The sequence below is a fragment of the Citrobacter freundii complex sp. 2024EL-00216 genome, from assembly GCF_043945515.1.
Lineage (GTDB): Bacteria > Pseudomonadota > Gammaproteobacteria > Enterobacterales > Enterobacteriaceae > Citrobacter > Citrobacter portucalensis.
Window position 1 is genome coordinate 346,029 of record NZ_JBIMRA010000002.1, and the last position, 57,671, is coordinate 403,699.

The 57,671-nt window shown below is 54.0% G+C and carries 53 protein-coding genes and 1 pseudogene (2 of these 54 cut by a window edge); 26 read left to right on the top strand and 28 right to left on the bottom strand.

Annotated features, from left to right (window positions below):
• From ACHHZ7_RS04065 to csiE, 7 genes are all read left to right on the top strand, one after another.
• Positions 1-402, top strand: partial view of an autoinducer 2 ABC transporter substrate-binding protein gene (locus ACHHZ7_RS04065; protein ID WP_003037665.1) — the 3' portion only. 582 nt of this gene lie to the left of the window's left edge; the window shows 402 of its 984 coding nt (coding positions 583-984); its start codon lies off the left edge, out of view; it ends in the stop codon at positions 400-402.
• 103 nt (positions 403-505) lie between these two features.
• Positions 506-2,014: a sugar ABC transporter ATP-binding protein gene (locus tag ACHHZ7_RS04070; RefSeq protein ID WP_008785466.1), complete on the top strand. Its 1,509-nt coding sequence runs from the start codon at positions 506-508 to the stop codon at positions 2,012-2,014.
• Positions 2,007-2,996 carry an ABC transporter permease gene (locus tag ACHHZ7_RS04075; protein WP_008785467.1) on the top strand — a complete coding sequence of 330 codons (990 nt, stop codon included), beginning with the start codon at positions 2,007-2,009 and terminating at the stop codon, positions 2,994-2,996. Before ACHHZ7_RS04070 ends, ACHHZ7_RS04075 begins: the two co-directional genes overlap by 8 nt.
• A gap of 1 nt (position 2,997) precedes the next feature.
• Positions 2,998-3,951: an ABC transporter permease gene (locus ACHHZ7_RS04080; protein WP_003037658.1), complete on the top strand. Its 954-nt coding sequence runs from the start codon at positions 2,998-3,000 to the stop codon at positions 3,949-3,951.
• Positions 3,952-3,968: 17 nt separating this feature from the next.
• Positions 3,969-5,606 carry an FGGY-family carbohydrate kinase gene (locus ACHHZ7_RS04085; RefSeq protein ID WP_008785469.1) on the top strand — a complete coding sequence of 546 codons (1,638 nt, stop codon included), beginning with the start codon at positions 3,969-3,971 and terminating at the stop codon, positions 5,604-5,606.
• Positions 5,603-6,202 carry an SIS domain-containing protein gene (locus tag ACHHZ7_RS04090; RefSeq protein ID WP_060683417.1) on the top strand — a complete coding sequence of 200 codons (600 nt, stop codon included), beginning with the start codon at positions 5,603-5,605 and terminating at the stop codon, positions 6,200-6,202. Before ACHHZ7_RS04085 ends, ACHHZ7_RS04090 begins: the two co-directional genes overlap by 4 nt.
• A gap of 883 nt (positions 6,203-7,085) precedes the next feature.
• Positions 7,086-8,363: a stationary phase inducible protein CsiE gene (csiE, locus tag ACHHZ7_RS04095; RefSeq protein ID WP_060683416.1), complete on the top strand. Its 1,278-nt coding sequence runs from the start codon at positions 7,086-7,088 to the stop codon at positions 8,361-8,363.
• Here csiE and ACHHZ7_RS04100 read toward each other — a convergent pair.
• Positions 8,358-9,506: a 3-phenylpropionate MFS transporter gene (locus ACHHZ7_RS04100; protein WP_008785472.1), complete on the bottom strand. Its 1,149-nt coding sequence runs from the start codon at positions 9,504-9,506 to the stop codon at positions 8,358-8,360. The two genes, csiE and ACHHZ7_RS04100, sit on opposite strands and share 6 nt — an antisense overlap.
• 493 nt (positions 9,507-9,999) lie before the next feature.
• Between ACHHZ7_RS04100 and ACHHZ7_RS04105 the strand changes: the two genes are divergently transcribed.
• The 4 genes and pseudogenes from ACHHZ7_RS04105 (at position 10,000) to ACHHZ7_RS04120 (ending at position 14,966) form a co-directional block, all read left to right on the top strand.
• Positions 10,000-10,578, top strand: a complete 579-nt coding sequence (locus ACHHZ7_RS04105; protein WP_008785473.1) for a fimbrial protein — start codon at positions 10,000-10,002, stop codon at positions 10,576-10,578.
• 83 nt (positions 10,579-10,661) lie between these two features.
• Positions 10,662-11,354, top strand: a complete 693-nt coding sequence (locus ACHHZ7_RS04110) for a molecular chaperone (RefSeq protein WP_032944234.1) — start codon at positions 10,662-10,664, stop codon at positions 11,352-11,354.
• 30 nt (positions 11,355-11,384) lie between these two features.
• A pseudogene (locus ACHHZ7_RS04115) lies at positions 11,385-13,893 on the top strand (fimbria/pilus outer membrane usher protein).
• The gene (locus tag ACHHZ7_RS04120; RefSeq protein ID WP_057067884.1) at positions 13,884-14,966 is read left to right on the top strand and encodes a fimbrial protein; all 1,083 of its coding nucleotides are present in this window, start codon (positions 13,884-13,886) and stop codon (positions 14,964-14,966) included. The pseudogene ACHHZ7_RS04115 and the gene ACHHZ7_RS04120 overlap by 10 nt, the downstream one beginning before the upstream one ends.
• Positions 14,967-14,970: 4 nt before the next feature.
• Here the strand turns inward: ACHHZ7_RS04120 and hcaR are convergent, their stop codons facing one another.
• Positions 14,971-15,852, bottom strand: coding sequence for a DNA-binding transcriptional regulator HcaR (gene hcaR, locus ACHHZ7_RS04125; RefSeq protein WP_060683414.1), 882 nt, complete (start codon positions 15,850-15,852; stop codon positions 14,971-14,973).
• A 135-nt stretch (positions 15,853-15,987) separates the two neighbouring features.
• Between hcaR and hcaE the strand changes: the two genes are divergently transcribed.
• Genes hcaE through hcaD form a run of 5 tightly spaced genes read left to right on the top strand, consistent with a single transcriptional unit; the run spans position 15,988 to position 20,205 of the window.
• Positions 15,988-17,349, top strand: a complete 1,362-nt coding sequence (gene hcaE, locus ACHHZ7_RS04130; RefSeq protein WP_060683413.1) for a 3-phenylpropionate/cinnamic acid dioxygenase subunit alpha — start codon at positions 15,988-15,990, stop codon at positions 17,347-17,349.
• Entirely contained in the window at positions 17,346-17,864 is a 519-nt protein-coding gene (gene hcaF, locus ACHHZ7_RS04135; protein WP_032944241.1) for a 3-phenylpropionate/cinnamic acid dioxygenase subunit beta, read from the top strand. The genes hcaE and hcaF overlap by 4 nt, the downstream gene beginning before the upstream one ends.
• A complete protein-coding gene (gene hcaC, locus ACHHZ7_RS04140) occupies positions 17,864-18,184 on the top strand; it encodes a 3-phenylpropionate/cinnamic acid dioxygenase ferredoxin subunit (protein ID WP_032944244.1) in 321 nt (106 codons plus the stop codon). Before hcaF ends, hcaC begins: the two co-directional genes overlap by 1 nt.
• Positions 18,181-18,993, top strand: a complete 813-nt coding sequence (hcaB, locus tag ACHHZ7_RS04145; protein ID WP_048215769.1) for a 3-phenylpropionate-dihydrodiol/cinnamic acid-dihydrodiol dehydrogenase — start codon at positions 18,181-18,183, stop codon at positions 18,991-18,993. The genes hcaC and hcaB overlap by 4 nt, the downstream gene beginning before the upstream one ends.
• 9 nt (positions 18,994-19,002) lie before the next feature.
• Positions 19,003-20,205: a phenylpropionate dioxygenase ferredoxin reductase subunit gene (gene hcaD, locus ACHHZ7_RS04150; protein WP_060683412.1), complete on the top strand. Its 1,203-nt coding sequence runs from the start codon at positions 19,003-19,005 to the stop codon at positions 20,203-20,205.
• 92 nt (positions 20,206-20,297) lie between these two features.
• Here the strand turns inward: hcaD and glyA are convergent, their stop codons facing one another.
• On the bottom strand, positions 20,298-21,551 hold the full coding sequence (gene glyA, locus ACHHZ7_RS04155; protein ID WP_003835277.1) for a serine hydroxymethyltransferase: 1,254 nt from the start codon (positions 21,549-21,551) through the stop codon (positions 20,298-20,300).
• A gap of 326 nt (positions 21,552-21,877) precedes the next feature.
• On the opposite strand from glyA, the gene hmpA reads away from it, so the two are divergent.
• A complete protein-coding gene (gene hmpA / locus ACHHZ7_RS04160; RefSeq protein ID WP_060683411.1) occupies positions 21,878-23,068 on the top strand; it encodes an NO-inducible flavohemoprotein in 1,191 nt (396 codons plus the stop codon).
• A gap of 101 nt (positions 23,069-23,169) precedes the next feature.
• Here hmpA and glnB read toward each other — a convergent pair whose 3' ends face one another.
• The 5 genes from glnB to purL all read right to left on the bottom strand — a co-directional run bounded on the left by glnB (position 23,170) and on the right by purL (position 31,636).
• Positions 23,170-23,508 (bottom strand): nitrogen regulatory protein P-II, encoded by a 339-nt coding sequence (gene glnB / locus ACHHZ7_RS04165; protein ID WP_002914032.1) that lies wholly within the window; start codon positions 23,506-23,508, stop codon positions 23,170-23,172.
• A gap of 60 nt (positions 23,509-23,568) precedes the next feature.
• Positions 23,569-24,903: a two-component system response regulator GlrR gene (gene glrR / locus ACHHZ7_RS04170; RefSeq protein WP_304502732.1), complete on the bottom strand. Its 1,335-nt coding sequence runs from the start codon at positions 24,901-24,903 to the stop codon at positions 23,569-23,571.
• Positions 24,903-25,646: a two-component system QseEF-associated lipoprotein QseG gene (qseG, locus tag ACHHZ7_RS04175; protein WP_060683410.1), complete on the bottom strand. Its 744-nt coding sequence runs from the start codon at positions 25,644-25,646 to the stop codon at positions 24,903-24,905. Before qseG ends, glrR begins: the two co-directional genes overlap by 1 nt.
• A gap of 22 nt (positions 25,647-25,668) precedes the next feature.
• The gene (gene qseE, locus ACHHZ7_RS04180) at positions 25,669-27,099 is read right to left on the bottom strand and encodes a two component system sensor histidine kinase QseE/GlrK (RefSeq protein WP_122984240.1); all 1,431 of its coding nucleotides are present in this window, start codon (positions 27,097-27,099) and stop codon (positions 25,669-25,671) included.
• A 649-nt stretch (positions 27,100-27,748) separates the two neighbouring features.
• Positions 27,749-31,636 carry a phosphoribosylformylglycinamidine synthase gene (purL, locus tag ACHHZ7_RS04185; protein WP_192463911.1) on the bottom strand — a complete coding sequence of 1,296 codons (3,888 nt, stop codon included), beginning with the start codon at positions 31,634-31,636 and terminating at the stop codon, positions 27,749-27,751.
• Between the two features lie 257 nt (positions 31,637-31,893).
• Between purL and mltF the strand changes: the two genes are divergently transcribed.
• Complete coding sequence (gene mltF, locus ACHHZ7_RS04190) at positions 31,894-33,444, top strand: membrane-bound lytic murein transglycosylase MltF (RefSeq protein WP_008785489.1); 1,551 nt, start codon at positions 31,894-31,896, stop codon at positions 33,442-33,444.
• Positions 33,445-33,484: 40 nt separating this feature from the next.
• Here the strand turns inward: mltF and tadA are convergent, their stop codons facing one another.
• Genes tadA through murQ form a run of 4 tightly spaced genes read right to left on the bottom strand, consistent with a single transcriptional unit; the run spans position 33,485 to position 36,956 of the window.
• On the bottom strand, positions 33,485-34,021 hold the full coding sequence (tadA, locus tag ACHHZ7_RS04195) for a tRNA adenosine(34) deaminase TadA (protein ID WP_071845284.1): 537 nt from the start codon (positions 34,019-34,021) through the stop codon (positions 33,485-33,487).
• A gap of 28 nt (positions 34,022-34,049) precedes the next feature.
• Positions 34,050-34,685 carry a phosphatidylglycerophosphatase C gene (yfhb, locus tag ACHHZ7_RS04200; protein WP_032944252.1) on the bottom strand — a complete coding sequence of 212 codons (636 nt, stop codon included), beginning with the start codon at positions 34,683-34,685 and terminating at the stop codon, positions 34,050-34,052.
• Positions 34,686-34,688: 3 nt separating this feature from the next.
• Entirely contained in the window at positions 34,689-36,053 is a 1,365-nt protein-coding gene (locus ACHHZ7_RS04205) for a PTS transporter subunit EIIC (protein ID WP_032944253.1), read from the bottom strand.
• A gap of 9 nt (positions 36,054-36,062) precedes the next feature.
• Positions 36,063-36,956 carry an N-acetylmuramic acid 6-phosphate etherase gene (gene murQ / locus ACHHZ7_RS04210; RefSeq protein ID WP_032944255.1) on the bottom strand — a complete coding sequence of 298 codons (894 nt, stop codon included), beginning with the start codon at positions 36,954-36,956 and terminating at the stop codon, positions 36,063-36,065.
• Between the two features lie 117 nt (positions 36,957-37,073).
• Between murQ and ACHHZ7_RS04215 the strand changes: the two genes are divergently transcribed.
• Positions 37,074-37,922: a MurR/RpiR family transcriptional regulator gene (locus ACHHZ7_RS04215; RefSeq protein WP_008785493.1), complete on the top strand. Its 849-nt coding sequence runs from the start codon at positions 37,074-37,076 to the stop codon at positions 37,920-37,922.
• A 55-nt stretch (positions 37,923-37,977) separates the two neighbouring features.
• On the top strand, positions 37,978-38,238 hold the full coding sequence (locus ACHHZ7_RS04220; protein ID WP_003037590.1) for a YfhL family 4Fe-4S dicluster ferredoxin: 261 nt from the start codon (positions 37,978-37,980) through the stop codon (positions 38,236-38,238).
• 106 nt (positions 38,239-38,344) lie between these two features.
• On the opposite strand, the gene acpS is transcribed toward ACHHZ7_RS04220, so the two are convergent.
• The 12 genes from acpS to rseD form a co-directional block, all read right to left on the bottom strand.
• Complete coding sequence (gene acpS / locus ACHHZ7_RS04225) at positions 38,345-38,725, bottom strand: holo-ACP synthase (protein WP_003037588.1); 381 nt, start codon at positions 38,723-38,725, stop codon at positions 38,345-38,347.
• Positions 38,725-39,456 carry a pyridoxine 5'-phosphate synthase gene (gene pdxJ / locus ACHHZ7_RS04230; RefSeq protein ID WP_048215762.1) on the bottom strand — a complete coding sequence of 244 codons (732 nt, stop codon included), beginning with the start codon at positions 39,454-39,456 and terminating at the stop codon, positions 38,725-38,727. Before pdxJ ends, acpS begins: the two co-directional genes overlap by 1 nt.
• 15 nt (positions 39,457-39,471) lie before the next feature.
• A complete protein-coding gene (recO, locus tag ACHHZ7_RS04235; RefSeq protein ID WP_008785495.1) occupies positions 39,472-40,182 on the bottom strand; it encodes a DNA repair protein RecO in 711 nt (236 codons plus the stop codon).
• Positions 40,183-40,316: 134 nt separating this feature from the next.
• Positions 40,317-41,222 carry a GTPase Era gene (gene era / locus ACHHZ7_RS04240; protein WP_032937937.1) on the bottom strand — a complete coding sequence of 302 codons (906 nt, stop codon included), beginning with the start codon at positions 41,220-41,222 and terminating at the stop codon, positions 40,317-40,319.
• Complete coding sequence (rnc, locus tag ACHHZ7_RS04245) at positions 41,219-41,899, bottom strand: ribonuclease III (protein WP_003037579.1); 681 nt, start codon at positions 41,897-41,899, stop codon at positions 41,219-41,221. Before rnc ends, era begins: the two co-directional genes overlap by 4 nt.
• 269 nt (positions 41,900-42,168) lie before the next feature.
• Entirely contained in the window at positions 42,169-43,143 is a 975-nt protein-coding gene (gene lepB / locus ACHHZ7_RS04250; RefSeq protein WP_003835329.1) for a signal peptidase I, read from the bottom strand.
• Positions 43,144-43,158: 15 nt separating this feature from the next.
• A complete protein-coding gene (gene lepA, locus ACHHZ7_RS04255; protein ID WP_003037577.1) occupies positions 43,159-44,958 on the bottom strand; it encodes a translation elongation factor 4 in 1,800 nt (599 codons plus the stop codon).
• 270 nt (positions 44,959-45,228) lie between these two features.
• Positions 45,229-45,693, bottom strand: coding sequence for a SoxR-reducing system protein RseC (gene rseC / locus ACHHZ7_RS04260; RefSeq protein WP_003037576.1), 465 nt, complete (start codon positions 45,691-45,693; stop codon positions 45,229-45,231).
• Positions 45,690-46,646 carry a sigma-E factor regulatory protein RseB gene (gene rseB / locus ACHHZ7_RS04265; RefSeq protein ID WP_003835334.1) on the bottom strand — a complete coding sequence of 319 codons (957 nt, stop codon included), beginning with the start codon at positions 46,644-46,646 and terminating at the stop codon, positions 45,690-45,692. Before rseB ends, rseC begins: the two co-directional genes overlap by 4 nt.
• On the bottom strand, positions 46,646-47,296 hold the full coding sequence (rseA, locus tag ACHHZ7_RS04270; RefSeq protein WP_008785497.1) for an anti-sigma-E factor RseA: 651 nt from the start codon (positions 47,294-47,296) through the stop codon (positions 46,646-46,648). The genes rseB and rseA overlap by 1 nt, the downstream gene beginning before the upstream one ends.
• A 31-nt stretch (positions 47,297-47,327) precedes the next feature.
• Positions 47,328-47,903 (bottom strand): RNA polymerase sigma factor RpoE, encoded by a 576-nt coding sequence (gene rpoE, locus ACHHZ7_RS04275; RefSeq protein ID WP_003037573.1) that lies wholly within the window; start codon positions 47,901-47,903, stop codon positions 47,328-47,330.
• Entirely contained in the window at positions 47,900-48,064 is a 165-nt protein-coding gene (gene rseD / locus ACHHZ7_RS04280) for a rpoE leader peptide RseD (RefSeq protein WP_122973798.1), read from the bottom strand. The genes rpoE and rseD overlap by 4 nt, the downstream gene beginning before the upstream one ends.
• A gap of 263 nt (positions 48,065-48,327) precedes the next feature.
• Here rseD and nadB point away from each other — a divergent pair, with 263 nt between their 5' ends.
• Positions 48,328-49,950, top strand: coding sequence for an L-aspartate oxidase (nadB, locus tag ACHHZ7_RS04285; protein WP_003037572.1), 1,623 nt, complete (start codon positions 48,328-48,330; stop codon positions 49,948-49,950).
• On the opposite strand, the gene trmN is transcribed toward nadB, so the two are convergent.
• Positions 49,935-50,672, bottom strand: coding sequence for a tRNA(1)(Val) (adenine(37)-N(6))-methyltransferase TrmN (gene trmN, locus ACHHZ7_RS04290; RefSeq protein ID WP_060683407.1), 738 nt, complete (start codon positions 50,670-50,672; stop codon positions 49,935-49,937). The two genes, nadB and trmN, sit on opposite strands and share 16 nt — an antisense overlap.
• 130 nt (positions 50,673-50,802) lie before the next feature.
• Here trmN and srmB point away from each other — a divergent pair, with 130 nt between their 5' ends.
• A complete protein-coding gene (gene srmB, locus ACHHZ7_RS04295; protein WP_003835340.1) occupies positions 50,803-52,131 on the top strand; it encodes an ATP-dependent RNA helicase SrmB in 1,329 nt (442 codons plus the stop codon).
• 17 nt (positions 52,132-52,148) lie between these two features.
• On the opposite strand, the gene ACHHZ7_RS04300 is transcribed toward srmB, so the two are convergent.
• Positions 52,149-53,045 (bottom strand): LysR family transcriptional regulator, encoded by an 897-nt coding sequence (locus ACHHZ7_RS04300; RefSeq protein ID WP_100247265.1) that lies wholly within the window; start codon positions 53,043-53,045, stop codon positions 52,149-52,151.
• Positions 53,046-53,147: 102 nt separating this feature from the next.
• Between ACHHZ7_RS04300 and eamB the strand changes: the two genes are divergently transcribed.
• Positions 53,148-53,735 (top strand): cysteine/O-acetylserine transporter, encoded by a 588-nt coding sequence (gene eamB / locus ACHHZ7_RS04305; RefSeq protein WP_060683406.1) that lies wholly within the window; start codon positions 53,148-53,150, stop codon positions 53,733-53,735.
• 79 nt (positions 53,736-53,814) lie between these two features.
• Here eamB and grcA read toward each other — a convergent pair whose 3' ends face one another.
• Positions 53,815-54,198, bottom strand: coding sequence for an autonomous glycyl radical cofactor GrcA (gene grcA, locus ACHHZ7_RS04310; RefSeq protein WP_003037563.1), 384 nt, complete (start codon positions 54,196-54,198; stop codon positions 53,815-53,817).
• A gap of 318 nt (positions 54,199-54,516) precedes the next feature.
• Here grcA and ung point away from each other — a divergent pair, with 318 nt between their 5' ends.
• Positions 54,517-55,206 (top strand): uracil-DNA glycosylase, encoded by a 690-nt coding sequence (gene ung / locus ACHHZ7_RS04315; RefSeq protein ID WP_060683405.1) that lies wholly within the window; start codon positions 54,517-54,519, stop codon positions 55,204-55,206.
• 33 nt (positions 55,207-55,239) lie between these two features.
• Here ung and ACHHZ7_RS04320 read toward each other — a convergent pair whose 3' ends face one another.
• On the bottom strand, positions 55,240-56,319 hold the full coding sequence (locus tag ACHHZ7_RS04320) for a tRNA/rRNA methyltransferase (protein ID WP_048234691.1): 1,080 nt from the start codon (positions 56,317-56,319) through the stop codon (positions 55,240-55,242).
• 207 nt (positions 56,320-56,526) lie between these two features.
• Here ACHHZ7_RS04320 and trxC point away from each other — a divergent pair, with 207 nt between their 5' ends.
• Entirely contained in the window at positions 56,527-56,946 is a 420-nt protein-coding gene (gene trxC, locus ACHHZ7_RS04325) for a thioredoxin TrxC (RefSeq protein WP_008785506.1), read from the top strand.
• A 69-nt stretch (positions 56,947-57,015) separates the two neighbouring features.
• On the top strand, positions 57,016-57,671 hold the 5' portion of the coding sequence (tapT, locus tag ACHHZ7_RS04330; RefSeq protein ID WP_003835347.1) for a tRNA-uridine aminocarboxypropyltransferase. It continues 43 nt past the right edge of the window; 656 of the gene's 699 nt are visible here — the first part of the coding sequence; the start codon lies at positions 57,016-57,018; its stop codon lies off the right edge, out of view.

Here is a 57,671-nt window from a genome sequence, read left to right on the forward strand (position 1 = left end):
AGTATCGATAAATCCTACGCCACAACGCTGGATCTGATGAAAACCTACCCGCAGATGAAGGGCATTATCGGCTTCGGCTCGCTGGGTCCAATCGGTGCGGGTCAGGCTGTGCAGAAAAAACGCGCCAAAGATAAGATCGCCGTCGTCGGGATCGCTATGCCAGCGCAGGCAGCACCTTACCTGATGCGCGGTGATATCAAAAAAGCGCTGCTGTGGGATCCAAAAGACGCGGGCTACGCGCTGGTCACCGTTGCCGATCAGCTGTTGCAGGGCAAAGAAGTGAACGCCGATCTGAGTATCGATGGTTTAGGGAAAGCCGATATCGACACGGAGAAGAAAGTGATCCGCTTTAACAAGATCCTCGAAGTCACCAAAGACAACGCACAATCACTTGGTTTCTAAGGCTTTAGCCAACACCAGGGAACCTTAACGCCGACCGTCTGGTCGGCGCTATCAACCAAACTAACACTCAGCGTCCCCCCGGACGCGCGCAGGGGTATTGTCCATGGCAGACACCACCGCATTTATCACTCTTGAGAATATCAGCAAACAATTCCCGGGCGTGCTGGCGCTGGATAACGTGAATCTGACGCTGAGAAAAGGCGAAGTTCACTGTCTGGCGGGTCAAAACGGCTGTGGTAAAAGTACCATTATTAAAGTGATCTCCGGGGTTTATCATCCGGAAAAAGGCGCGCAGATTTTACTCGACGGAAAATTGTTCCATCATCTGACGCCGCAGCTCTCTTCCCATTATGGCATTCAGGTTATTTATCAGGACCTGTCGTTGTTCCCCAACTTTAGCGTCGCAGAAAATATCGCGGTCAACCGCTATCTGCCGGGTGGCGATATCTGGGTGCGTCGCGGCGCCATGAAGCAGCAGGCGCTGGCAGCCATGAAACGTATTGGGGTGAATATCGATCCCGATAAAAAAGTTGAAAAACTCTCAATTGCTGATCGACAGCTGGTCGCCATTTGCCGGGCGATTGCCGCCGATGCGCGTCTGGTGATTATGGACGAGCCCACCGCCTCGCTAACCCGCCAGGAGGTTAATGGCCTGCTGCGAGTAGTTAATGAACTGAAAGCGGCCGGAATTTGCGTCGTGTTTGTCAGCCATCGTCTGGATGAGGTGATGGAAGTGGCTGACCGCATCAGCGTAATGCGCGACGGCAAACTGGTGGGTACATACCCTGCCAGCGAACTCGACAGCCACGAGCTGGCCTTCCTGATGACCGGACAACGCTTCCACTACAGCCCGTTGCCGGAAAGGCCCGCGATTGAGCAAGAGCCGCTGCTTGAGCTGCGCAATCTCAGCCGCAGAGGTAAATACCAGAACATTAATCTGTCGCTGCACGGCGGCGAGATCGTCTCCATTGTTGGTCTGCTGGGTGCCGGGCGCACTGAGCTTTGTCTGAGCCTGTTTGGTATGACCCACCCGGAAAGCGGCGAGATTCGCATTAACGGTCAGCCGGTTACTCTGCGCAATAACCATGACGCCATCCAACACGGGATCGGCTATGTCTCAGAAGATCGCCTGACGCAGGGGCTGATCATGGAGCAGTCGATCTACGACAACACCATCGTCACGGTGTTTGATCAACTGCACACCGGTAGCGGTCTGCTCGATCATCGTAAAGCGCAAAAGTTGGTCGCCGATTTAATCCGCGAACTGAATATCAAAGTGTCCGATCCGCACCTGCCGGTCAAAACCCTTTCCGGCGGTAATGCCCAGCGTATCGCCATTGCCAAATGGGTGGCGACCAATCCCCGCATCCTGATCCTCGACTCGCCTACCGTCGGCGTGGATATCGCCAACAAAGAGGGCATTTACCAGATAGCCCGCGATTTGGCGGAACAGGGTATGGCGGTGCTGATGATTTGCGATGAAATCCCGGAAGCGTATTACAACAGCCACCGTGTGCTGGTAATGCGTCGCGGCAAGCTGGTGGCGGAATTTAATCCTCATCAATGCCGTGAAGAGGAGATTGCTGAAGTGGTCGAGGTAATCAATGAATAAGATGCATCTCTCCCGTTTAATCGGGCAACATGAGTTCTGGCTGGGCCTGCTGGTTGTAGCCCTTGCCGTTGGGCTGAGCATCAGCACCGACGAGTTCTTGTCTTTGGGGAACCTGACGGATGTGGCCACCAGCTACGCGATTCTCGGCATCCTGGCCTGTGGGCTGTTTGTGGTGCTGATTTCCGGCGGGATCGACATCTCATTTCCGGCGATGACCGCGATAGCCCAGTATGCAATGGCCAGTTGGGTTATCGGTCACGGCGGCAATTTCGCGCTGGCGTTAATCATCGCCATTGCGGTGGGCCTGCTGCTTGGGCTGATCAACGGTTTTCTGGTCTATTGGCTACGCGTTCCGGCAATCATCATTACCATCGCCACGTTGAACGTCTACTACGGTCTGCTGGTTTACGCCACCAAAGGCACCTGGCTGTACGGCTTCCCGGACTGGTTTATGAACGGCATTAACTGGTTCTCGTTCACCGCAGCGGATGGCTACGACTACGGTTTGACCCTGCCCCTGCTGTGCCTGGCGGCGGTGATCATCTTTACCGCCGTGCTGATGAACTATACCCGTCTTGGCCGTCAGGTTTACGCCATGGGCGGCAACCGCGACGCGGCCTCGCGCCTGGGGCTGAATCTGCTGAAGCTGCATTTTTACGTCTATGGCTACATGGGCATTCTGGCAGGCGTTGCCGCCGTGGTTCAGGCGCAAATCACCCAGTCAGTTGCGCCCAATTCGCTGCTCGGCTTTGAGCTGACGGTGCTGGCGGCGGTAGTACTCGGCGGAACTAGCATGAGCGGCGGGCGCGGTACGTTGACCGGAACCCTGCTCGGCGTGGTTCTGCTGGCCTTCTTACAAAATGGCCTGACGCTGCTCAGCGTCTCCTCTTACTGGCACACCGTGTTCAGCGGCGCCATTATCCTGGTCAGCATTAGCGCCACGGCCTGGAACGAAAAACGCAAACTGGCAAGGGAGCTTTGAGATGAAAACAATCGCCAGATTTTTACCCGGTGATGCCATCATTCGTCTGCAATGCGTGATTATTGTGGTCGTCGCCCTGGTCTTCTCGGCCCTGCTCGGCAGCCGTTTTTTCAGCGTCGCTAACTTCCAGTCGATTGGCTCACAGCTACCAATCCTCGGCATGCTGGCCCTCGGGATGGGCATGACCATGCTGACCGGCGGCATTAACCTGTCGATTATTGCCGGGGCGAACGCCTGCTCGCTGGTGATGGCGGCGATTATCGTCACCCATCCGGATAACCCGCTGTTTCTGGTGCTAGCGCTGCTGGCAGGCGCTGCCGTGGCGGTGGCTATCGGCACGCTCAACGGTGCGCTGATTGCCTGGGTCGGGGTTTCGCCTATTCTCGCCACGCTCGGCACGATGACGCTTATCTCCGGGCTGAATATTCTGCTTTCCAACGGGACGGTGATTTCCGGTTTCCCGACCGCCATTCAGTACCTTGGTAACGCCACGATTGCCGGTATTCCGGTGGCGCTACTGCTCTTTTTCCTGGTGGCAATCCTGCTGTGGGTACTGCTGGAACACACCACGCTTGGGCGCAGCCTGTATCTCGTTGGTTCCAATGAACAGGCTACCCGCTACAGCGGCGTGAATACCGTACGGGTACAAATTTCGGTGTACGTGATTTCTGCCCTGCTCGGCTGGGTCGCCGCCATTTTGATGATGGCGAAATTCAATTCAGCTAAAGCCGGATACGGTGAATCCTACCTGCTGGTCACCATCCTTGCCTCCGTCCTCGGCGGTATCAACCCGGATGGCGGCTTCGGGCGCATTATCGGCCTGGTGCTGGCACTGATTGTGCTGCAAATGCTGGAAAGCGGCCTTAACTTGCTGGGGGTCAGCAGCTATCTGACGATGGCGCTGTGGGGCGCGGTGCTGATCCTCTTTATCGCATTACAGAATCGTAAAGCCTGATTTCAGGAGAAAAAATTATGGCAAGTTACTTTATTGGTGTGGATGTCGGAACCGGAAGCGCCCGTGCTGGCGTGTTTGATCTCAACGGCAGAATGGTCGGTCAGGCCAGTCGGGCCATCGAGATTTACCGCCCGCAGGCCGATTTTGTTGAGCAGTCTTCCGATAACATCTGGCAGGCGGTGTGTAACGCGGTTCGCGATGCGATTAACCAGTCGGATATCAACCCTATCCAGGTCAAAGGTCTGGGCTTTGACGCGACCTGTTCACTGGTGGTACTGGACAAAGAAGGTAAACCGCTGACCATCAGCCCGTCCGGGCGCAGCGAACAGAACATCATTGTGTGGATGGATCACCGCGCCATTACTCAGGCCGAGCGCATCAACGCCCTGCATCATCGGGTGCTGGACTACGTTGGCGGCATTATCTCCCCGGAAATGCAGACGCCAAAACTGCTATGGCTGAAGCAACATATGCCCAACACCTGGGCCAATGCGGGATACTACTTTGACCTGCCCGATTTCCTGACCTGGCGCGCAACGGGCGATGACACGCGCTCATTGTGTTCGACGGTGTGTAAATGGACCTATATGGGCCATGAAGACAAATGGGATGCCAGCTATTTCCGCCAGATTGGGCTGGAAGATTTGCTGGAGCATGATGCCGCCAAAATTGGTCGCTACGTGAAAACCATGGGCGAACCGCTCGGTCACGGGCTATCCGCGCGCGCCGCCAGCGAAATGGGGCTGATTCCGGGGACCGCTGTCAGCGTCTCGATCATTGATGCCCACGCCGGTACCCTCGGCACGCTCGGGGCAAGCGGTGTTTCCGGCGAGGTGGCGGATTTTGACCGTCGTATCGCGCTGATTGGCGGCACTTCCACTGGACACATGGCGATTTCCAAAGAGCCGCGTTTTATCGGCGGCGTCTGGGGTCCTTACTACTCAGCCGTGCTGCCAGAATACTGGCTCAACGAAGGTGGACAGTCGGCAACAGGGGCGTTAATCGACCACGTTATTCAGTCGCATCCTTGCTACGAAACCCTGCTGGCGCAAGCTAAATCTCAGGGGCAGACCATTTACGAAGTGCTGAATGCGCTGTTGCGTAAAATGGCCGGTGAGCCGGAAGATATCGCATTTTTAACCCGCGATATGCACATCCTGCCCTATTTCCACGGCAACCGCTCGCCGCGCGCTAACCCAACGCTTACGGGCGCAATCACCGGACTGAAACTGTCACGTACGCCGGAAGATATGGCGCTACAGTACCTTGCGACCATCCAGGCCATTGCGCTGGGAACCCGCCATATCATTGAAACGATGAATCAAAGCGGCTACACCATCGATACGATAATGGCCAGCGGCGGCGGGACGAAAAACCCAATATTCGTTCAGGAACATGCCAACGCCACCGGCTGCGCGATGCTGCTGCCTGAAGAGAGCGAAGCCATGCTGCTGGGTGGCGCCATGATGGGAACTATCGCCGCGGGCGTTTTCGAAACCTTCCCGGAAGCGATGTCGGCGATGAGCCGGATTGGTAAAACGGTTACCCCGCAAACAAATCGCATTAAGCAGTACTACGATCGCAAATATCGGGTATTCCACGAGATGTATCAGGATCATATGAAATACCGCCAGTTGATGCAGGAGGACGCATGAGCGACTCCTGGTCTCAGGCCACCGGCGTATTTCAGCTCTATAGCGATGCCCTGGCGGGTCTGGGGCAGCATCTGACTGAACCGCTCTGGCAGTCGCTGATGGCGGAGCTGCGCGGCTGTCAGGGGAAAATCGTCGTCACCGGCGTAGGTACCTCCGGCATCGCAGCGCGTAAAGTGGCGCATATGCTTGCGTGCGTGGAACGCCCGGCGATCTACCTCAACGCGACGGACGCGGCGCATGGCGATCTCGGTTTTTTACGCGCCAACGACCTGGTGATTATGCTGTCGCGTGGGGGAAATTCGGATGAACTCACCCGGCTGCTGCCCGGACTGACTGCGCGAAATGTGCCTATTCTGAGCGTGACTGAAAACGCCGACTCAGCCATTGCTAAAGCGTCGAGACTGGTGATTTCCACCGGCGTCCAGCGTGAGGCCGACCCGCTGAACATGTTGGCCACCACCTCAATTTTACTGGTGCTGGCTATCTTTGACGCCGCCTGCGCCTGCCTGATGAGCGAAAGCGGTTACTCAAAGGAGACGCTGTTGTCTGTGCATCCAGGCGGTGATGTGGGATTAACGCTGAGCCGCGGTAAGTAACGCCAGGCAGCTGTTTCGGAGGTAATGAATCTGTTGCCTCCGGTATATTGCTACGTTCACCTTATGTTTTTCACTTCTCTGAAACGATACTGCCTGTGAACGTGTTAAGGGTACTATCGCCGTACCCTTAACAATCCCGGCTCCCGGCGGGAAAATTGTTGCTACGCAATACCCTCCGCTTATTCCTCCGGGCTACCGGGCCGGGCGCGAGGTAGCGTCCTTGCAAAGCGCGCCCTGAGCCAGCATCCATGCTGGCTCTCCCGGCCTTACGGAAACACGTCGGCAATTTTCAGCCGGACCAGCCCACACCTGACCATCTGCGTTTTTTGTTTAAACAGCAAAACGGGTTTCACTGGAAGTCAGAGCGTTGAAGCGATGACCCCGGTCTGGCTGAAAATCGATGAGTCGTTGACGGCTGACCGGGTCTGCCCGCATGGATGCGGGCAGAGTGGACGGCCTGCAGGGACGCAGGCTCGTCCCCGACCCGACAGGCAGACGGCATAAGACGAATGAATCGCATCGCGACGATTTTCCCGCCGGGAGCCTGGGATGCAAGGGAGGCGGCGGTGAGCCTCCCTTGCACGTTCACGGGTATCTCTGATTCAGAGAAGTGATAACGCTGGGGTGAACGGAACCCCATAGCGGAATAAAATATTCTCCATCATGTTTAACATGACATACAGTACATCTCTGGCATATCTAAACAAAAGATAAAACAGTGAAAAAGCGGATTAACGCGCTGCGTTCCACTACCGCTATCTGTTCCGCACGTTAAAAATTCTGTGACGCTCTCCAGCATTCCTGGCGTAAAGCATTCCATTCTCAAAATCTATGAGCAAACTTTAGCTATTCTTATCAAACATACTTACGGGAGATCCTACAGATGATGTCAACGCTTGCCCCACCATCTGTACTTTCCGCTCCCCAGCGCCGTTGCCAGGTGCTGCTGACGCTTTTCCTGCCGGGGCAAATCGCTACTACACAAACCTTCAGCAGCCTCAACGGTGTCGATGATGCCACGGTTCAGGAAGATATTATTGGCGCAGGACTCGAAATCCAGCGCTATCACCGGCTCGCGATAGCCACCGCGCAGAATGGTGGCTATACGATCGAAGGAACCCCGCTAAATCAGCGTCTGTGTCTGTTGCAGTGGCTGCGCCGTGGCCTGCGGATTTGCCCTGCCTTTATCACCCAGCAGTTTACCCCGGCGTTAAAAGCAGAACTTAAACAACGGGGGATCGCACGTACGCTGTATGACGACACCAATCTGCATGCGCTCATTAATCTGTGCTCCCGGCGCTTGCAGAAGCCGTTTGAGTGTCGTGACATCCAGTTCCTGCGCCTGTATTTACAGTACTGCCTGCTACAGCATCACGCGGGGATCACCCCGGAATTTAACCCACTCCAGCAACGCTGGGCGCAATCCTGCGCGGAATATCCGCTCGCAGAGGAAATTGGCCGTCACTGGCAGCGCCACGTCATGCAGAGTGCACCGCTGGGCGAATCGCTGTTTATGGCGTTGCTGTTCTCAATGCTTCGTATCCCCGACCCGATTCGCGATAATCACCAGCAGGATCGCCGCCTGCGCCTTGCTATTGCGCGGCTGGTGCTGCGTTTTCGCGAGTATGGCAATGTGCGCTTCAGCGATGAGCAAGGATTGAATGACCAGTTGTATATCCACCTGGCTCAGGCACTGAACCGCAGCGTGTTTGCCATCGGCATTGATAACACGCTGCCGGAGGAGTTCAGCCGCCTTTATCCCCGGCTGGTTCGTACTACCCGCGAGGCGATTCACGGCTTCGAGGCCGAATACGATGTGCAATTTTCCGAAGAAGAGATCGGGCTGGTGGCCGTTATTTTCGGCGCCTGGCTGATGCAGGAGAAGGATTTACACGAAAAGCAGATTATCCTGCTGACCGGTAGTAACGAACAACTTGAAGTACATATAGAGCAACAGCTGCGCGAACTGACGCTGCTGCCGCTCAACGTAAAACATATGCCGATGCAGGACTTTCAAAAAGAGGGTGCCCCGCGCGGCGTAACGCTGATTATTACGCCGTACACCACGCCGTTACCGCTATTTTCACCCCCGTTGATTCATGCGGATCTGGCGCTTACGCCGCATCAGCAGCAGCAGATCCGCAAAATCCTCGAATCATAACGTTGCAGGCTGCGCGACCACCTTCGGGCGCAGAACGATTGCCGGGAGCGCCACCAGCGCCATCACCCAGAACACGCCGCTGCCCAGATTCTGGTACAGATAGCCCGCGAATACGGTCATGATGGCGATACTGCCGCCCATCGCTATCGCGGAATACACCGCCTGCAAACGAATAACTTCGCTCCCCTGGCGTGCCGCGATATAACGCATTGCCGCCAGGTGGCAGACGGTAAAGGTTCCGCAATGGAGGATTTGCACCACGATCAGCCACGGCAGCTCGGTGCTCCAGCCCATCAATCCCCAACGCACCACCCCGCAAACGGCGGAAAGCAGCAGCAGATCGCGGGCGCTGAAGCGACGGAACAGCTTGTGGCTAAGTGCGAAAATAATCACCTCCGCCACCACACCTAGTGACCATAAATAGCCCACCGCCGAAGCGGAATATCCGGCAGACTGCCAATAGATGGCGCTGAAACCATAATACGCAGCATGCGCCCCCTGTAGCAGACTCACGCAAGCAAGAAAACGCCAGCTCTGGGTTATCAGCGCGCGCCAGGCGGGCCATCCCGCACTCTCCTGCTGACGGTTTTCACCCGCTGGCTGCACGCTCGGGCGAATCATCATGCCCAGCAGCATCGAGGCGACGCCAAGCGATAGCAGGACCAGGATCACCCGATAGTCAAACAGGCTCACCAGTTTGCCGGTTAGCGCGGAGCCGATCACAAAAGCCACGGATCCCCACAGTCGCACCCGACCGTAATCCATGGTTATCTGTTTCTGCCAGGTGTTGGCCAGCGCATCGGTCAGCGGTACCAGCGGTGAGAAAAACAGGTTGAAGCCGACCATCACCACCATCAGCCACGCCACGTTGGTTCCCGCCCAGAAGGCCAGCGCAAACACCAGCGTCAACAGGGCCAGAATACGTAACGCTGAGATCAGCCGAGAGGGATCGCTCACACGCGGCGCAATCAGCAAACTACCGAGAAAACGGGCAATCAGCCCCGCGCCCAGCAGTAAACCGATAGTTTCCGGCGTCAGCCCTAACCCTTCGAGCCAGACGCTCCAGAAAGGCAGAAAGATACCGTAGCTAAAGAAGTAGGTGAAATAACCGAGCGCCAGCCAGCGCGTGGAATGCAAAGCCATGGGTCCTCCCGTTTTGGAAGCTCTAGTCTAATGACTCAAACCACATTCTGAAGAGTACTACCGTTCACATTTACGAAATAATTGTGACAAACATCACCTTTAACCAACACGATTGGTCATCCGCATCCGCAATCGTTTACATCTGTATGATTTTACAGCAGAAAACATGATGGGATGAATAAACAGTAATGCAAGGAATTGAATGGATTTTGCGAAAAATACTCAGCTGAATACCAAAAGCCTTAATATCATCACAAGTATATCATTTAGCAGCCAATATTCGTGATTGCAATATTTTGACTCCGTACTAATTTAAAATTATTTAAATGTAATAGCAGTTAGCCCGTTCATTTTTAATAAATATAATCTGAAAATCTCACTTATTAATATGACTGCCAGCGCATATCTAATACCATTGCCCAGCAATTAATTTTGATCTTTGTCTTTTCATTAATTTAATTGCTAACAGGTTAATCAAATAAGAGGGACTTTAATGAACAAAATTGCAAAATCTATAGCGGTTAGCTTGCTGGCGCTTTCTGCGGGAAGCGCATGGGCGACGGACGGTAAAATTGAATTTACGGGTGAAATTCTAACCAGCACCTGTGAATTCGCCGATGGTGACGTCATCAACGTGGAACTGGGTCATTACGCCGCCGCACAGTTTAAAACTGTCGGTGATACCAGCCCGGCGATTCCGGTTAATATTCCGTTGGAAAACTGCCCAGCCTCCCCGTGGGAGCACGTTGATGGCACAACGGACAACTCGTTCCAGCTGTGGCTGGAAACGCGCGCTGGCGGCACCGTAGCCGATCACGACGATCTGGTCGCCGTTAGCAGCATGGATACCGCCGCAACCGGCGTGGGCATCCGTATCGCAAGAGCCAGCGACAACGCAACGATGGTGCTGAATAAGCTGCCCGCGGCTGATTCAAAAATCAGCTTTGCCCCGGAAGCCGATGGCACCACTATCGTAGGGCTACAAGCCTATTACGTCTCCACTGTTGATCCTAAAGAGATCTCCCCAGGCGAAGCCAACGCCAGCGTTGACGTCACCATCGACTACCGCTAATCCCGTATACCGTCTCTTTCCATCCCTTCTTCCCGCTGGGATGGAAAGAGACGTTTTTTGACATCAGGTTAAGGATAACAGCGATGAAAAAAAACACCGCGCTCGCTTTGGCATTGGTGCTGGGCAGTTGGGTCAGCCAAAGCCTCGCTGGCGGTATTGTGCTACAGAGAACCCGTGTCATCTACGATGCCGGGAAAAAAGAGGCCGCGCTGCCGGTGGCTAACCACAGTGAAGGTCTGCCTTATTTATTGCAGTCGTGGGTCGACAATGCACAGGGAACCGCACGAGGCCCCTTTATTATTACACCGCCGCTTTTTCGCCTCGATGCTGATAACGATTCATCATTACGAATTATAAAATCATCTGAAAACATTGCTAACGATAAAGAATCGTTGTTCTTTATTAATGTGCGCGCTATTCCTGCCAAAAGCCAAACCACCGATGCGAATAATAATACGCTAACGCTGGTATTTAAAACACGAATAAAACTATTTTATCGCCCGACAAATTTAGTCGGCAAGCCGTACGATGCTTATAAATCTCTTGAATATAAATATAGTAATAATGAGTTAGATATATATAACCCATCGGCTTATCACGTCGTATTCGCCGGTCTTGCGCTAGGGAAAACCGATCTCACGAATAAAATCGATTACATCGCTCCCGGTGAGCATAAACGGCTGGCGGTCCCCGCCGCCGCAGGGAAAACGGTGCGGTGGGCCGCGATCAACGACTATGGCGGTACCACCAAAACAGAAACCCAGACACTGCAATAAGCCACGCCTCACGATGATAGCTCTCAGGGAATGACAAGCGATATGACGCAAAGAACGCCGAATTTATCAACCGTGAAGCCACTTGCCTTCTGGTTGCACTGCGCAATCGCCAGCGGATGCCTGGCCTCCGGCCATGCCTGGGCCGGTGACTTCTACTTTGACCCAACCCTTCTGGAAACGGAGAAAAGCGGCCAGCAGGCGGTGGATCTGGCGGTATTTTCGCAGAATAACGCCCAGCTTCCCGGCGAATATATTGTTGATATTTATATTAACAACAAGAAAACCGGTCAGCGTAGGCTGCCGTTTGTCGCGGGTAAAGACCACCAGTTGATTCCTCAGTTCACCCTCGGGCAACTGCGTGAGCTGGGCTTTTAAAATCGACAACTATCCACAGTTGGCGGAGCAGGACAACGCCACGATAGTAGCCGACCTGACGCAGGCGATTCCCGGCAGCATCTCACAGTTTGATATCAACCACAGCCGACTGAATCTCAGCGTGCCGCAGATTGCCCTTTACCGTGACGCCCGCGGCTATGTAGATCCTGCACGCTGGGACGACGGGATGCCGGTTTTGTTCACCAACTACAACTTTAGCGGTTCGCAAAACCAGTACGACAACGACAGCGATCGGCGTCAGTATCTGAATATGCAAAATGGTGCCAACATCGGCCCCTGGCGACTGCGCAATTACTCGACCTGGGCGCATAGCGATAATGACACGCGTTGGGATAGCATTAATAGCTGGCTACAACGGGATATCAAAAGCCTGAAATCGCAGTTGGTGATAGGCGAGAGCGCCACCGAAGGCACGGTGTTCTCCAGCTATCAGTTTACCGGCGTGCGGCTGTACTCTGATGAAACCATGCTGCCCAACAGCCAACGCGGCTTTGCGCCGACCATTCGCGGCATCGCCAACTCCAGCGCTATCGTGACGGTACGGCAAAACGGCTACACCCTGTATCAAAGCAACGTTCCGGCTGGGGCTTTTGAAATCAACGATCTCTACCCTTCGGCGTTCAGCGGCGACTTAGACGTCACTATCGAAGAAGCCGACGGCAGCATACGTCATTTCGTCCAGCCGTTCTCCGCGCTGCCGCAGATGCAAAGACCGGGTTATCTAAAATACAGCGTCACCGCGGGGCGCTTTCGCGCTGCCAGCTCGCAGGACAGCCACGAGCCGGAGTTCCTTGAAAGCACCGCCAGCTATGGTCTGAACAACGCGTTCACGCTTTACGGCGGCCTGAACGCCTCGCAGGACTACCGAGCGCTGGCGCTGGGCCTCGGCTCTACGCTTGGCGTTCTGGGGGCAGTATCGATGGACGTCAGCCGTGCGGACACTCAGCTTGATAACGATGAAAGCTATCATGGCTACAGCTGGCGCACCCAGTACATCAAAGACCTACCGGAAAGCGGCACCAGCGTGTCGCTAAGCTACTACCGCTACACCAGCAGCGGTTATTTCAACTTCTCCGACGCCAACCAGAAGGGTATCAACGGCGGCGATCACCTGCGCTATGAAGCTCAGTTCACTGTCAGCCAGACGTTGTTTTCTGGTATCAGTTTCTACGCCTCTGGCTCGCAGCAGGAGTACTGGGATCGCGAGCAGCAGGATAAAAACCTGTCCATTGGCCTGAACGGCAATCTGTGGGGCGTGAGCTATAACCTCAGCGCCCAGTTTACCGACTCACATGACAGCGACAACGACCGTACGCTGTCGCTCAGCCTGAGCGTGCCGTTGGATCGCTGGCTGTCGCATGCGCAGGCAACCTGGCGCACCACCGACCAGCGCGATCGCGCTACTCAGCACGAAGTGGGCATCAATGGCTCGCTGCTGGAAGACCGTCGGCTGACCTATAACCTGAAACAACGGCAAAGCGAAGGCGGCGATCCGGGCAGCAGCAGTCTGTACGGCAGCTACCGTTCTGCCTACGGCACCGTGAATGCCGGTTACGACTACAGCAGCGATAACCGCCAACTGAGCTACGGCCTCTCTGGCGGTATTGTCGCCCATCGTCACGGCGTGACCCTGTCGCAGTCACTGGGCAATGCCTTTGCGCTGATTGACGCCAACGGCGCGGCAGGGATCCGGGTGAAAAATTACCCCGGCATCGCCACCGACTATTTTGGCTATGCCGTGATCCCCTATCTGACCGCGTATCAGGAAAACGCCATCTCTCTCGATACCACAATGATGCCGGATAACGTCGACGTCACCGAAACGGTGCGCACCGTAGTGCCTAATCGCGGTGCCGCCGTAACGGCACACTTTATTGCCCAGACCGGCTACCGCGTACTGCTGAAACTCACCGATGCGCGCGGAAAAGCACTGCCCTTCGGCGCCATCGCCAGCAGTCAGACGCAGCAGAGCATCGTCGATGAAGGTGGCGTGCTGTATATCACTGGTGTAAACAGCCAGCCGCAGATCTGGTCCGTGCGCTGGGGTAATCAGCCAGATCAACAATGCCAGTTTACCTTCAGCCTGCCGGAAGATGCTGCTCGCAACACCGCAATACAAAATGGGAACGCGCTATGTCAATAAAGAGTCTGTGGATGAAAAATGGGATTACCGCCGCGCTACTGGCGCTACCTATCACCCCGGTCTACGCGGTGACCGGGGCCTGCTCCGCGACGGGAAGCTTTAACGTCAATATAGCCAGCGACTGGACGCAAGCACAGAACGTCGCGGGAACCTCGCTGGAACTGCCAACGCCGCTCTCAGGCAATGCTTATCAAATCGATTGCAGCTGTAGCGCGGGTAGCAAAGTGGCGTTGTACTATACGGTCACCAGCGCGCTATCTAAAAACGGTAAACTCAGCGGCTTTTACCAGTTGAATGATAATCTGGATATTAAAACTGAAGTTGATGACATTCCCGGGAAGACGGCGGTCACGCCGCAGAACACTAAACCTATCCAGGAAAGTGGCTCTTACAGCCCCAGCAGCAGCAAAGGTAGCGTGTGCACGGCTGACCCAGCGGAGATCCGCGCCGCGCCGGTAAACATTGGCGCGAGTACCCGTTTTACGCTGTACGTCACCAAACCCTTCCTGGGGGAACTGGTAATTCCAGACACCCTGGTCGCCTCAGTACAGGCCGGATGGACCAGTTCGTCCACCCCACCATCGGTGAGCAGCATGGAAGATATCGCCGAACTGCGCATCCAGGGGAGCATCACCGTGCCCCAGGATTGTAAAATCAACCAGGGCGACGTGATTCAGGTCGATCTCGGTTTTATCAACGCCAACCGTTTCACCACCAAGGACCAGATGCCGGACGGCTATACACCGGTCAATTTTGACATTCACTATGACTGCGGTGATACCTCAACCATCAAAAATAGCATGGAAATGAGGATTGATGCTGATGATGTGATTGAGCAGTACACGTTAGTCGCCCGCCGCCAGGAAGCCAATAACGTCCCGGACATCGGTGTGAGAATGGCCCGTATCGACGGCACCCATGTCAATGTCCCGTTCACAAATGGATTGATCAATATCGATCCTTCCGGCAAGGGAGTAATCAACCTGGAAGCCTGGCCGATTAATATGCTCGGCGGCACGCCCGCGCCGGGGAAATTTAGCGGTACCGCGACCATCACCGTTCTCGTGAAATAATGGCTCACAACATCGGCTGGCGCTGAGCCAGTTCGATAAAATGCTGCAGGGCGGGCTTTAGCTCGCCTTTTTTCCACGCCATCAACAGCGCAATGGTCGGAACATCGCCAACAATAGGGCGGAAAACCACCTGTCCGGTATTAAAATTATTCATATAACCGGGTATCAAAGTCACCCCCAGCCCCATGCCGACCAGGTTCATGGTCACCAGAATGTTGGTTGCTACCTGCACAATGTTGGGCTGGCTTTTTTGCTGCTGAAACCAGTTTTTGACAATCATCGCTAACGCACCGGAGTAGGCCGGATCGGTGCTGACAAAATTCACGCCGTGTAGTTGTTCCGCGGAGATTGCTTGCTCATTAGCTAACGGATGATTCACCGGTAAAACCACTACTAACGGCTCATGAATCAGCTCCAGATAATCGAGATCCGGGCTGTACACCGGGTGGCGCATTAAGCCCACATCCAGCTCTCCACTCAGGATCTTCTCTTCCTGTTCGGTGGTGATCAGACTCACCAGCTCAATGTGCGTATCAGGCTGTTTTAAACGAAACAAAGGCAGCACCTTCGGCAGCAGATTTACCTCTGCGGAAGGGACAAAACCGATGGCGAAATGATTATCTTCCTGCACCGTTTTACGGGCACGAACTTTGGCGTTTTCCGCCTGTTCGAGGATCGCCAGCGCATCTTGCAAAAAGCACTCTCCCGCCGCCGTCAGCGCAACTTTTCGTTTATCCCGCACCAGCAACGGAACGCCCACGCACGTTTCCAGATCGCGGATCTGGCTGCTTAACGACGGCTGAGAGGTATGCAGCTTTTCTGCCGCTCGGGTGAAATTCAGCGCCTGCGCCACCGCTACGAAATAGCGTAAGTGCCTCAGTTCCATGCCCTTCTCCTTGTTATCGAAAAAATGTCTCAACTGGTAGAAATTTACTATTTCACAGATTGATAACTAACCAGCAACATCCTTAAGGTACAAAAAAAGAAGGTCAATACATCTTAGCTTTCAGGATTAAAAAATATGACCACACCCTCAAATTTAGACATCTACCAACTGATCGACACGCAAAACGGTCGCGTAACCCCACGAATTTATACCGACCCTGAAATTTACCAACTGGAGCTGGAACGCATCTTCGGACGCTGCTGGTTATTTCTCGCCCACGAAAGCCAAATCCCCAAACCCGGTGATTTTTTTAACACCTACATGGGCGAGGATGCAGTTGTGGTGGTTCGCCAGAAAGACGGCAGCATCAAAGCGTTTCTCAACCAGTGTCGCCACCGCGCTATGCGCGTCAGCTACGCCGACTGCGGCAATACCCGCGCCTTCACCTGCCCGTATCACGGCTGGTCGTACGGCATTAACGGCGAGCTGATCGACGTCCCGCTGGAACCGCGCGCCTACCCGCAAGGGCTGTGCAAATCGCACTGGGGGCTGAACGAAGTTCCTGGCGTAGAGAGCTACAAGGGACTGATTTTCGGCAACTGGGATACCTCCGCGCCTGCGCTGCGCGATTATCTCGGCGACATCGCCTGGTATCTCGACGGCGTGCTGGATCGTCGTGAAGGCGGCACCGAAATCGTCGGTGGCGTACAAAAGTGGACCATTGATTGTAACTGGAAATTCCCCGCCGAACAGTTTGCCAGCGACCAGTATCACGCGCTGTTCAGCCATGCCTCGGCCGTGCAGGTGCTGGGGGCAAAAGACGACGGCAGCGATAAACGCCTGGGCGACGGACAAACCGCCCGCCCGGTGTGGGAAACCGCCAAAGACGCACTACAGTTCGGTCAGGATGGGCACGGTAGCGGATTTTTCTTTACCGAAAATCCCGATGCCAACGTCTGGGTCGACGGCGAAGTCTCCAGCTATTACCGCGACACCTACGCGGAAGCCGAGCAGCGTCTGGGTAAAGTTCGCGCCCTGCGTCTGGCCGGTCACAACAACATTTTCCCAACGCTTTCCTGGCTCAACGGTACTGCCACCTTAAGGGTCTGGCATCCGCGCGGGCCGGATCAAGTTGAAGTGTGGGCATTCTGTATTACCGATAAAGCCGCCTCTGATGAAGTGAAAGCTGCGTTTGAAAACAGCGCAACGCGGGCTTTTGGCCCCGCCGGATTCCTGGAGCAGGACGACTCGGAAAACTGGTGTGAAATTCAAAAACTGCTGAAGGGTCATCGCGCACGCAACACCAAATTGTGTTTGGAAATGGGGCTGGGCCAGGAGAAACGTCGTGAAGACGGCATTCCGGGGATCACCAACTACATCTTTTCGGAAACCGCCGCGCGCGGCATGTATCAGCGCTGGGCCGATTTGCTCAGCAGCGAAAGCTGGCAGGAAGTGCAGGAGAAAACTTCAGCTTACCAGCAGGAGGTGATGAAATGAGCACCTTAGTTTCTCAGGAACTACACCACCGCATTACACAGTTTCTCTACCATGAAGCCAGCCTGCTGGATGACTGGAAGTTTCGTGACTGGCTGGCACAACTGGATGAAGACATTCGCTACACCATGCGTACGACGGTCAATGCCCAGACGCGCGATCGTCGCAAAGGCGTGCAGCCGCCGACCACCTGGATTTTCAACGACAACAAAGACCAGCTCGAACGTCGTATCGCGCGGCTGGAAACCGGCATGGCCTGGGCGGAAGAGCCACCGTCGCGTACCCGGCACCTGATCAGCAACTGCCAGGTCAGTGAAACTGGAGTTCCCGACGTCTTTGCCGTGCGCCTTAATTATCTGCTGTATCGCGCGCAAAAAGAGCGCGATGAAACCTTTTACGTCGGCATGCGCATAGACAAAGTGCGCCGTTTGCCGGGCGATGAGTGGCGCTTACTGGAGCGTGAGATCGTGCTGGATCAAGCGGTGATCACCTCCCATAACCTGAGTGTACTGTTCTGATGAGTCGTGTTTATGCCTGCCCCGTAGGGGATTTGCCGGAGGGTGAAGCGCTCCGGCTTGATACCTCGCCCGTCATCGCGCTGTTCAACGTTGGCGGCGAGTTCTATGCCATTAACGATCGCTGTAGCCACGGTAACGCCTCGATGTCGGAAGGCTATCTGGAAGACGACGCTACGGTGGAATGCCCGCTGCATGCCGCCAGTTTTTGCCTGAAAACCGGCAAGGCGTTGTGCTTACCCGCGACCGACGCGCTCACCACCTACGCGGTATATGTAGACGGTAGCGATGTGTTTGTTGATATTCCAGAGGACGCAAGATGAGCGATTTACGCGATAACGTGGTCTTTATCACCGGTGGTGGCTCCGGTCTTGGCCTGGCGCTGGTCGAGCGTTTCATCGAAGAAGGTGCGCGGGTCGCCACGCTGGAGCTGTCGCCAGCTAAAGTTGCCAGCCTGCGTCAGCGCTTTGGCGAACATGTGCTGGCAATCGAAGGCAACGTCACCTGCTACGCCGACTATCAGCGCGCGGTAGATCAAATCCTGACGCATTACGGTACGCTGGACTGTTTTATCGGAAATGCGGGGATATGGGATCACAACGCCTCGTTGGTCAATACGCCTGCGGATGCGCTGGAGAGCGGCTTTCATGAGCTGTTTAACGTCAACGTGCTGGGCTATCTGCTGGGCGCGAAAGCCTGTGCCCCTGCACTTATCGCCAGCGAAGGCAGCATCATCTTTACCCTGTCCAATGCGTCGTGGTATCCCGGCGGCGGCGGCCCGCTGTATACCGCCAGCAAACATGCGGCTACCGGGCTGATTCGCCAGCTGGCATACGAGCTGGCACCAAAGGTTCGTGTTAACGGTGTCGGTCCATGCGGTATGGCGACAGATCTACGCGGCCCGCAGGCGCTGGGACAAAACGATACATCGATTATGCAGTCGCTGACGCCGGAAAAAATCGCCGCTATTTTGCCACTACAATTTTTCCCGGAGCCGGCGGATTTTACCGGCCCGTATGTAATGCTGGCGTCAAAACGCAACAACCGCACATTAAGTGGCGTGATGATCAATGCCGACGCCGGTCTGGGTATTCGCGGTATTCGTCACGTCGCCGCCGGACTGGATCTCTGAGGAGACGTTATGAACCCAAAAACTATTGCTATCGTCGGCGGCGGTCAGGCGGCGGCTATGGCTGCCGCTGCACTGCGCCAACAAGGTTTTGACGGCGAATTACACCTGTTTTCCGATGAGCATCATCTGCCCTATGAACGCCCACCGCTCTCCAAAGCGATGCTACTGGACGACAATCCGCAACTTCAGCTGATACTCCCCGCTGACTGGTGGCGGGAACACAACGTACAGCTGCATCTGGGGGTTACTGTGCAGACGCTCGGCCGCCAAACCCATCAGTTGGTGCTGGCTAATGGGCAGAGTTATCCATGGGATCGGCTACTGATTGCAACGGGCGCTGCGGCACGCCCCCTTCCGCAACTGGATAAGCTGGGCGATCGTTGCTTCACCCTGCGCCACGCGGGCGATGCCGAGCGCCTGCGCGACAATTTATTGCCGGGCAAGTCGATTGTCATTGTCGGTGCGGGCACCATTGGTCTGGAACTGGCGGCCAGCGCGACTCAACGCGGCTGTCAGGTGACGGTGGTGGAGCTGGCGCCAACGGTCATGGGCCGCAACGCGCCTGCTCCGGTGCGCGACTACCTGCTAGCCCGCCACCAACTTGCGGGCGTGCGGGTACTGCTTAACAGCGCTATTGAGCATGCCGAAGCGGGAGAGCGTCTCTCGCTCACGCTACAAAACGGCGAAACTCTCACCGCCGATGCGGTGATCTATGGTATCGGTATCGTGGCGAACGATATGCTGGCCCGCGAAGCGGGGCTGGAGACAGTGAACGGCATTATCGTTGATGCCGCCTGCACCACCTCCGATCCCGCGATTTTCGCCGTCGGTGACGTAGCGATAACGCGCCTGGCTGACGGTTCGTTAGTACGCGTGGAAAGCTGGGAAAACGCCAATTTTCAGGCACAGGTTGCCGCCGCAGCGATGCTCAATCAACCGCAGCCAGCAGCAACGCCGAGCTGGTTCTGGACCGATCAGTACCGTGATAATCTACAGTTTGTCGGCGAAATGCAGGGTGAGAACTGGCTCCTACGCGGCGATCCTGATGCGCAGAAAGCAATATGGTTTAACCTACAGGATGGCGTGATTGTCGGCGCAGTAACGTTGAATCAGGGCCGAGAAATACGTTTATTGAGAAAATGGATTCAGGCAAAGAAAAAGCCGCCAGTGGCGGCTTTAATTGATGAAACAATCTTGCTTAAGTCAATATAACTGCCGGATGGCACTTCGTTTATCTGGCCTACATGTGAGTTACCTGTAGGCCAGAAAAGGTGTTTACACCACCATCAGGCAATCCGTATGACTTACGCGTAAACCGGGAAACGTGCACAGATATCCAGCACTTTACCTTTGACGCGCTCGATAACAGCTTCGTCATTGATGTTGTCCAGAACGTCACACATCCAGCCAGCCAGCTCTTTCACTTCAGCTTCTTTAAAGCCACGGCGAGTCACAGCCGGAGAACCGATACGGATACCGGAAGTCACAAACGGGCTCTTCGGATCGTTCGGTACGCTGTTTTTGTTAACGGTGATATTAGCACGGCCCAGCGCGGCGTCAGCTTCTTTACCGGTCAGGTTTTTATCAACCAGATCCAGCAGGAACAGGTGGTTTTCAGTACCGCCAGAAACCACTTTGTAGCCACGGTTCAGGAACACTTCCACCATCGCTTTGGCGTTTTTGGCAACCTGCTGTTGGTAAACCTTGAACTCAGGCTCCATCGCTTCTTTCAGCGCCACAGCTTTCGCCGCGATCACGTGCATCAGCGGGCCGCCCTGCGCGCTTGGGAACACAGCAGAGTTCAGTTTTTTGTACAGCTCTTCGTCACCGCCTTTCGCTAGGATCAGGCCACCGCGTGGACCCGCCAGGGTTTTGTGGGTGGTGGTGGTCACAACGTGTGCGTGTGGAACCGGGTTCGGATAAACGCCTGCGGCAATCAGACCCGCAACGTGCGCCATATCGACGAACAGGTATGCACCGATGCTGTCGGCGATTTCACGCATTTTTGCCCAGTCAACAACGCCGGAGTAAGCAGAGAAGCCACCGATGATCATCTTCGGTTTGTGCTCTTTGGCCTGCTTCGCCATGTCTTCGTAGTCAATTTTGCCGGACTCATCAATACCGTAAGGGATGATGTTGTACAGTTTGCCGGAGAAGTTAACCGGGGAGCCGTGAGTCAGGTGGCCGCCTTGTGCCAGGTTCATACCCAGAACGGTATCGCCCGGTTGCAGCAGAGCGGTGTAAACAGCAAAGTTAGCCTGAGAGCCGGAGTGCGGTTGTACGTTAGCGTAGTCAGCGCCAAACAGCTCTTTTGCGCGATCGATAGCCAGTTGCTCAACGATATCAACGTACTCGCAACCGCCGTAGTAGCGCTTGCCCGGATAACCTTCAGCATATTTGTTGGTCAGCTGAGAACCCTGCGCCTGCATAACACGCGGGCTGGTGTAGTTTTCGGAGGCGATCAGTTCGATGTGCTCTTCCTGACGTACTTTTTCCTGCTCCATAGCCTGCCACAGTTCGGCATCATAATCGGCAATGTTCATTTCACGCTTTAACATCCGCATCTCCTGACTCAGCTAACAATAAAATTTTCGGCCTTAAAAGGCGGTCCGTAGGACAACGGCGAACAGTATAACCGAATCATTCTTCGATAACAGGTCTTGACAAAGGATTTTACGCAAACGATTACCTTCAAGGTACGCAAGGCTTTGGAGAACAAAGGTCTGCTGAATTTCAACGGATTTCTTTTCAGGTTTGTGATGCAGATTTTTCACGATGTAACCTTTACAACGCAAAGTTACAAAGAACCATTTACAATGCAGGGGTATTTTTTATAAGATGTATTTGACATACATCATTAAAGTCTCAGATAAAGGAAGACCGTATGCTTGACGCACAAACCATCGCTACAGTGAAAGCCACCATTCCCCTGCTGGCTGAAACAGGCCCGAAGCTGACCGCCCATTTCTACGACCGCATGTTTACGCATAACCCAGAGCTGAAAGAAATCTTCAACATGAGTAATCAGCGTAATGGCGATCAGCGTGAAGCGCTGTTTAACGCTATTGCCGCGTATGCCAGCAATATCGAAAACCTGGCGGCACTGTTGCCGGCTGTAGAGAAAATCGCACAGAAGCATACCAGCTTCCAGATTAAACCCGAGCAGTACAACATCGTGGGTGGCCATTTACTGGCAACGCTGGACGAAATGTTCAGCCCAGGCCAGGAAGTTCTGGATGCGTGGGGCAAAGCATACGGTGTGCTGGCGAACGTTTTCATCAACCGTGAAGCGCAAATCTACAGCGAAAATGCCAATAAAAATGGCGGCTGGGAAGGTACCCGTCCTTTCCGCATCGTGGCAAAAACCCCACGCAGTGCACTTATCACCAGCTTTGAATTTGAACCTGTCGACGGTGGCGCAGTAGCTGAATATCATCCGGGGCAATATCTGGGCGTCTGGTTAAAGCCGGAAGGTTTCCCGCATCAGGAAATTCGTCAGTACTCACTGACCCGTAAACCCGATGGCAAAGGCTACCGTATTGCGGTTAAGCGTGAGGACGGTGGTCAGGTTTCAACCTGGCTGCACAACCATGCGAATGTTGGCGACGTTGTTCACCTGGCCGCACCTGCGGGCGATTTCTTTATGGACGTTGCGACCGACACCCCGGTATCTCTGATCTCCGCGGGCGTGGGACAAACCCCAATGCTGGCGATGCTGGATACGCTGGCAAAAGCGCAGCATACGGCGCAGGTTAACTGGTTCCATGCGGCAGAAAATGGTGACGTGCATGCCTTCGCTGATGAAGTTAATGAACTCGGCAAAACGCTGCCACGCTTTAGCGCACACACCTGGTATCGTGAGCCAACCGAAGCCGATCGTGCGAAAGGTGCCTTTGATAGCGTAGGTCTGATGGATTTGAACAAACTGGAAAGCGCAATCAGCGATCCGGCGATGCAGTTTTATCTGTGCGGTCCGGTTGGTTTCATGCAGTTCGCCGCGAAGCAGCTGGTCGGTCTGGGCGTGAAAAACGAGAACATTCATTACGAGTGCTTTGGCCCGCACAAAGTCTTGTAATGTGTTACGCAAGTAGGCCGGATAAGGCGTTTACGCCGCCATCCGGCAATCACTCTGCCTGATGCGCTACGCTTATCAGGCCTACAAATTAACGGCGCGGCTTAGATTGCCGCGTCGTCTTCTTCACCGGTACGAATACGAATAACGCGTGCCACGTCGAAGACAAAAATCTTACCGTCACCGATCTTGCCGGTCTGGGCAGTACGGATAATGGTGTCGACGCAGGTATCGACGATGTCGTCGGTAACCACAATTTCAATTTTTACCTTCGGCAGAAAATCCACCATATATTCCGCGCCACGGTACAACTCGGTATGGCCTTTCTGACGGCCAAAACCTTTCACTTCTGTCACAGTCATACCGGTAATGCCGACTTCTGCCAGCGCTTCGCGGACGTCGTCCAGCTTGAAGGGTTTAATAATCGCATCAATCTTTTTCATGCTATTCCTTGAAAAGGTCGCCTGTCTTTTGATCGAATAAAGCTAACATAATCCGCAGATTTATTCTTTGAAATCGTTTGCATCCAGCTCGTGCCGAGAAAGCAATTTATAGAATTCGGTGCGGTTGCGCCCCGCCATTCTTGCCGCGTGGGTCACATTGCCCTTGGTGATTTGCAGCAGCTTACGCAGATAGTTGAGCTCAAACTGGTTACGCGCCTCAACAAAGGTCGGCAGCGCGGTGTTTTCCCCTTCCAGCGCCTGCTCCACCAGCGCGTCGCTGATCACCGGCGAAGAGGTCAACGCCACGCACTGCTCAATTACGTTGACCAGCTGACGCACGTTGCCCGGCCAGCTGGCGGTCATTAACCGCTTCATGGCATCGGTTGAAAAGGCGCGTACGAACGGTTTGTGCCGTTCAGCAGACTGGCGCAGCAGATGGTTCGCCAGCAGCGGAATATCTTCCGTACGCTCGGCCAGCGCAGGGATCTTCAGGCTCACCACATTGAGGCGATAGTATAAATCCTCGCGAAATTCGCCCCGTGCCATCGCTTTGGGTAAATCGCGGTGGGTCGCAGACACGATCCGCACATCAATGTCGATATCGCGGTTACTGCCCAACGGTCTGACTTTTCGTTCCTGCAATACGCGCAGCAGTTTCACCTGTAACGGCGCTGGCATATCGCCAATCTCATCGAGGAACAGCGTGCCGCCTTCCGCGGCCTGAAACAGCCCTTCACGATTGCTCACCGCACCGGTAAAAGCCCCCCGCGCATGACCAAACAGTTCTGATTCCAGCAGTTGTTCCGGCAACGCACCGCAGTTAATGGCAATGAAAGGTTTTTGGCTGCGTGGGCTGGCGTTGTGAATAGCCTGAGCGAAAACTTCTTTCCCGGTTCCGCTTTGGCCGTTAATCAAGACGCTAACGTCCGATTGTGCCACCATCCGCGCCTGTTCCAGCAGGCGTAGCATCAGCGGGCTGCGGGTAACGATAGATTCGCGCCAGCTGTCATCGGTGGCGGGCGCAGACTGTTCCAGCGCCCCGTCAATCGCGTGATATAACGCGTCCTTGTCGACTGGTTTAGTGAGGAAACTGAACACCCCTTGCTGGGTCGCCGCAACAGCGTCCGGGATGGAGCCGTGAGCGGTCAGGATAATCACCGGCATTCCAGGCTGTACTTTCTGGATTTCAGTAAACAGCTGCATGCCATCCATTTCATCCATCCGCAGATCGCTAATAACCAGATCCACTTTTTCACGGTTCAGCACCCGTAACCCTTCCTGCCCACTTTCCGCGGTCACGACGCTGTAGCCTTCGCTGGTCAGTCGCATTCCAAGTAATTTCAACAGGCCCGGATCGTCATCCACCAGCAGCAGATGCGCGGGCTTACGGCTTATCATGGCGTAACCTCATCGGCAGACGGCGCTGCGCCTTCTTCGTTATCAGGCGTAGTGAGTTTATCGTTCCCGTGCGGCGCATCAGGATTGTAGTTACCGCCAGGTTTGCGCGTGGAAAGCTGGCGCTCAATATCGGTCAGATTCTCCAGCTTGCGGGTCGTGAGATCGAGCTGGGACTGCAAATGCTGCTGCTGTTGGCGCAGCGTATCGAGATCGCTGTCGGACGCCTGCTGGAGTTTACTGTAGCGCATACGCTCTTCGGCAAGCTGCAACTGCAACGTTTGGCTACTGCGCCATACCTGATACAGCGGGCGTACCTGCGGCGGAATTTGCGGGCTTAGCGCATCAAGGCGCGTAACAACCTCCCGCCTTTCAGGCGGCGTAATGTTGGCGTTCTCGAGCAGGATCCCACGCCTGAAAGCGCCCTGCCAGGTATCTGTCATCAGGGTGCTGGCTTCACTACGCGCCTGCACCGGCATCAGGCGATTGGCACAATCCATCGCCCGCAGCCAGTACAACGGATTGGTTTCTGTAGACTGGCCAGACAGCGACCAGATATCCGTACAGTCGGTTGCAAGGTAGTCCGCCAGTTGATTAGGCGGAATTTTCTCCTGCGAGGGATCGCCGATAATATGATTCACCGCGTTCGGGACACAACCAACCAGCGCCAGGCACGGCAGGCTTGCGAGGATGACGCGACGAAGAAAATGTCGTTTAAGCATTCGGACAACAACGTATGGCATACTCACCAGACTTAAGTTTATTTTAGTGATTTTTCGCAGCAGCTAGCGGCAGTTCTATGCGAAAACAAACGTTTTGCGCATGGTCATCAACCAGATACAGCTTGCCCCGCATACGGCGGATGCAATCTCTGGCAATGCTTAGCCCCAACCCGCTTCCTTTTACCGCCCCTTTTCGCTGATGACTCCCCTGGAAAAAAGGCTCGAAGATCATGGTCTGTTCTGCTTCTGGAATCGGTGTGCCGGTATTCATTACATCGATGTATACCGTTGAGCCATGCAAACTGCTGCGGATCCAAATGTTACCGGATTCAGCACCATAGTGCACCGCATTGGAATAAAGATTGTCCAGCACGCTCATCAACAGCATCGGTTCTGCCAGGCAGGTGTTCACCGCAAGCGCAACATCAGTATGTATCATTTTGGCGCGAGCGGGCAGGCTATGCGCAGAAACAACGCTTTCCACCAGCGGCGTGATTTCCACACTTTCAAGTTCCACCTCGTCATCAGCCAGCTTGCGGTTGTAATCGAGGAGTTGTTCAATCAGCTTTTGCAGGTTACGGCTGCTGTCATCCAGAATACCGACCACCTCTTTTTGCTCCGGTGTTAACGGGCCAACCACCTGATCGGCCAACAATTCGGTACCTTCGCGCATGCTCGCCAGCGGTGTTTTCAGCTCATGGGAAAGATGGCGTAAAAACTGATGCCGTTGCGACTCAAGCCAGGAGAGACGTTCGCTTAACCAGATGATACGCTGCCCCACGGATCTCAGCTCCCGTGGCCCGGTAAATAATACGCTATCCCCCAGCGAGCGCCCTTCTCCCAGACAGTTGATCATCCGTTCAATGCCCTTCACCGGACCGATAATCATGCGGGTAAACAGCAAGACCATCGCCAGGCTGACGAGAAACAGCACCAGTGCCTGCCAGCCAAAAAACTGCCCGCGTTCGGCTATTTCCTGCTGTAACTGCTGCCCACGAGAAAAGACCACGGTACGCGTCGCTTGCACCATCTCGGTATTGGCATTGGCGAACGCTTCCAGCCGTGCAGCCGACACACTGTCAGGACCACTGTTTTTACACTGCAACTGCGCGAGATCGTTAAGATCCTGACGCAACGCCTGGTAGAGCTTGGTATCCGGCAACACCCCCGCATGCGCATCCAGCATGTCGCTGTAGCGTTTACGCTGGCTTTGGTAGACCCTGGCCAATGTTGGGTCATCAAGCACGCAGTATTGCCGATAGCTGCGCTCCATCTCCAGCGCGACGTTGGTCATCGCCTCGCTGCGTCTGGCATCAATCAGCGTGGTGCGGTTTGTCAGCGCAGCCTGCGCGCTCAGGGCATTCAGACTTTGCCATGCCTGCCAGGCCAGAACTAACAACGGCAGCAGGATAAGCAAGAAGGCCAACGTCACCAATTGACGTAAAGATCGGGGAAAAACTGACCAGCGCTTCAAGGCGTTACTCTCAATGGACAGGAATAGATTGATGCTAACTGAGGGGAACGCCAGATACAACAAAGCCGGGATTAACCCGGCTTTGTTATGGAATAAGGCGGTGCCTAACTCGACGTTTCGCCCGGAGGTTGATATGAGCAATGCTAATATCAGATGTTGGACGGCAGGCACCTTGTTGTGCGTCATTCGAAGTTTATGTAGCACGTCCCGAAGGGGCTGACATAAGAAGGTGAATGAGCCACTGGTTAATATTATGCAGCATCTGTGCCAATATTCAAAACACTTTATTAACACAATGATAAGTATGAAAAATATTATTATTTTCACAAATAACAATTCTGGCTGTTTTTTGTTCTCTCTGTCGCCAATCAGCAACACTTGCAGCACTTAAAAACAAATCACTATTAAATCAAATAATTAAACGTCTCTTTTTGACGACACCGCAACCCTGCTCATGTCGGCATTTCCCGACACTTTACTTTTAGGTGCAAGCGCTGAGTTTATTGCCGGATGGCGGCGTGAACGCCTTATCCGGCCTACAACCGCATTTTCCCTGTAGGCCTGATAAGCGTAGCGTCATCAGGCGGGCTCCATCCGGCAGACAAAAAAAAGCCCCTCGCGAAGAGGGGCTTGATGACTATTGAGCGAATTAACCGAGCTGTTTACGCGCGTTGCGGAAAATACGCATCCACGGGCTATCCTCGCCCCAGTTTTCCGGGTGCCAGGAGTTGCTCACGGTACGGAACACACGTTCCGGGTGCGGCATCATAATGGTGACGCGACCATTTTCAGTGGTCACTGCAGTAATACCGTTCGGCGAACCGTTCGGGTTAGCCGGATAGGTCTCGGTCACCTTACCGAAGTTATCAACGTAGCGCAGCGCCACCAGACCTTTACTTTCAAGCTGAGCCAGATGCGCACCGTCACGCACTTCCACACGACCTTCACCGTGAGAAACGGCAATCGGCATCATCGAACCCACCATATCGGCAAGCAGTAAAGACGGGCTTTGCGTCACTTCGACCAGACTGAAGCGGGCTTCAAAGCGGTCGGAATGGTTACGCACAAAGCGCGGCCACAGGTCGCTTCCTGGGATCAGCTCACGCAGGTTAGACATCATCTGACAACCGTTACACACGCCGAGTGCCAGCGTTTGCGGGCGATGGAAGAAGGTTTCGAACTCATCACGGACGCGGTTGTTGAACAGAATCGACTTCGCCCAACCTTCACCAGCGCCAAGCACATCGCCGTAAGAGAAGCCGCCGCAGGCCACCAGTGCCTGGAAGTTACCCAGGCCGATACGTCCGCCCAGCAGGTCGCTCATGTGCACATCGATGGCGTCGAAACCCGCACGGTGGAAGGCAGCTGCCATTTCAACGTGGGAGTTCACACCCTGCTCGCGCAGTACGGCCACTTTGGGACGTGCACCGGTGGCGATGTACGGAGCGGCAACATCTTCGTTGATATCAAACGACAGTTTAACGTTGAGACCAGGGTCCGCATCGTTGGTTTTAGCGTCGTGTTCTTGATCGGCACATTCCGGATTGTCACGCAGACGCTGCATCTGCCAGGTGGTTTCCGCCCACCACATACGCAGGGTTGTACGGCTTTCGCTAAACACCGGCTGGCCGTTAGCGGTCAGGTTGAAGCGGTCACCTTCAACGGCTTTACCGAGGAAGTGTACGCAGTCTGCCAGGCCGTGGGCAGCCAGAATCGCTTCCACCGCCTCACGCTCAGCAGCACGAACCTGAATCACCGCACCCAGTTCTTCGTTAAACAGCGCCGCCAGACGATCTTCACCCAGAGAGTGGATATCAGCGTCAATACCGCAGTGACCGGCGAAGGCCATTTCCGCCAGCGTAACCAGCAGACCGCCGTCAGAACGGTCATGGTAGGCCAGCAGCTTACGCGCAGCGACCAGCGCCTGAATCGCATCGTAGAAGCCTTTCAGTTGCTCAACGTTACGCACGTCGGCAGGCTTATCGCCCAGTTGACGGTAAACCTGCGCCAGCGACGTAGCGCCCAGCGCATTGTGACCAAGACCGAGGTCAATCAGCAGCAGGGCGTTGTCTTCAGTAGACAGCTGCGGGGTAATGGTGTGGCGCACATCTTCTACGCGGGCAAAGGCGGTGATCACCAGCGACAGCGGCGAAGTCATTTCACGCTGCTCGTTACCTTCCTGCCAGCGGGTTTTCATCGACATAGAGTCTTTGCCCACTGGAATGGTCAGGCCGAGCGCCGGGCATAGCTCTTCCCCGACGGCTTTTACTGCTTCGTACAGGCCAGCATCTTCACCAGGGTGACCCGCAGCCGCCATCCAGTTTGCCGACAGCTTAATACGTTTGATGTCGCCAATCTGCGTTGCCGCAATGTTGGTCAGCGCTTCACCGACCGCCAGACGCGCAGAGGCAGAGAAGTCCAATAGCGCAACCGGCGCGCGTTCGCCGATAGACATTGCTTCGCCGTAGTAGCTATCGAGGCTGGCGGTAGTGACCGCGCAGTTAGCGACCGGGATCTGCCACGGACCAACCATCTGGTCACGCGCCACCATGCCGGTAACGGTACGGTCACCGATGGTCACGAGGAACGTTTTCTCCGCGACAGTCGGCAGATGCAGCACGCGGTTAACCGCATCTGCAATCGAGATTTCACCACGATTCAGGGCATCGCCTTTGGCTTTCAGCGTCTGCACATCGCGGGTCATTTTCGGTGTTTTACCCAGCAGCACATCAAGAGGCATGTCGATCGGCTGGTTGTCGAAGTGGCTGTCGCTCAAGGTCAGATGCTGTTCTTCGGTAGCTTCACCAATCACCGCATACGGCGCGCGCTCACGCTTACACAGTTCATCAAACAGCGGCAATTGATCGGCAGCAACCGCCAGCACGTAGCGCTCCTGGGATTCGTTGCACCAGATTTCCAGCGGGCTCATACCCGGCTCGTCGCTGAGGATATCGCGCAGCTGGAACTTACCGCCGCGACCACCATCGCTTACCAGCTCCGGCATAGCGTTAGACAGTCCACCCGCGCCAACGTCATGGATAAACAGAATCGGGTTCGCATCACCCATCTGCCAGCAACGGTCGATAACTTCCTGGCAACGACGTTCCATTTCCGGGTTGTCACGCTGTACGGAAGCGAAATCAAGATCGGCATCAGACTGGCCGGAAGCCATAGAGGAGGCTGCCCCGCCGCCAAGGCCAATGTTCATTGCCGGGCCGCCGAGGACGATAAGCTTAGCGCCAACGACGATCTCGCCCTTCTGCACGTGATCGGCACGAATGTTACCGATCCCGCCTGCCAGCATGATCGGTTTATGGTAACCGCGCAGCTCTTCGCCGTTATGGCTGTTGACCTTTTCTTCATAGGTACGGAAGTAGCCGGTCAGCGCCGGACGACCAAATTCGTTGTTAAACGCCGCGCCGCCCAGCGGGCCTTCGGTCATGATATCAAGCGCGGTAACAATACGGTCCGGCTTACCGAAGTCTTCTTCCCACGGCTGTTCAAAGCCAGGAATACGCAGGTTGGAAACGGAGAAACCCACCAGCCCGGCTTTCGGTTTTGCACCGCGACCTGTTGCGCCCTCGTCGCGGATTTCGCCACCGGAGCCGGTTGCAGCACCTGGCCACGGAGAGATAGCCGTCGGGTGGTTGTGAGTTTCAACCTTCATCAGGATGTGGGCTGGTTCCTGATGGAAATCGTAGCGGCCGGTTTTGTGATCGGCAAAATAGCGGCCCACTTCAGAGCCTTCCATTACCGCAGCGTTGTCTTTATAGGCAGACAGCACGTGGTCCGGCGTGGTTTCGAAGGTATTCTTGATCATCTTGAACAGCGACTTCGGCTGCTGTTTACCATCGATAACCCAGTCGGCGTTAAAAATCTTGTGGCGGCAGTGCTCAGAGTTGGCCTGCGCAAACATGTATAGTTCAATATCGTTCGGGTTACGTCCCAGTTTGGTGAACGCATCCTGCAGATAGTCAATTTCGTCTTCCGCCAGCGCCAGACCCAGACGCAGGTTAGCGTCGATCAGCGCCTGACGCCCCTCACCCAGTAGATCAACGCTGGAGACCGGCGCCGGTTGGTGATGGGCAAACAGTTTTTCGGCATCGTTCAGCGCAGAGAAAACCGTTTCCATCATGCGATCGTGCAGTTCGTCGGCCACCATCTGCCATTGCTCAGCGGTCAGCGTAGAGGCTTCTACATACCAGGCAATGCCACGTTCCAGGCGGCTAATCTGGTGCAGACCGCAGTTGTGGGCAATATCAGTCGCTTTAGAAGACCACGGGGAGATGGTGCCTGGGCGAGGCGTAACCAGCAGCAGTTTGCCTTCCGGGGCGTGGCTTTGCAGAGCAGGACCATATTTCAGCAGGCGTGCAAGCTGCTCGTGCTCATCTTCATTTAACGGTGCATTCAGATCGGCAAAATGGACGTACTCGGCGTAAATGTTGTGGACCTGGAGGTTGGCAGCCTGAAAACGTGCCAGCAGTTTGTTAATACGGAATGCAGACAGTGCAGGTGAACCACGCAGAATTTCCATCATAAGTCTCTCGTCTTCTAAGCTTTCGGTGTGCCCAAGTGGGGGAAACGGGCGTCATTATAAAGAATCTACCGCGCCGACGAAACCGTTTGCGTCGAAATAAAATCACGACCGTCACTTATCATCAAATGCGGTCAGATTTCTGAATAAGTTGCCAACTGACGCAAGTTTAAGCAAAATGCCGTTCATCAATGACGACTTCACTTCTTAATCAACACCACAGCAGACAGAGACAACGTACGGTTCAGAGAATTAACTAATTGAAAAAATTAAAGATTAATTATCTGTTCATCGGCATATTGACGCTGTTGTTGGCAGCGGCCCTTTGGCCATCTATCCCCTGGTTCGGTAAAGCCGAAAATCGTATCGCCGCCATTCAGTCGCGGGGAGAGCTGCGCGTCAGTACCATTGATTCGCCATTAACTTACGCGACCCTCAACGGCAAAAAATTCGGTCTGGATTATGAACTGGCCCAGGAATTTGCCGACTACTTAGGCGTGAAGTTAAAAGTTACCGTACGCCAGAACATCAGCCAGCTTTTTGACGACCTGGATAACGGCAATGCCGACCTGCTAGCCGCAGGCCTGGTCTATAACAGCGAGCGGGTTAAAAATTACCAGCCCGGCCCGACCTATTATTCGGTTTCACAACAGCTGGTGTACCGGGTTGGGCAATACCGTCCGCGCACGCTTGCCACGGTGAACGAAAACCAACTGACTATCGCCCCGGGGCACGTGGTGGTTAATGACCTCCAGCAGCTAAAAGAGAAAAAATTTCCCGATCTGAGCTGGAAAGTCGATGACAAAAAGGGCACCACCGAACTGCTTGATGATGTAATCGCCGGAAAGCTGGATTACACCATTGCCGATTCTGTTGCCATCAGCTTATATCAACGCGTGCATCCTGAGCTGGCCGTAGCGCTCGACGTCTCTGACGAACAACCGGTGACATGGTTTAGTCGGCTGGACGATGACAACACGCTGTCTGCCGCCCTACTGGATTTCTTCAACACCATGAATGAAGACGGTTCTCTGGCACGGCTGGAAGAGAAATATCTCGGGCATGGCGATGATTTTGACTATGTTGATACCCGCTCCTTTTTACGCGCCGTAGACAGCGTGTTGCCGGACCTCAAGCCGCTGTTTGAGAAATATGCGCAAGAGATAGACTGGCGACTGCTGGCCGCTATCTCGTATCAGGAATCACACTGGGACGCGCAGGCCACCTCTCCAACCGGCGTACGCGGACTGATGATGCTGACCAAAAATACTGCTCAAAGTCTCGGGCTGACCGACCGTACCGATGCCGAACAGAGTATCAGCGGCGGCGCGCGATACTTGCAGGATATGATGAGTAAAGTACCGGATACCGTCCCCGAAGGAGAACGCATCTGGTTTGCCCTTGCAGCCTATAACATGGGTTATGCACACATGCTGGATGCGCGGGCGCTGACGGTGAAAACCAAAGGCAATCCGAACAGTTGGTCCGACGTAAAACAGCGATTACCGTTGCTCAGCCAAAAGCCGTATTACAACAAGCTGACCTATGGCTATGCACGTGGCCACGAAGCTTACGCCTATGTGGAAAATATCCGTAAGTACCAAATTAGCTTGGTGGGATATCTGCAAGAGAAAGAAAAACAGGCGCTAGAAACGCAGCAACTGGCGCAGGATTACCCGACGGTGACGCCCGCAGAACTATTAGGTAAAGAGAAATTCCCGCTTTCGGCGTTTCTGTCTCAAACGTCGTCAAACTACCTGACGCACTCCCCTTCCCTGCTGTTTTCACCGCATAAAAAAGAGGAGAAGTAGTCTTGTACGCCTGATAAGCGCACTGCCATCAGGCTGAGAGTTACTGATTAGCGGATTTTTTCAGGGCCTTGATTTCCTGCCGGCGCATGCGGAAAAAATCACTGAGCAACGTGGCACATTCATCCCGCAGTACCCCCTCTGTCACTTCAACCCGATGATTCATTCCAGGGTGATGCAGTACATCCATTAATGACCCGGCAGCGCCCGTTTTCGCATCGCGCGCACCAAAAACGACCCGACCGATACGGCTGTGCACCATCGCGCCAGCGCACATTACGCACGGCTCCAGAGTGACGTACAGCGTGGCATCTAACAGGCGGTAGTTTTGCAGCACCAGGCCGCCCTGACGAAGCGCCATAATCTCAGCGTGGGCAGTCGGATCATGATGTCCAATAGGGCGGTTCCAGCCTTCGCCAATTACTCGGTTGTTATGTACCAATACCGCACCCACCGGGACTTCACGCTCATCCCAGGCGCGCTTAGCCAGCGTTAAAGCATGACGCATCCAGTATTCGTGGCTAAATTCAACATCTGACAAAGGGGTAACTCCAGTAATCAAAGCGGGCGCATTATACACGTCATACTTCAAATTGCATGTGCGTTAGCTATTCGAGTTGCTGAAGCTCTCCGCGCGGCGTGACGCGCCAGCGATGCTGGCAAAAAGAGAGCAGAGGATTGTCCTGATTACTGTCACTATAGCCACTGTAAAGCTTTAGCGGCGCGCCAATGTGGCGTTCCAGTTGTGTCACTTTCTCATGGCCCAGACAGCGCAAAGTCAGTACCCAGCCGCCGTATCCCCGCGCCATTTTGCTGGCGATCAGATTGACTCGCGGTAGCCATGGAGTATCAAAGTAAACCTGCTCGACCAGTGACTGCGGAGAGCCGGTAATAAGCCAGATATCAGCGTCGGAGCTTAACAGGTAGGTTGTCAGCCGCTGCTGCACGAGCGGAAACGCCGTCACGTTACTGCGAAACCAGCGCACAAAGTCGGCCTGATGCGCTTTCAGACGCGCTTCGCTGCGCCCAAAAGTGCATCCCCATAACAGCAGGCTCATTGGCCAGCGGGCGGCACGTCCTTTTATCAGCAACGCCAGCGCAATCACCGGTAACAAAGGCAGCACAAGCAACGCGTTCAGCGGCTGGCGACGCAGCAGATAACGAATAAAACTACCGAACATGTCCTGCTGGTGTAACGTGCCATCCAAATCAAAAAAGACAACGCGGCGCTGGTGATTGGTCAAACCTTATTCCTCTGGATCAGTGAATCCCAATAGCCAGGTAAACAGGAACCCGGCGATAACTGCTACCAGATAGCCTAACAGATAGAACATCACTTTTCCGGCAACAATCGTCAGTGCCAGCGGTAATCCGGAGATGCCAAAGGTGATGACCGTCGCCACCTTCCAGTAGCTAATCAGCGCCCCACCTACCGCGCCGCCAAGACAGGCACCGATAAACGGCTTACCCAACGGCAGCGTTACGCCAAAAATGAGCGGCTCGCCAATCCCCAGCAGTCCGACCGGTAGCGCCCCTTTGATCACTTTCTTTAGCCGCGCATTACGGGTTTTCATCAGAACCGCGATCGCAGCACCTATTTGCCCAACGCCCGCCATCGCCAGGATCGGAAAAAGCGCGTTATAACCGTGCGCCTGAACCAGCTCAACGTGGATGGGCACCAATCCCTGATGAAGTCCGGTGAGCACCAACGGCAGGAAGGTTCCTGCCAGCACAGCACCGACCAGAAAACCACCGCGATCGATAGCCCAGGATGCGCCGTGAGCGATAGATTCAGAAATCCATCCGCCAAGCGGTTGCAGCGCCACAATCGCGATGACACCGGTAATGATGGTGGTTAGCAGCGGGTTAAGGATAAGCTCCAGTGATTCCGGCAACAGCGTGCGGAATTTACGTTCGATCCAGCACATCAGCGCAACCACCAGCAATACCGCAATCACCCCACCGCGCCCCGGCTGCAACGCTTCGCCAAACAGGGTAATTTGCGCCAGTTGAGGGCTGGAAAGGATCCCCGCCATCACCCCGCCCATTGCCAGGGAGCCACCGAAAACTTTGGCGGTATTCACCCCGACCAGAATATTCATAATGGCAAACACGGCGCTGCCAAATATGCCCATCAGTCCCAGCATATTTGGATAGTGGGTCGCAAAATCCCCCACGATATCCGGGCGCTTAAGGATGTTAATAATGCCGGTAATCAAACCAGAGGCGATAAACGCCGGAATAAGAGGGATAAAGACGTTCGCCAGCTTGCGCAGCGCATCGCTCATCGGCGCTTTGTACTTCGCTTTGGCCTCTGACTTGGTGCGCTCAATATCATTGGCACCTACTCGCTCGCCGCCATCGGCAATCAGGGAACGCATGGCATCCACCACTTTGGCAGCTTTACCGGGGCCGACAATAATCTGGTGCTGTGTGCCCTGCTTCACGTAGCCGCTAACGCCGGGCAGTTGCCTGAGGCGGGGAATATCGATCTGCCCGTCATCCTGAACTTCCACCCTGACACGGGTCATACAGTTTTCCAGACGCAGAATATTGTTCTCTCCGCCAACGCCCAGCAGGATGTCGCTGGCCAGCAACGCCGTCTTATCCATATACACCTCTTAGTGTTCTAACGCCGCGCGTAAAAAACCCTGGTGAGCGGCAAGCTTTTCGCGGGCGGCAGCGGCATCCAGACCGGTGAGCGCCATTAAAATAGCTGGCTTAACATCATAATCCGTCTGCTTCAGCAGCGTTTCAGCTTGAGCCCGCGCAATACCGGTGGCTTCAACCACCATACGGCACGCCCGATCGACCAGTTTGACGTTGGTTGCCTGCATATCAACCATCAGGTTCTGGTACACCTTGCCAAATTTCACCATCGCGCCGGTGGAGATCATATTGAGCACCAGCTTTTGCGCGGTGCCGGATTTCAGTCGTGTTGACCCGGTCAGCGCCTCAGGCCCCACTACCGGAGAAATGGCAATATCCGCTTCATGCGCGATAGGGGAATCCGGATTGCAAGAAATAGCCGCCGTTGTACAGCCCACCGAACGCGCATATTTCAACCCGCCAATTACATACGGCGTGCGACCAGAAGCTGCCAGCCCCACCACCAGATCCTGTGCGGTAAGATTGAGCCCACGCAGATCGTCTTCGCCTAGCTGCGGGTTGTCTTCTGCGCCTTCTACTGCCTTCAGCAAAGCGCCCGGTCCCCCGGCAATCAGCCCAACCACCAGACCGTGCGGGACGCCGAAGGTCGGTGGGCATTCAGACGCGTCCAGCACCCCAAGACGCCCGCTGGTACCTGCTCCCATGTAAATAATGCGTCCACCGGCTTTTAGCGCGTCAGCTGCCGCATCAACCGCGCGCGCAACTTCAGGAAGAGTTGCTTTTACTGCTTCAGCTACCAGCGTATCCTGTTGATTAAAACGATGAACCAACTCCAGAGTGGAGAGCGCATCCAGATCCATGGTCTGAGGATTGCGGGTTTCTGAAACTAACGCACCGAGATTCATTTTTTGTTCCTTAGGAATTTTTAATTCATAATAATCTGTCATAATGGAATATTATATTCACTAAGGCGAGTGATATTTTGTTTTGTAATCGCCATCACATTTTCGCCAGGAGAAAGCATGAACTGTTTAATTCGCATTCGTCAGCGTTATCCGGATCTCGCGCAAAGCGATAAAAAACTTGCGGATTATCTTCTTGCTCAGCCGGATACTGCGCGTCATCTCAGTTCACAACAGCTGGCCTTTGAAGCGGGCGTCAGCCAGTCCAGCGTGGTGAAATTCGCGCAAAAGATGGGCTTTAAAGGATTCCCGGCACTCAAACTGGCGATTAGCGAAGCATTGGCCAGCAATCCTAATCCCCATTCCATTCCGGTACATAATCAGATTCGCGGTGACGACCCAATGCGAATGGTAGGCGAGAAACTGATTAAAGAGAACGTGGCGGCGATGCATGCGACGCTGGACGTCAACAGCGAAGAGAAACTGATGGAGAGCGTCACGATGCTGCGTTCAGCCCGCCGCATTATCGTGACCGGGATTGGCGCATCGGGTCTGGTAGCACAGAATTTTGCCTGGAAGCTGCTGAAGATTGGTTTTAACGCGGTGGTGGAACGCGATATGCACGCCCTACTGGCGACGGTGCAGGCGCTTTCGCCTAACGATCTACTGCTGGCCATTTCGTATACCGGAGAGCGTCGCGAACTCAACCTGGCTGCGGATGAAACGTTGCGCACCGGCGCGAAAATCCTCGCCATCACCGGATTTACACCGAACGCACTGCAGCAACGGGCAAATCATTGTCTGTACACCATTGCCGAGGAGCAGGCCACGCGCAGCGCCGCGATCTCCTCCACCCACGCGCAAATGATGCTCACCGATTTACTGTTTATGGCGCTGGTGCAGCAGGATCTGGAGCATGCCCCGGAACGCATTCGTCACAGCGAAGCGCTGGTAAAAAAACTGGTCTGAGCAAAGAATGCGCGTATAATGCCCGCCCGATTTGTGATGTTTTGAGAGTTTCCTGATGGCCCTGTTAATCACTAAAAAGTGTATCAATTGCGATATGTGCGAGCCCGAATGCCCGAATGAGGCGATTTCGATGGGTGATAGCATTTACGAGATTAACAGCGACAAGTGTACGGAATGCGTAGGCCATTACGACACGCCAACCTGCCAGAAAGTGTGCCCGATCCCCAATACTATTTTGAAAGATCCGGCGCATGTCGAAACAGAAGAGCAGCTGTGGGATAAGTTTGTGCTGATGCACCACGCCGATAAACTTTAGCCGCGTCGCCATCTGGCGATGAAACCCCTACCCTGCCCCTGCAACAAACGCATAACCCGTAGGCCGGATAAGACGCTACGCGTCGCCATCCGGCATCGTCCTGAATCTAACTTTCGATAATCACCGTGGCGCAGGCGTAGTGACGCTCATCGGCCAGCGTCACATGCATGTGCGCAACGCCGAGTTTTTCCGCCAGTTTTAACGCCTCTCCCCATAATCGCAAACGCGGCTTACCAAGTTCGTCGTTAAAGACTTCAAACTGATTAAATGCCAGCCCATTGCGAATACCCGTGCCAAAGGCTTTTGCTGCCGCCTCTTTGACTGCAAAACGCTTCGCCAGAAAACGCACCGGCTGCTGATGCGTTTCCCAGATTGCCCATTCGTTGTCGCTGAGCACACGTCTTGCCAGGCGGTCGCCGGAACGGGAGATCACCGCTTCGATGCGGGCAATCTCCACGATATCCGTACCTAATCCCAGAATCGCCATTAGCCACGCGCTTCCAGCATCAGGCGCTTCATTTCTACTACGGCCTCTTTCAGGCCGCTCATCACCGCACGTCCAATAATGGCATGGCCAATATTCAGCTCGTGCATTTCCGGGATACGCGCGATAGCTTTAACATTGTGATACGTCAGACCGTGACCCGCATTCACCTTCAGGCCAAGACTTGCAGCATAGGTTGCCGCTTTGGCGATACGCGCCAGTTCGCTGGCCTGTTCTGCGTCGGTTTTCGCATCGGCGTAACAGCCAGTGTGAATTTCAATAAACGGTGCGCCAACTTCCGAAGCGGCCTTAATCTGCTCTTCATCGGCATCGATAAACAGCGAAACCAGAATGCCTGCGTCCGCCAGGCGTTTGCAGGCATCGCGCATCTTGTCACGCTGACCGGCGACGTCCAGCCCACCTTCAGTGGTAACTTCCTGACGCTTTTCCGGCACCAGGCAGCAAAAATGCGGCTTAGTCTCAACGGCAATCGACAGCATCTCTTCGGTGACTGCCATTTCCAGATTCATGCGTGTATCCAGCGTCTGGCGCAAAATACGTACGTCACGGTCGGTGATATGACGACGGTCTTCACGCAGGTGTACGGTAATACCGTCCGCGCCCGCCTGTTCAACGATAAACGCTGCCTGAACCGGGTCCGGATATGCGGTACCGCGTGCATTACGTAAAGTGGCAATGTGGTCAATGTTGACGCCTAACAGTAATTCGGCCATGACAATCCTCGTTTTTTATTTTCGCTTCGGCATAAACTGCCGGAATAATTCGCGGCTCTTTAAGGGCTTACCACCAAGATACGGCTTTAACGCCATGCGGGTAAAGCGTTTCGCGGCGCGAAGCGTATCAGCATCCGGAAATTCCCGCGATTCGAGTGCTTTCAGATGGCGTCCGGTAAAGGTGGCGTTATCAATCACAACGCTTGCGATAAACCCTTTTTCTTCCCTGTAGCGATAGGTCATGGTGTCGTCTACCGGCTCGCCGCTGCCCGCACAGTGGGTAAAATCGACGCCATACCCCAGATGACCAAGTAAGGCCAGCTCAAAGCGACGCAACGCAGGTTCTGGCGAACCCGTCGCGCCAGCCAGCGCCTGAATGCAGTTCAGGTAATCGAAAAAGAGTGCAGAAAAACGGGTTTCGTACTCGAGTACGCGCGAGATAAGCTCGTTAATATACAAGCCGCTGTACAGCGTGATTCCGCTAAGGGGGAGTGCCAGAGAAACGGCTTCGGCGCTGCGCAAGGTTTTGACCTCACCACGTCCACCAAAGCGAAGCAACAACGGGGTAAAAGGCTGGAGTGCGCCTTTAAGATTGGAGCGTTTGGAACGTGCGCCTTTAGCCACAAGGCGCACGCGACCCGACTCTTCCGTGAAGACGTCCAGCACGAGACTGGTTTCGCTCCAGGGGCGACTGTGCAGGACAAAAGCGCGTTGCCATCCTTCCATCATAATACTCGTCGTCTTTCAAGTTGCAGGTGCGTTGGCTGCGCCCGTTCACCCCAGTCACTTACGAGAGTAAGCTCCCGGGGATTCACGGACTTGCCGCCTTCCTGCACCTCGAAAGCCATAGAGTATTAAAACTACTGGTCGTCGCCGTAACCGAGGCTGCGCAGCGCGCGTTCGTCATCGGCCCAGCCGGATTTCACTTTCACCCACAGTTCGAGGTGAACGGGCGCTTCGAACATCTCCTGCATGTCTTTACGCGCTTCGATGCCGATGGTTTTAATCTTGGCCCCTTTGTTGCCAATAACCATCTTCTTCTGCCCTTCACGTTCAACGAGGATCAGACCGTTGATGTCGTAGCCACCGCGCTCGTTAGAGATAAAACGCTCAATCTCCACGGTAACGGAGTACGGCAGTTCAGCACCCAGAAAACGCATCAGCTTTTCACGGATGATTTCAGAGGCCATAAAGCGCTGAGAACGGTCGGTGATGTAATCTTCCGGGAAGTGATGAATAGCTTCCGGCAAATGCTTACGCACGATGCCCGCAACGGTATCGACATTCAAGCCGGTTTCGGCAGAAATCGGTACGATATCAAGGAAGTTCATCTGGCTTGCCAGGAACTGCAGGTGCGGCAGCAGATCGGCTTTTTCCTGAACGTTGTCGACTTTGTTGACGGCCAGAATAACCGGGGCTTTGCCATCACGCAGCTTGTTGAGCACCATTTCGTCGTCCGGCGTCCAGCGGGTGCCTTCGACAACGAAAATAACCAGTTCAACATCACCGATCGAGCTGCTCGCCGCTTTGTTCATCAGGCGGTTAATAGCCCGTTTTTCTTCCATATGCAGACCCGGGGTATCAACATAAATCGCCTGATACGCGCCTTCGGTATGGATGCCAACAATACGGTGACGTGTTGTCTGAGCCTTACGTGAGGTAATAGAAATCTTCTGCCCAAGCAGATTATTCAACAGGGTGGATTTGCCGACGTTCGGGCGACCGACGATAGCAATAAATCCGCAGTAAGTTTTCTCTTCGCTCATTCCAGCTCCAGTTTTTTCAACGCCTGTTCGGCGGCAGCCTGCTCAGCCTTACGACGGCTCGAACCTGTGCCAACCACCGGTTCACTCAGGCCGCTGACCTGGCAGTGGATAGTAAATTCTTGATCGTGTGCTTCACCACGGACCTGCACCACCAAATAAGACGGCAGAGGCAGGTGGCGACCCTGCAAATATTCCTGCAGGCGCGTTTTCGGATCTTTTTGTTTGTCGCCTGGGCTAATTTCATCCAGACGAGTTTGATACCAGTTCAGGATCAATTGCTCAACGGTTTGAATATCGCTGTCGAGGAAGACGCCGCCGATCAAAGCTTCAACGGTATCCGCCAGGATTGATTCACGACGGAAGCCGCCGCTTTTCAGCTCACCTGGCCCCAAACGTAAACATTCACCGAGGTCAAACTCACGGGCTAATTCAGCCAGCGTATTGCCGCGAACCAGCGTCGCGCGCATGCGGCTCATATCACCTTCATCCACACGCGGGAAACGGTGATACAGCGCATTAGCGATAACAAAGCTCAAAATAGAGTCGCCTAAAAATTCTAAACGCTCGTTATGTTTGCTGCTGGCGCTCCGGTGAGTTAATGCCTGCTGCAACAGCTCCTGATGATTAAAAGTGTAGCCCAGCTTCCGTTGAAGCCGATTAATTACGATGGGGTTCATGCGATACCAATAAAAGAATGCGTCAACAATTCAGCACACGAAACAGACCTGATATACGCACTTCGCTGAGCCATCTGGCTTCGCCTGCATGCATTTATATACAAACCAACGCTGTTTCGTGTGCCGTGGCAACCTGTCGGTGCCAACCTAAAACTTCGGGGGAATATTCTATACACAACGACAAGGGATGTCGTTAGTCTGCGGGAATTTATCCGAGAAATAATTCACGCTGCCGCCGTAATGACGACAACGTGAACGATTATCGGTGATTAGTGAATGCCACCAATACGGCTTAAACGCACACCGGTCGGCCATTCACCTTCTTGCTTATCAAAACTCATCCAGATAGCGGTCGCTTTACCAACCAGATTCGCTTCCGGTACAAATCCCCAGTAACGGCTGTCCGCGCTGTTATCACGGTTATCACCCATCATGAAGTAGTGTCCCGGCGGAACGATCCAGGTTGCCAACGGCTGACCAGGTTGACGGTAATACATCCCCACCTGATCCTGCGCAATCGGCACGGTCAGAATGCGGTGCGTAACCTCACCCAGCGTTTCTTTACGCTCAGAAAGGCGAATACCGTTCTCTTTCGTTTCGTTCAGCGGAACTTCAAAGAAGCCGCTGGTCGCTTCACCGCCGTTACGACGAGCAAAGGTCTGTACAAAATCACTTGGCTGAACATCAGAGTACGTTACCGGCAGCGCGTTTTCACACGCCTGACCGGAACGGCATCCTGGCTGAATAGTCACCTCTTTCGCCACTGGATCGTACGTTACTTTGTCTCCCGGTAAACCGACAGCACGTTTAATGTAGTCCAGACGCGGATCTTCCGGGTATTTAAACACCACGATATCACCGCGTTTCGGATGACCGGTTTCGATCAACGTTTTCTGGTAAATCGGATCTTTAATCCCGTAGGCGAATTTCTCCACCAGGATAAAGTCACCGATAAGCAGCGTCGGCATCATCGAACCTGACGGGATCTGGAATGGTTCATAGATAAATGAACGCACCACCAGCACAATCGCCAGTACCGGGAAAACGGACGCCCCGGTTTCCAGCCAGCCTGGCTTAGGTGCCACTTTTTTCAGCGTAGCTTTATCCAGTGAATCACCTGCAGCAGCTTGCGCTGCTGCCTGACGCTCCCGGCGCTTTGGCGCGAAGATGAATTTATCTACGCACCATAAAATGCCCGTCACCAGTGTGGCAATCACCAGAATCAGGGCAAACATGTTCGCCATGCCAACTCCTTAAGATTATTTGCTGTCTTTACCGACATGCAGAATGGCGAGGAACGCTTCCTGCGGCAGTTCGACGTTACCGATCTGCTTCATGCGCTTTTTACCCTCTTTCTGTTTTTGCAGCAGCTTTTTCTTACGGCTGATATCGCCACCGTAGCATTTCGCCAGAACGTTTTTACGCAGCTGCTTAACCGTTGAACGCGCGATGATGTGCGTACCAATGGCCGCCTGGATCGCGATATCAAACTGCTGGCGAGGGATCAGATCTTTCATCTTCTCAACCAGTTCACGGCCACGGCTCTGGGAGTTGTCGCGGTGGGTAATCAGCGCCAGCGCATCGACACGTTCGTTGTTGATAAGGACATCAACACGCACCATGTCAGACGCTTGGAAGCGTTTGAAGTTATAGTCCAGCGACGCGTAGCCGCGAGAGGTCGACTTCAGACGGTCGAAGAAATCGAGTACGACTTCCGCCATTGGAATCTCATACGTCAGCGCCACCTGGTTACCGTGGTAAACCATGTTGGTCTGGACGCCACGCTTCTCGATACACAGGGTGATGACGTTGCCAAGGTAAGCCTGCGGCAGCAACATGTGACACTCAGCGATCGGCTCACGCAGTTCGTAGATGTTGTTCAGCGGCGGCAGCTTGGACGGGCTATCGACGTAGATAGTCTCTTTCGCCGTGGTTTCGACTTCGTAGACTACGGTCGGCGCGGTGGTGATCAGATCCAGATCGTATTCACGCTCCAGACGTTCCTGAATGATCTCCATGTGCAGCAGACCAAGGAAACCACAACGGAAGCCGAAGCCCAGCGCGGTAGAGCTTTCCGGTTCGTAGAACAGGGAGGCGTCGTTCAGGCTCAGTTTGCCAAGCGCGTCACGGAAGTTTTCATAGTCGTCAGAGCTCACCGGGAACAGACCGGCGTAAACCTGCGGCTTCACTTTTTTAAAGCCTGGCAGCGGTTTGTCTGCCGGGTTACGCGCCTGCGTCAGGGTATCGCCAACCGGTGCGCCGAGGATGTCTTTAATCGCACAAACCAACCAACCTACCTCGCCGCATTTCAGCTCGGTACGGTCAACCTGTTTTGGCGTGAAGATGCCCAGACGGTCAGCGTTATAGACCTGACCGGTGCTCATTACTTTAATTTTGTCGCCTTTACGCATGGTGCCGTTTTTAATACGCACCAGTGACACCACGCCAAGGTAGTTATCGAACCAGGAGTCGATGATCAGCGCCTGCAATGGGCCTTCCGGATCGCCTTCCGGCGGCGGAATGTCGCGTACCAGACGTTCAAGAACGTCAGTGACGCCAACGCCGGTTTTCGCCGAGCAGCGAACGGCATCTGTCGCATCGATACCGACGATATCTTCGATCTCTTCCGCTACGCGTTCAGGATCGGCGGCTGGCAGGTCAATTTTATTCAGTACCGGTACTACTTCCAGATCCATTTCCATGGCGGTATAGCAGTTAGCCAGGGTCTGCGCTTCTACGCCCTGTCCGGCATCAACCACCAGCAATGCGCCTTCACAGGCAGCAAGCGAGCGGGAAACTTCATACGAGAAGTCAACGTGGCCCGGGGTGTCGATAAAGTTAAGCTGATAGGTTTCACCATCAGATGCTTTGAAATCGAGCGTCACGCTCTGCGCTTTGATAGTAATACCGCGCTCACGCTCAAGATCCATCGAGTCGAGAACCTGCGCTTCCATTTCACGGTCAGACAGGCCACCGCAGATCTGGATAATACGGTCAGACAGCGTCGATTTACCGTGGTCGATGTGAGCTATGATTGAAAAGTTACGTATGTTCTTCATATAGTGTAATTATTGTGCCTTACGCCCGCCGGAGCAGGCTCTGAGAAGTCGCTGATCTGAGCTTAACGTCTGTTTAAGTGAAACGCCGCATTCTACACTACAACGCTGAGGCGAGGAAACGTTCATAGAGCAAGGATAGCGGGAACTGGAAACAACCTTGCAAAGTCGGTGAAACTTTTGCCGGATGGCGGCATAAACGCCTTATCCGGCCTACGCCTGCATCTGAGCACGCTGTAGACCTGACAAGCGCAACGCCATCAGGCAAAGATATCACTGCTGGGTTTCGACGCGAATAAGATCGGGTGGGAGAGCAACGTTCAGAATGACCGGCTGCCAGGCTTCGCGCTCAGCAAGCTTACGAGAGTATCCACGAGCAATCAGGAATCCGCCCACGCCCCCCAGCACTGCGCCGCTTAATGCCGCAAGATCGGAACCAAACAGCACCTGGAACAGCGCCGCGAAAAGAAACAGTCCCGCCAACGGAGACATGTAGACCAGCATCGCCGATCCCAACAGGCTACCTTCGGCAATGCCCAGTTCAACTTTTTGACCAGGGGTCAAGGGTTCGTCGCAGGGCACCACGATAGTGTGTGTGGTCTGTGGTCCCAGTTTGTTCAGCACGCGGCTCCCGCATCCGGCCCGGGAAGCGCAGCTGCTACATGATGCTTTAACATCACAGCTGACCGTCGCCAGACCATTTTGCCAGGAGACGACCGTCGCCCACTCTTTAATCATTGTGCTGCCCTGAACTTGATATTGTCCGCGATACGCTTCGCCGTTTGTGGCGGAAGCTCGCCCACAATCGTAATTTCCGCGTTATCACGCACGCTGGTGCTGACCGTTCTGCGGCCAGTACGCAGCAGTTGATCGGCGCTGTTCTGCGTCGCACGGTTTACGTTCACGGAGAAACTAAACAGGCCATCAGAATAAAGGCGTGATTCAATCGGCATGTTATCCATCGTCGGCAGCGGACGTCGACTGCTTGAGACCTCACTGAAACCTTGTGGCAACCACGACGGACTCCAGTTGAAGTTGGTTTTCTCGCCTGCAGGAACCGACAGCAACGGTGGTAAATTCGCTTTTGCTAACGTCTGCATGCTGTCGCTAACACCGTTATTCACGGTAAAGGAGATCACACGGAACTGTTCCAGCGTTTCGCCATCACGATCGAGGAGATCGACACGCATTGGCAGTTTGGTCTCCGTGTCCATCCAAACGATATAGCTGTAACGGGTGCCGTCACGCGCCACAACGCGGATCACTTCACAGAGCCGATCGGCAATACGGGTGCGGCCTACTGAGATAAAATCATAGTAGGGAGCAAGGCGTTTGAAATCGGTGTAAATCAGGGATGGCAGAGAGTCAACGATATAATCGCCGTTCAGCGTGAACGGTTCGAGACCAGGCTCAAAATAGCTAATTTCGTTGCCGCGTTGCACAACTTCCCGGCGCGGTCCATCCATTTGTAATAGTTGCGCGAGTGGACGGTTATCCTGGCGGGCATGACGATAACGTAGGGATTCAACACCCTGCTTATTAATGCTGACAAATGACAGCTCATAGGTTAGCGACTGGCTGGCCAGATTCATCTGCTGCAACAAAGCCCCGGACGCAGGATTGGCCGAGGCGTTTACAGAGAAGAACAGGCTACCAGCCACAAGTGACATGGCAAACCAAAGTTGCTTCATTACTGCGATTGCGTTCCTAAAGTTTGAATTCCTGGCACCTGCACCGCGGCTTGCTGTGTTTGGGCCTGCTCAAACTGAAGCTGTTCAGAGTGCAGTCGACGTTGCAATTCGTAATCCTGCAACATGGCATTAATACGACGACGCTGCTCCTGTACCTGCTGTTGTTGACCGCCGCTGGCCGTCGCGTCAGAAGGTACACCCAAGCTAACCGGACTGGCTTTACCCATCATCGGTAATGTATTAAATACCGGTGTTTCGGGCTGCTGGGACGTTTCAGATTGCCCATTATAGTGCTGGACGCCAACGATAACTGCAAGTGATACGCACGCGGCCACACCCATTTGGGTAAGCTGCGCGGCCCACGGACGCATTTTCTTCCAGAATGGCATTTTCTGCCACTGGTGCGGTGCTGGCTGGGCCTCAGGAATCAATGGCGCCGTCTGGCGTACTGGCTCATCCTGGATGGCGGCCATTACGCGGGCGGAAATATCGAAATGGAGAACGTCGGCGGTATCACCTCGCATGGAATCGCGAATCAGGTGATAACTCTCCCAGGTTTTTTGCATTTCCGGGTCGTGAGTTAGCTCTTTGAGTAACTCAGTATCCAGCGTTTCGCCATCCATTAAAGCGGAAAGTTTCTCTTTCTGCATGCCTAATACCTTTTCCAGTATCCCGCTATCGTCAACGCCTGATAAGCGGTTGAACTTTATTATCAATAGCTTCCCTCGCTCGGAAGATACGTGAACGCACCGTACCTACCGGACAATCCATGATAGCGGCTATCTCTTCATAGCTCAGGCCATCCAACTCCCGCAAGGTTATTGCCATGCGTAAATCTTCCGGGAGGGACTCAATAGTTCGGAAAACTATCTGTCTCAGTTCTTCTGACAACATTAAGTTCTCAGGGTTCGAAATTTCTTTCAGTGCTCCGCCACTTTCGTAATTTTCTGCTTCAATCGCATCAATATCACTGGAAGGTGGACGACGCCCCTGAGCGACCAGGTAATTCTTCGCTGTATTGACTGCAATACGATACAGCCAGGTATAAAAAGCACTATCTCCCCGGAACGAGTCCAGCGCACGATAGGCTTTGATAAATGCTTCTTGTACTACATCGGGTACATCACCCGACGGTACATAGCGAGAAACCAGACTCGCCACCTTATGCTGATAGCGCACTACCAGTAGGTTAAAGGCTTTCTGATCTCCCTTCTGGACCCGTTCTACCAGGACCTGGTCCGTTAACTGCTCGCTCATCCGAGGTAAAGTCTCCCCAAACCAAATTTCCACGCGCTTTCGAAACGCCACTCCATCAGCTTCACTATGAGCAAGCAAATGCTTAGAGTGCTCAAGTTTCGTAAAGTTCCGTTACGCATTGTTTTTTGTTTGTCATGTTGTAGACAGGTCTTATCTCTCATTATAAGTCTACATAACCCGATCAACGCACTATCTGTACAGAAATGCCCATTTCACCGCTTGCAGAGTAACCCAACGGGCACTTTATTTCATCACATAATCTGATGCTAACGGCCTGCTTCACAAAATATTTTTGCCTATTTCGCCTTCATCATGCTTTTCCTTCATGTTTAGTCATTGCAACACATTTAAAAATAAAACGTGCAGTATCGCGCAATGTGGTGCTATGGTGACCAAACACTGTTTAGTAAATTAAACAAACATCATGAATACGACTCCTGAATTATCCTGTGACGTGCTGATCATTGGCAGCGGGGCTGCCGGACTCTCACTGGCGCTGCGCCTGGCTGAAAAACATCAGGTTATTGTCCTGAGCAAAGGGCCGGTCAGCGAAGGCTCGACATTTTATGCCCAGGGGGGTATTGCCGCGGTTTTCGATGAAACCGACAGTATCGACTCCCACGTTGAAGATACGCTGATTGCCGGGGCCGGGCTGTGCGATCGCCATGCGGTTGAATTTGTCGCCAGCAATGCTCGCACCTGCGTTCAATGGCTTATCGATCAGGGCGTCTTATTCGATACACAGGTTCAGCCTAACGGCGAAGAGAGCTATCACCTGACCCGTGAAGGCGGTCACAGCCATCGACGCATCCTGCACGCTGCGGATGCTACCGGCAAAGAAGTCGAAACCACCCTCGTCAGCCAGGCACAAAATCACCCCAATATCCGGGTTCTTGAGCGTAGCAACGCCGTCGACCTGATTGTCTCCGATAAAATCGGTCTGCCGGGAACGCGTCGGGTTGTCGGCGCATGGATCTGGAATCGTAATAAAGAAGCCGTCGAAACCTGCCATGCGAAGTCGGTAGTGTTGGCCACCGGCGGCGCATCAAAGGTGTATCAATACACCACCAATCCGGATATTTCCTCGGGTGACGGGATTGCAATGGCCTGGCGCGCAGGATGCCGCGTCGCCAACCTGGAGTTTAACCAGTTTCACCCGACTGCGCTGTATCATCCGCAGGCACGCAATTTTCTGCTGACCGAAGCGCTGCGCGGCGAAGGCGCGCACCTGAAGCGCCCGGACGGTTCACGCTTTATGCCCGATTTTGACGAACGTGGCGAACTGGCTCCCCGCGATATTGTCGCCCGCGCCATTGATCATGAAATGAAGCGCCTTGGTGCAGATTGCATGTTCCTCGATATCAGCCATAAGCCGGAAGAATTTGTTCGTCAGCATTTCCCGATGATTTATGAAAAGTTGCTGGGATTGGGCATTGATTTAACCAAAGAACCGGTTCCCATCGTGCCTGCCGCGCACTATACCTGCGGCGGTGTGATGGTGGATGACTTTGGCCGTACCGATGTCGACGGGCTGTATGCGATCGGCGAAGTGAGTTACACCGGCCTGCATGGCGCCAACCGGATGGCATCGAACTCATTGCTGGAGTGTCTGGTTTATGGCTGGTCCGCGGCTGAAGATATCGACAGGCGCATGCCTTATGCTCGCGGCGTTAGCACGCTCCCGGGCTGGGATGAAAGCCGGGTAGAAAATCCGGATGAGTTGGTTGTTATCCAGCATAACTGGCATGAGCTGCGGCTGTTTATGTGGGATTACGTCGGTATTGTGCGTACGACCAAGCGCCTGGAGCGCGCTCTGCGCCGTATCACCATGCTGCAACAGGAAATCGACGAGTATTACGCCCATTTCCGCGTGTCGAACAATTTGTTGGAACTGCGCAATCTGGTACAAGTTGCCGAGCTGATTGTCCGCTGCGCAATGATGCGCAAAGAGAGTCGGGGCCTGCACTACACGCTGGATTACCCAGAGCAGCTTCCAGAAGCCGGCCCGTCCATTCTCTCGCCGCTAAGTCATCACATAAACAGGTAAAACGCCTGGGTCAGCGCCGTGTAACCTTCAGAGTAACGTTGGTCTGGCCCACGAATCACCAGCCTGTCGCTAAAGCACTCCCCGGCCTGCGGGGAGAATGCCAGCAATACCCGATGCGGTAGTCGGGCTTCCGTTTCTGCTACATCCGTACGTAATCGCAGATGCCAGCCCATACTTAATGCCTGCTGGGTAAACGCGTTCCCAATCTGTTCCGGCAGCACGACACAAAAAAAACCTTCTTCCGTAATGCTGTCCGCCGCCAGCGTAAGCAACATCTGGTGATCGAGCGTGGTGGTATAGCGCGCCTGCTCGCGCTGCGGTGTTGCACATTCCACGCCCTGTTCATAATAGGGAGGGTTGCTGATTATCAAATCAAAACGCACGGTCTGACGCGGTATCCACTGCTGTGCATCCTCTGTATGAACACTCACGCGATGCATCCACGGAGATTGCGCGATGTTCTCCTGCGCCTGCTGCGCGGCATCGACATCAAGCTCCACGGCGTCAATGATGACGTTTTCATCCGTGCGCTGGGCCAACATCAGCGCCAACAGGCCGCTCCCGGTACCAATATCCAGGATCCGCTTTACGCCCGAAACGGGGGCCCAGGCCCCCAATAAAATGCCGTCTGTTCCGACTTTCATTGCACAGCGATCGTGTGCCACAAAAAACTGCTTAAAAGTAAATCCATTACGTCTCAGTACGGATGTAGACTGGGGCATGAAGAACAACCTTCCTGGAAAAAAAACGATAACATAGGATAAAAACAATACCTGAGAAGGTATATCCATACAAACAGATGAAGATTGCAGCCGTAACGTCTATAATCAGCGCCCCACTCAGAGGTAGAACATGACTGTAACGACTTTTTCCGAACTTGAACTCGATGAAAGCCTTCTGGATGCCCTCCAGGAAAAAGGTTTCACTCGCCCGACCGCCATTCAGGCTGCCGCCATTCCGCCTGCGCTCGATGGCCGTGATGTACTCGGTTCTGCGCCGACAGGCACCGGTAAAACGGCGGCATATTTGCTGCCAGCGTTGCAGCACCTGCTCGACTTCCCGCGCAAGAAATCTGGTCCGCCGCGCATTTTAATCCTGACGCCAACGCGCGAACTGGCGATGCAGGTTGCCGAACACGCTCGTGAACTGGCGAAGAATACGCATCTGGATATCGCTACGATTACCGGCGGCGTGGCTTACATGAACCACATGGAAGTCTTTAGCGAAAACCAGGACATCGTGGTCGCCACCACGGGTCGTCTGCTGCAATACATTAAAGAAGAAAACTTCGACTGCCATGCGGTTGAAACGCTAATTCTCGATGAAGCAGACCGTATGCTGGACATGGGCTTTGCCCAGGACATCGAGCATATCGCCGGTGAAACACGCTGGCGTAAGCAAACCATGCTGTTTTCCGCCACACTGGAAGGCGATGCGATTAAAGATTTTGCCGAGCGTCTGTTGGAAGACCCGGTCGAAGTCTCAGCGGATCCGTCCACCCGCGAACGCAAGAAGATCCATCAGTTTTACTACCGTGCCGATGACATCGAGCACAAAACTGCCATGCTGATCCACCTGTTAAAACAGCCGGAAGCGACTCGCTCGATTGTCTTCGTACGCAAACGTGAGCGTGTGCACGAACTGGCAGGCTGGCTGCGCCAGGCGGGCATTAATAACTGCTATCTCGAAGGCGAGATGGTGCAGAACAAACGTAACGAAGCGATCAAACGCCTGACCGATGGTCGTGTGAACGTGCTGGTAGCAACCGACGTTGCCGCTCGCGGGATCGATATTCCTGACGTCAGCCACGTGTTTAACTTCGACATGCCGCGCAGTGGCGATGCCTATTTGCACCGTATTGGCCGTACCGGTCGTGCTGGCCGTAAAGGCACTGCGATCTCTTTGGTTGAAGCGCACGACCACCTGCTGCTCGGCAAAGCGAGCCGCTATATTGACGAACCGCTGAAAGCTCGCGTCATTGACGAACTGCGTCCAACCACGCGCGCGCCAAGTGAGAAATCTAACGGTAAGCCATCCAAGAAAGTGCTGGCGAAGCGCGCTGAGAAAAAGGCGAAAGAGAAAGAGAAGCCGCGGGTGAAAAAACGTCACCGCGACGCCAAAAATATCGGCAAACGTCGTAAGCCGAGCGGCGCTGCTACCCAGCAGTCCGACAAAGAGTAAACCGAATGCCGGGCCATTTAGCCCGGCATTTTTTCACGTGATGCAAAACTCTCTTCAATGCACTCAAGAAACACCCGCATCGCCGGGCTAACGACTTTTCCGGCATGATAACCACACAATGCCGTAATTAACTCAGGTTGTTCACTGAACGGTAATTCAATCAACTCCCCTGAACGTAACTCTTTCTCGACGGCAAAATGCGGCAAAAAGCTGATCCCAAGATTTGCCGATACGCACTGCTTAATGCTTTCAATGCTCCATAACTCAATGGTATTTTCCAGCGTAATCTGTCGTTTACGCAGTAGCCCCTCGAAGCGTTGTCTGAAAATACATTGCGGCTCATTAATGATAAAACTGCAGGGAATGTGCTGGTTATGCTGAGTAAAATCAACGTGCTGAAGCAGTGGCGAAGCAACTAATGCCAGTGACTGATCGCCAAGCGGCATCAACTCCAGGGCATCGTCATTACCCACCCGATAAAAGACCCCCAGATCAACATCATCACTGAGCAATGCATCGCGAATGACATAACAGTTGAGCGACTGTAAAGACAGCCGCACATGGGGCGCACGTTGTTTAAATCGCTGTAAAACCTGCGGCATTTTATACGCCAGCAGCGTTTCGCCTGTTGCGACACGTAGATCGCCGCTCGGCTGCGCATCCTGATGTGCCGACTGTCGAATCGATGCCATCACGCGCGTCAGGTCATGGATATGCGGCATCAGCCGTTTTCCCTCACTGGTGAGACACATCCGGCGACCAATTTTTTCAAACAACTGCACCGAAAGCTCTTGCTCAAGCTGTTGAATATGAAAGGTAACCGTTGATTGCGTACAGCACAGTTTTTGTGATGCCCGCAGAAATGAGCCCTCTTCCACCACCGTTTTTAGCGTAATAAACCGACGTAAATCCATCCGCACCAACCCATCGAAAATATCGAATTCAGAATGCAAAAACATTCATTTTTTTAAATATTTAGTCTCGGGTACTGTCTATCAAAACAAAGGAGATAACAAGTGACCCCCACCCTTTTAAGTGCATTCTGGACCTATACATTGATTACCGCGCTAACTCCCGGACCAAACAACATCCTTGCGCTCAGTGCCGCGACGTCACACGGTTTTCGTCAGAGTACACGCGTACTGGCCGGAATGAGTCTGGGCTTTTTAATCGTCATGCTGATGTGCGCCGGGATTTCATTTTCACTGGCGGTCATGGATCCAGCCATCATCCATTGGCTTAGTTGGGCTGGGGCCGCTTATATCCTGTGGCTGGCGCTGAAGATCGCCACCAGCCCGACCTCGAACGATCGATTGCAGTCAGAGCCGATTAGCTTCTGGGCAAGTTTTGGCTTGCAGTTTGTTAACGTGAAAATCATTTTATACGGCATTACCGCGTTATCCACGTTTGTATTACCGTACACTCAGGACGCCCACTGGCTGATTGGGGTGAGTATTCTGTTAGCGCTGATAGGCACCTTCGGGAATGCCTGCTGGGCGCTGGCGGGCCATCTTTTTCAGCGCGTTTTTCACCGTTACGGTCGACAGTTGAATATCATTCTGGCGCTGCTGTTGGTGTATTGCGCGGTGAGGATCTTTTACTAACAGATGCAAAAAAGCGGAAGACGCACTGGCATCTTCCGCTTTTTGATTCTCTGCTAAACGGGGTTATTCCCCGTGAGCCTTACAGGCTCTCAGTAAAGGTACGAGCAATAACGTCGCGCTGCTGTTCTGGGGTCAGAGAGTTGAAACGCACTGCATAACCAGAAACACGGATGGTCAGCTGCGGATATTTTTCCGGATGCTTAACTGCATCTTCCAGCGTTTCGCGACGCAGAACGTTCACGTTCAGGTGCTGACCACCTTCCACGCGGACTTCCGGCTGTACGTCTACCGGTACTTCACGGTATTCGATTTCGCCCAGTTTGCTGACTGCAACAACTTCATCAGCATTGAAACCTGCTTTCGCAACGATGCAGCGAGCTTCGCCTTTTTCGCTGTCCAGCAGCCAGAAAGAGTTCAGCAGGTCGTCGTTTGCAGCTTTAGTAATCTGGATACCTGTAATCATTTGATGCCTCCCCGGCAAAATTATTTGATCTCGGTTGGCCGTCATCCGGCCAATTGGTAAAACCATTGTTGCTTGAGTGTATATATACCCCTCACACACCCTTGAATCTTTGATTTAAATCAACAAAAACCGCACATGGAAAGTGGTGATAGGTGGATTTTATTGTTTTACATCAACTTACGCCATGTGCGCAGCTAAACTTTTTACATAAATTTTCAACTATCTTTAAGGGGGTAGACCATTGAGTAACGTACAGAATTTTGCGACGTCGAAAGAAGCAGTTAAGCTAGGGGGATTGAAAATTCGCAGGAGAGCGAGATGGCCACCGAATTAACCTGGCACGATGTGCTGGCTGAAGAGAAACAGCAGCCTTATTTTGTTAACACGCTGCATACTGTTGCCGGCGAGCGTCAATCGGGAATGACAATTTATCCGCCGCAAAAAGATGTGTTTAACGCTTTTCGCTTTACCGAGCTTGGTGACGTGAAAGTCGTCATCCTGGGTCAGGATCCTTACCACGGTCCAGGCCAGGCACACGGTCTCGCGTTCTCTGTTCGCCCCGGCATTGCCACTCCACCCTCGTTGCTGAACATGTACAAAGAGCTGGAGGCAACGATTCCAGGCTTCACGCGCCCAACGCACGGATATCTGGAAAGCTGGGCACGCCAGGGGGTACTATTACTCAACACCGTACTCACCGTCCGCGCCGGCCAGGCACATTCTCATGCCAGCCTTGGGTGGGAAACATTTACCGATAAAGTCATCAGTCTGATTAACCAACATCGGGAAGACGTGGTTTTCCTGCTCTGGGGTTCTCACGCACAGAAGAAAGGCGCGATTATTGATACGCAGCGTCACCATGTGTTGAAAGCGCCCCACCCATCACCGCTCTCTGCGCATCGCGGTTTCTTTGGCTGCAATCACTTTGTACTGGCGAATGAATGGCTGGAACAACGAGGTGAAAAGCCAATTGACTGGATGCCGGTATTACCCGCAGAAAGCGAGTAAAAAAATGCCAGCGATTCGCTGGCATTTTTATTATCAGGCTTTGTTCTGACGCCACCACTCCGCGAGCAGCACGCCTGTTGCCACAGAAACGTTGAGCGTTTCTACCTTGCCAGTGCCGTCAATTGCAACGCACAGATCGTCGGCTGAGCATGCTGCTTCTGGCAGAGCTTCACGCTCACGCCCTAATACCAGCACCATTTTTTCCGGCAGCGTGGTAGTAAACAGCGGTTTGCCTTTCGCGCTTGAGGTCATCACAACCGTGTAACCCGCCTGGCGGAAGTCGTCCAGCACATCAACAATGCTGTCGCCGGTAATCGGCTGAACGTGCTCAGCTCCGCCTTCAGCGGTACGGATGGCCGCACCTGATTCCAGCAGCGCCGCATCCTGAACCACTACGCCTTTCACACCGAAGTGCGCGCAGCTACGCATCATGCCGCCCAGGTTATGCGGGTTAGCGATATCTTCCAGTGCCAGCACGCAATCCTGCGCCCCTGCCTGACCGACCCACTGCTTAACGGTAGTACCGTTACGTTTTTTGATCAGGAAACAGACGCCACCATGGTGTTCAGTGCCAGAGGCTTTCGCCAGCTCGGCTTCGTCAACCACGTGATAGGCTTTGCGGTTTGCCGCCATCCAGCGTAATGCTTCTTTAAAGCGCGGGGTTACGCTCTGAACAAACCAGGCGCGGACGATGGCGTCCGGACGACTCTGGAACAGAGCCTGACAGGCATTCTCACCGTAAACGCGGGTTTCTTCCGCACGCTGACGGCGTAATACTTCAGGATCGATAAAGCTCTTACCGCTAATACCACCGTGATCGGCTTTATCCGCTGCGTCATCATTCGGTGCGCGGGACACGGTACGCCACGGTGAATCTTCACGTCTGCGGTCACGTTCTACATCGCGGTCACGACCACGTTCACGACCGCGTTCGCTGTTCGGACCCTTTCGGTCATCACGGGCAGGGCGACGACCGCCTTCGGCTCGGGAAGTACCGGGGCGACCGCCGCCTTTGCCAGTACGTGGATTTTGGGTGCGTTTATCCGAGTCATCGTCACTGCGGACGTACATCACTTTGACCTTGCCGTTTTTGTTCTTCAGTTCGTCGCTCATGTTTTTCTCCACCTGCTCTGCGCGAAGCGCGCAGATTACCCGATGTGCACGTCGTTAGCCATTATTTCATTTAAAAGCTAAGGACTATTGTACTCATTGAATAAAACGCATTGTTGTTTAGAACAGACTCCCCGATAATATGTAACATAATAGAAACATACTGGCGTTCCTGCCGTGAAGTCCACTCCACTCATCCAGAGGTTAGTTATGAATACCGTTTGTACCAGCTGCCAGGCTATCAACCGCATCCCCGACGATCGTGTCCAGGAAGCGGCTAAATGCGGACGCTGTGGTCACGACCTGTTTGATGGGGAGGTGATCAATGCGACCGGTGAGACACTGGATAAACTGTTAAAAGACGATCTCCCGGTGGTCGTTGACTTTTGGGCCCCCTGGTGTGGTCCATGTCGTAACTTCGCCCCGATTTTTGAAGATGTCGCGGAAGAGCGTAGCGGTAAAGTGCGTTTTGTTAAAGTGAATACGGAAGCCGAGCGTGAACTCAGCGCCCGTTTCGGTATCCGCAGCATTCCGACCATTATGATTTTCAAAAAAGGGGAAATCGTCGACATGCTTAACGGCGCTGTACCAAAAGCCCCGTTTGATAGCTGGCTTAACGAATCATTATAATCTCTACGGGGCGCATCTTGTGCCCCGTTTTCACCTCTGCGACAATAGCGTTTTTCAACGTGTTTCCCCATGACCGATAACGCTGTTCTTCAGTTACGCGCTGAGCGCCTCGCGCGCGCCACGCGTCCTTTCCTTGCCCGAGGTAATCGCGTCCGCCGCTGTCAGCGCTGCCTGCTGCCGCAGAAACTCTGCTTGTGCGCAACGCTGGCACCCTCTGAGGCAAAAAGTCGCTTTTGTCTGGTGATGTTTGATACCGAGCCGATGAAGCCCAGCAACACGGGGCGTTTAATTGCTGATATTCTGCCCGATACCACGGCTTTTCAGTGGTCACGCACCGAGCCGCCGCAGGCGCTGCTGGAACTGGTGAAAAATCCGGATTACCAGCCGATGGTTGTATTCCCGGCCTCCTATGCGGGTGAAGAGCGTGAAGTGATTTTCACGCCACCAGCCGGTAAGCCACCATTGTTTATCATGCTCGACGGTACCTGGCCTGAGGCGCGTAAAATGTTCCGCAAAAGCCCGTACCTCGATAACCTACCGGTGATCTCCGTTGATTTATCACGCCTTTCAGCTTACCACCTGCGTGGCGTTCACGCTGAAGGGCAATATTGCACTGCCGAAGTGGCCATCGCCTTGTTGGATCTGGCGGGAGATACGCAAGCCGCAGAAGGGTTAAGCGATCATTTCACTCGCTTTAAAACCCGCTACCTGGCAGGAAAAACTCA

What these genes read in the sequence shown, in the direction of transcription:
- murQ (WP_032944255.1), bottom strand. Translation starts at nt 36,956, where the DNA reads ATGAATCTCGGTGCGTTAGTTTCAGAAACCCGCAATCCTCAGACCATG.
- hcaD (WP_060683412.1), top strand. Translation starts at nt 19,003, where the DNA reads ATGAACCCAAAAACTATTGCTATCGTCGGCGGCGGTCAGGCGGCGGCT.
- nadB (WP_003037572.1), top strand. Translation starts at nt 48,328, where the DNA reads ATGAATACGACTCCTGAATTATCCTGTGACGTGCTGATCATTGGCAGC.
- recO (WP_008785495.1), bottom strand. Translation starts at nt 40,182, where the DNA reads ATGGAAGGATGGCAACGCGCTTTTGTCCTGCACAGTCGCCCCTGGAGC.
- rseA (WP_008785497.1), bottom strand. Translation starts at nt 47,296, where the DNA reads ATGCAGAAAGAGAAACTTTCCGCTTTAATGGATGGCGAAACGCTGGAT.
- trxC (WP_008785506.1), top strand. Translation starts at nt 56,527, where the DNA reads ATGAATACCGTTTGTACCAGCTGCCAGGCTATCAACCGCATCCCCGAC.
- csiE (WP_060683416.1), top strand. Translation starts at nt 7,086, where the DNA reads ATGATGTCAACGCTTGCCCCACCATCTGTACTTTCCGCTCCCCAGCGC.
- srmB (WP_003835340.1), top strand. Translation starts at nt 50,803, where the DNA reads ATGACTGTAACGACTTTTTCCGAACTTGAACTCGATGAAAGCCTTCTG.
- hcaE (WP_060683413.1), top strand. Translation starts at nt 15,988, where the DNA reads ATGACCACACCCTCAAATTTAGACATCTACCAACTGATCGACACGCAA.
- era (WP_032937937.1), bottom strand. Translation starts at nt 41,222, where the DNA reads ATGAGCGAAGAGAAAACTTACTGCGGATTTATTGCTATCGTCGGTCGC.
- ACHHZ7_RS04085 (WP_008785469.1), top strand. Translation starts at nt 3,969, where the DNA reads ATGGCAAGTTACTTTATTGGTGTGGATGTCGGAACCGGAAGCGCCCGT.
- hcaB (WP_048215769.1), top strand. Translation starts at nt 18,181, where the DNA reads ATGAGCGATTTACGCGATAACGTGGTCTTTATCACCGGTGGTGGCTCC.
- ACHHZ7_RS04075 (WP_008785467.1), top strand. Translation starts at nt 2,007, where the DNA reads ATGAATAAGATGCATCTCTCCCGTTTAATCGGGCAACATGAGTTCTGG.
- ACHHZ7_RS04080 (WP_003037658.1), top strand. Translation starts at nt 2,998, where the DNA reads ATGAAAACAATCGCCAGATTTTTACCCGGTGATGCCATCATTCGTCTG.
- ACHHZ7_RS04300 (WP_100247265.1), bottom strand. Translation starts at nt 53,045, where the DNA reads ATGGATTTACGTCGGTTTATTACGCTAAAAACGGTGGTGGAAGAGGGC.
- lepA (WP_003037577.1), bottom strand. Translation starts at nt 44,958, where the DNA reads ATGAAGAACATACGTAACTTTTCAATCATAGCTCACATCGACCACGGT.
- glyA (WP_003835277.1), bottom strand. Translation starts at nt 21,551, where the DNA reads ATGTTAAAGCGTGAAATGAACATTGCCGATTATGATGCCGAACTGTGG.
- rseC (WP_003037576.1), bottom strand. Translation starts at nt 45,693, where the DNA reads ATGATTAAAGAGTGGGCGACGGTCGTCTCCTGGCAAAATGGTCTGGCG.
- lepB (WP_003835329.1), bottom strand. Translation starts at nt 43,143, where the DNA reads ATGGCGAACATGTTTGCCCTGATTCTGGTGATTGCCACACTGGTGACG.
- ACHHZ7_RS04320 (WP_048234691.1), bottom strand. Translation starts at nt 56,319, where the DNA reads ATGAGCGACGAACTGAAGAACAAAAACGGCAAGGTCAAAGTGATGTAC.
- rnc (WP_003037579.1), bottom strand. Translation starts at nt 41,899, where the DNA reads ATGAACCCCATCGTAATTAATCGGCTTCAACGGAAGCTGGGCTACACT.
- ACHHZ7_RS04205 (WP_032944253.1), bottom strand. Translation starts at nt 36,053, where the DNA reads ATGGATAAGACGGCGTTGCTGGCCAGCGACATCCTGCTGGGCGTTGGC.
- hcaF (WP_032944241.1), top strand. Translation starts at nt 17,346, where the DNA reads ATGAGCACCTTAGTTTCTCAGGAACTACACCACCGCATTACACAGTTT.
- ACHHZ7_RS04110 (WP_032944234.1), top strand. Translation starts at nt 10,662, where the DNA reads ATGAAAAAAAACACCGCGCTCGCTTTGGCATTGGTGCTGGGCAGTTGG.
- ACHHZ7_RS04215 (WP_008785493.1), top strand. Translation starts at nt 37,074, where the DNA reads ATGAACTGTTTAATTCGCATTCGTCAGCGTTATCCGGATCTCGCGCAA.
- ACHHZ7_RS04090 (WP_060683417.1), top strand. Translation starts at nt 5,603, where the DNA reads ATGAGCGACTCCTGGTCTCAGGCCACCGGCGTATTTCAGCTCTATAGC.
- qseG (WP_060683410.1), bottom strand. Translation starts at nt 25,646, where the DNA reads ATGCCATACGTTGTTGTCCGAATGCTTAAACGACATTTTCTTCGTCGC.
- ACHHZ7_RS04120 (WP_057067884.1), top strand. Translation starts at nt 13,884, where the DNA reads ATGTCAATAAAGAGTCTGTGGATGAAAAATGGGATTACCGCCGCGCTA.
- rseD (WP_122973798.1), bottom strand. Translation starts at nt 48,064, where the DNA reads ATGAGAGATAAGACCTGTCTACAACATGACAAACAAAAAACAATGCGT.
- trmN (WP_060683407.1), bottom strand. Translation starts at nt 50,672, where the DNA reads ATGCCCCAGTCTACATCCGTACTGAGACGTAATGGATTTACTTTTAAG.
- ung (WP_060683405.1), top strand. Translation starts at nt 54,517, where the DNA reads ATGGCCACCGAATTAACCTGGCACGATGTGCTGGCTGAAGAGAAACAG.
- glnB (WP_002914032.1), bottom strand. Translation starts at nt 23,508, where the DNA reads ATGAAAAAGATTGATGCGATTATTAAACCCTTCAAGCTGGACGACGTC.
- pdxJ (WP_048215762.1), bottom strand. Translation starts at nt 39,456, where the DNA reads ATGGCCGAATTACTGTTAGGCGTCAACATTGACCACATTGCCACTTTA.
- hcaC (WP_032944244.1), top strand. Translation starts at nt 17,864, where the DNA reads ATGAGTCGTGTTTATGCCTGCCCCGTAGGGGATTTGCCGGAGGGTGAA.
- ACHHZ7_RS04220 (WP_003037590.1), top strand. Translation starts at nt 37,978, where the DNA reads ATGGCCCTGTTAATCACTAAAAAGTGTATCAATTGCGATATGTGCGAG.
- ACHHZ7_RS04105 (WP_008785473.1), top strand. Translation starts at nt 10,000, where the DNA reads ATGAACAAAATTGCAAAATCTATAGCGGTTAGCTTGCTGGCGCTTTCT.
- rpoE (WP_003037573.1), bottom strand. Translation starts at nt 47,903, where the DNA reads ATGAGCGAGCAGTTAACGGACCAGGTCCTGGTAGAACGGGTCCAGAAG.
- ACHHZ7_RS04070 (WP_008785466.1), top strand. Translation starts at nt 506, where the DNA reads ATGGCAGACACCACCGCATTTATCACTCTTGAGAATATCAGCAAACAA.
- grcA (WP_003037563.1), bottom strand. Translation starts at nt 54,198, where the DNA reads ATGATTACAGGTATCCAGATTACTAAAGCTGCAAACGACGACCTGCTG.
- ACHHZ7_RS04100 (WP_008785472.1), bottom strand. Translation starts at nt 9,506, where the DNA reads ATGGCTTTGCATTCCACGCGCTGGCTGGCGCTCGGTTATTTCACCTAC.
- purL (WP_192463911.1), bottom strand. Translation starts at nt 31,636, where the DNA reads ATGATGGAAATTCTGCGTGGTTCACCTGCACTGTCTGCATTCCGTATT.
- acpS (WP_003037588.1), bottom strand. Translation starts at nt 38,725, where the DNA reads ATGGCGATTCTGGGATTAGGTACGGATATCGTGGAGATTGCCCGCATC.
- rseB (WP_003835334.1), bottom strand. Translation starts at nt 46,646, where the DNA reads ATGAAGCAACTTTGGTTTGCCATGTCACTTGTGGCTGGTAGCCTGTTC.
- hmpA (WP_060683411.1), top strand. Translation starts at nt 21,878, where the DNA reads ATGCTTGACGCACAAACCATCGCTACAGTGAAAGCCACCATTCCCCTG.
- hcaR (WP_060683414.1), bottom strand. Translation starts at nt 15,852, where the DNA reads ATGGAACTGAGGCACTTACGCTATTTCGTAGCGGTGGCGCAGGCGCTG.